Raw genomic sequence first — 48,428 nt, forward strand, 5'->3', positions numbered from 1 at the left:
AAGGGCTTGCAGATCATCAACGTGTTGCTTCCCGTTCTGGAGCTCGTTGGTGTGGTATGCGCATCCCGGACGAGGCTCGTGCCCAACTCGCTGTGAAGTTCGCGGTGTTGTTCCCGCATCTGGACGAGCGGCAGCGGCGGTTGCTCATGGGAGTGGAGGCCCGGGTGCTGGAGCATGGCGGTATCCGGGCCGTCGCGCGGGCAGCTGCGGTGAGTGAGACGACGGTCCGCAAGGGCGTGTTCGAGCTGGAGGCCGGAGAGGAGCTGTTGGGCCGGGTGCGGCGGCCTGGCGGGGGCCGCAAGCGAGTCGCGGATCTCGATCCGGGACTGCGGCCCGCGCTGCTGGCGCTGGTCGAGCCGGACGAGCGGGGTGATCCGATGTCGCCGCTGCGGTGGACGGTGAAGTCGACCCGCACCCTTGCGCGGGAGCTGGCCCGGGCCGGGCACAAAGTGAGTGCGGACACCGTCGCCGACCTGTTGCGGGAGGAAGGCTTCAGTCTGCAGGCGAACGCCAAGACGCTGGAGGGCGGACAGCATGCGGACCGCGATGCCCAGTTCCGCTATCTCAACGAGCAGGCACGCGGGCACCGGGACGCCGGCCAGCCGGTGATCAGCGTGGACACCAAGAAGAAGGAATTGGTCGGCGAGTTCAAGAACAGCGGTCGTTCGTGGCGGCCAGCGGGTGAGCCGGCGCCGGTGCACATCCATGACTTCGCCGACCCGCACCTGGGCAAGGCCATCCCCTATGGGGTCTACGACGTGGCGGCGAACACCGGCTGGGTCAACGTCGGCACCGATCACGACACCGCCGCGTTCGCGGTGGAATCGATCCGACGCTGGTGGTCAGGCCAGGGTCAGGCCGCCTACCCACAGGCGACACGGCTGCTGATCACCGCCGACGCGGGCGGCTCCAACGGCTACCGGACCAGGGCCTGGAAGCTCCAACTCGCCCGGCTCGCCGCCGAGACGGGCCTGACCATCACCGTCTGTCACCTGCCTCCGGGCACATCAAAGTGGAACAAGATCGAGGTGCGCCACGATGCGCCACTGTTACCGGGCAGGGGTGAAAGAACCCTGCCGCCGGGCTGTCGCAGCAGTCCGGTGAAGCTGAGGGCAGCCGATCCGTGGAGACGCGCGGGGAGGTAGGAGCAGCCCTGACAACGACGGAGCGCGTCGGTACTTCCAGACGGCGCGTGTCCGGCAAGCAAGACGAGACGCCGTACGAGAGGAACCAGTGGCTGACGTCCCGTAAGTGTTCCACCGGCTCCAATCTGGAGGATATGGGCCGGGTGCAGCGCACGCCGCCCTGCCGGGCGGCGACTTCAGAGCCGGTCTTTCGATGCCGGTGAGGAGGCCACGCTGAATGCCTGCGGCGTAGGCGTGGCGATGCTGTCGGGGTAGAGCTGGGCGGCTCGCTCGTCGACCGGAGAGTGGTGAACGTGGGAAGCGTGCTGGAGGCGCCCTTCCCGGCTGGCATCCAGTCAGCCGGTGGGCAGGCCCGTCGTCGGCTGACGGCTCCAGCACGTGGCGGAGGCCCCGTAGTAGTCCGAGCGCACGAGAGGTGCGTACATGGCGAAGGGGGCCAGCAAGTCAGTGGCCGAAGTGCTGGACGACCAGGAGGTTTTCGCCGGTGAATACCGACGAACTTGAGTCTGCCACCTACGTGGCGGAGCGACGGGTACTGGAGATCCAGACCAAGCTGCACCGTTGGGCCCGTGATGATCCTCATCGCAGGTTCGATGACCTGTTCAACCTTGTCGCCGATCCCGCGTTCCTGCTGGTCGCATGGGATCGGGTGCGGGGTAATAGGGGTGCGAAGACCGCCGGGGTGGATGGCCGCACTGCGGCGTCCATCGTGGTGCGGACGGGCGTCGAGGAGTTCCTCGGCGGGCTGCGGGACAGCATCAAGGACCGTAGTTTCCGTCCGCTGCCGGTGCGGGAGCGGATGATCCCCAAGCCGGGCGGTAAGTTGCGCCGGCTGGGGATCGCCACGATCGCGGACCGGGTGGTGCAGGCATCCTTGAAGCTGGTGCTGGAGCCGATCTTCGAGACGGATTTCCTCCCGTGCTCCTACGGGTTCCGTCCGAACCGCCGGGCTCATGACGCGGTGGCCGAGGTGCGGTTCTTCACGTCCAAGTCGTATGAGTGGATCGTGGAGGGCGACATCAAAGCCTGCTTCGACGAGATTTCACACTCCGCTCTGATGGATCGGGTGCGAAAGCGCGTCGGAGATCAACGTGTCCTGGCCTTGGTGAAGGCGTTCTTGAAGTCGGGCATCCTCGGCGAGGATCGTCTGCTTCGGGAGACCACCGCCGGTACCCCGCAGGGTTCGATTCTCTCGCCGTTGATGAGCAACGTGGCCTTGTCGGTCCTGGACGAGTACATCGCCCAGGCGCCAGGAGGCCCCGGGTCTACGCCGTGGGCACGGGCCAAGCGGCGTCGTCAAGGTTTGCCCAACTACCGGCTTTCCAGGTACGCGGACGACTGGTGCCTGATGGTCTCGGGCACCAAAGGCGACGCCGAAGCTCTGCGCGAGGAGATCGCGGAGGTGTTGTCCACGATGGGTTTACGCCTGTCTGTGGAGAAGACCTTGATCACTCACATCGACGAGGGGCTGGACTTCCTCGGGTGGCACATCCAGCGCCACCGCAAACGGGGCTCCAGTCGCTGCTACGTCTATACCTATCCCTCGCGCAAGGCTCTCAAGGCCGCGATGGGCAAGGTCAAGGCGATCCGCCGCGGAACGGCCACCGGCCTGCCGCTGGACGAACTGCTCATTCAGATCAACAAGATGCTGTTCGGCTGGTGCATGTACTTCCGCCCCGGGGTGTCGAGTGCGACCTTCCAGTACCTGAGCTCGTACACGTGGAGCCAGGTCATGAAGTGGCTGCGCCGCAAGCACCACCGGATCAACAGGAAGGACATCCGCCGCCGATATTGCGGTGGCGGATGGTGGCCATCAGGGGAGGAACGGACGCTGTTCGATCCCGGCAAGGTACGCACCACGCGCTACCGATACCGAGGGACAGTCATCCCTTCTCCCTGGCCAACCGTCGGATGAAGGCAATCATCAACAGCCGGACGGGACTTGTGGAGCGCCCGGTGCCGCGAGAGTGGCACGCCGGGTGCGGGAAGCGGCCCAGAGAAACGGCTCGATCGAAAGACGAGACCGCGCTCTGGGCCGACTTCACCACCGGCTCTTCTCCCACATCACCATGAACTGGCGCGGACGCCCGCTGACCAGCCACGAAGTCATCGTCCAGTCCATCGCCGCGACCACGACCCGCACGGGTCTGCGCGTCACGGCCGAGCTGGACACCAACACCTACCCGACTGGAGTCGCCATCGATGACGCAGAGATGGCAGCCCTGCCACTGACCCGCCACATCTTCCACGGCGACTGGAACTACACCCTGCACCCCCAGCCCTGCCCGGCCATCCCGGCCGCCCGGTCACCGCAACCGCCAGCGCCGGTGTGGGACCAGACCCTGCTCTCCGACCCCGCCCTGACCGGCCTCTCCTCTCACCAGCTGCACGACCTGACCCAGACTCTGGCCCCAGACGGGGACACCCAGCGCGGCCGCCCGCCCCGGCTCGCCTTCCCCGACCAGGTCCTGGCCACCTTGCTCCACCTGCGCGTCAACCTGGCCGCGGAACCCCTCGCCGTACTGTTCGGCAGCAGCCGCACCGCCATGCACCGCACCCTGCTGAAGATCAGGAGACTGCTCGAGGCACACGCCATCAGCCTCCCACCGGCGACCACCCCACCCGCCGCCCTCGCAACCCTCCAAGCCCGAGTCCTCGCCCTAAGCAATGACCCCAACAGCAAGATCAAGACGACGCGTTGATGATCTGCTAGCCCTTAGGCACGAACAGACGAGGAGGATGAAGTGGTCGACGAGGAGGGTCGGCCATGCTGATGCAGGCGAGCGTCGGTTTCGGAATGCTGTACCGGCTGGTCCTCGCCAAGGCCGCTCAGGACCTCCTGAGAGGTCAGGGCGCCCAGACCATACGGGTTTCCGCCCAGGGGTGGCCGTACGGCCAGATGGGGGTGATCTCGCCACTGCCCTGAGGCGAACAGGCCTGTGAGGACGACCGCTTCGGGGTAGGTGGCCAGCTCGATCCGGGCCTCGGAAGACGGTGGGGATCGCCCAATGGGTCCTGGCTCAGCAAGTCGAGTCGGCGGTTCCACCGCTGCCGAGGGAGCTCAGTGCTGCTCTCTTTGGTGAACCACCTGGTCGGGCGGTTGCGGGCGTTGATGTAGGTCAGTGCGGTGGAGGGGTGGGAGCCTCGGCGGGCGATCCGCTGATGGTGCCGGTTGGCCCGCAGCAGTGCATCAGCACTGGTCGGTGCCGAAATCCTGGTCAAGATCCTCCTCGGGACGCGGCTGCGCAGCGAACCTGTGCTTGTGTCAAAGACGTTGGTGCCCACTCTGGTCTTCGCCTACTGTGGTGGATTAGCTACGGAGGAACGCATGCCGGTGGTCCGATGGTCGCGCAACGCAGGAGGCTCGGATGGGCGACGTTCCGCGGAGGATTCGAATCGGCGGTCTGACACGGCTTGAGCAGCGCGAGTTAGCAGACGCGCTACCTGCGGAACGGGTGGATTCGGCCCAGGAGGACATCAGGCTCGGCGGGCTCCATGGCGATCTTGCTACCTGGCAGGTTGTCATCGAGGCATACGTTCCGACACTGCCCTTGCTCGCGGCATGGCTGCTGAAGCGACGCAAGAAGTCCGTTGTCGAAGTCGAGATCGAGATTCGGTCCTCCGATGGCGTGGGGTGGGAGCGTCGATCGGTGCGGATCGAGAGTTCTGAGCAGTCCGCTCCTGACGCAGAAGTCCTGCGCCAGCTCACGGAGCTGACGCAGCTGCGCCAGGCAGTCGACGGGGCAACGAGCGAGCCGCGGTAAGCGGCAGCAGGATGCGCCATTTCACCGACGCGTTCACCAACCAGGCGGTTCTCTCACCCGAGCAGGTTTGCCAGTGGCTGCCGGAGTTGGTGCGGGCAGATGGAAAACCTCCGGCTGACTTCATGCCCGCGTTTCTTCACGAGGCAACGCATCACTGGTGTTTCTCCTCGCCGGTGTACACGCTGGTCACGCTGCTCGGGATGCGCAGCCGGGTCGAGGCGTTCCTCGCTCTGGAGGCGTCGACCCCAGCGCAGCGGGCGCACTGGGAAGCGCGATCCGTCGAGGATCTCTTGCGCGCCGAGACCGTCACGGACGTTTACCGTCCGCTCGCCGAGGGGCTTGCGGCCTTCGCCGAATTCGACCTGCTACCGGCACCGTGGAACCGGCTGCTGCCCGCGCCACTCCGGTGGGCGGTGAAGTTTTACGGAGCACGAACCGTGGTCGACGTCGCTCAGGTCAGACTCGGCGACGAGGTACGCCGCCGGAAGGAATCCCTGCTCGCCCAGCCGCTGTCGTGTCAGGACAGCGACGGCTACCTCGCGGGCTATCTGACCGTCAAAATGCTGCAGAACCGTTGGTCTCTCGACCACCCGGAACCCGGGCTCTGGACCTCCGACCAGTTCCTTGAGATCGCCTACCACCGGTTCTACGAGGACGAAGACCTGATCGCGCTCCTGCTTGACCCCGGCCAGCGCGCTCCCGCGTCCATGAACACGCTCGTCGCGTACCTGGCCCAAAGAATCCAGGGCAGTTTCATGGGCATCGCGGCCCGACTGGCTGACGAACAGCGCGCCAGGATGGGGGCGGTGAGGACTGCGGGCCCGATCCGCTACACGGCGCCAGTGGTCTCCGAGGACGTCGGCCCCGGGTTCGCCGGCCTGTGGCAGATGGTGTTTGCGGATCTTCCGATTGACATGAGTTCAGCCGGCCTCGAGTCTGGCCAACTCGCGCGCCACTTCTCACTGATTCTGCACAGCCGCGATCTGATGCTGATCGGCGAGCTGCCGTGCACCGTCGACATCCGTGACGGACGGGCACACGTGTTCGCCAACGGCCGTGAGGTGGCGAGCTTGGCGATGGGGAAGTCGCCCGAGGGCCGATGCACCCCAGCCATTCTCTACCTCTACCTCATGACTCGCGGCGGGCAGCGGGTGGTGGCCGTCGCTGCAACCGAGCCGGACTTCAGCTTGTTCTGCTCATCGGATCCTCCCTGGTCCACCGGTCCGGTGTGGTCCAGCAACCCTGAGATCGCAGGCAACAGCGAGTTCGCACTGGAGGGGCTCGTTCTCGGCAGGCTCTCGCATTCCCTGGCTCAGGAGCTCATCTCTTCACGCGCTGCGGCTTTCGGTCAGTTTCCGGGGCTGCGCCGAGTGGGCGGCTATCGACGGCAGACCCGAGGGTTCCTCGACCCGATCTACCGGCTGTGCGGTGCGCTCGACGTACCCGAGGACCAATTAGAGCCCGTCTGGGCCCTCATGCGCGACGAGGGTTTCTACGGCCTGTTCGACCATGACGCCGACCTGGTTCAGGCCCTTGCCACGGCCGGACTCGTCAGTTCTGCCGGTCTCGTCGGAAATCTTGAATGGGTGTTCGAGAGGATGGGTATGACCGGCGATGCGGCTGTCGCGTCCCTGCGAAGGTTTGCGGACCGATTCGGCATGTTCCGCATTGCCGACGGGCGCGACGAGCCTCCCGGGCGCCTGTTCTGTTCGGTGTGACGGGCGGTCATGCTCCTAATTGCGACGCTGTGCCGCTCGAAAGATCGTCGCTGCACGTCAGCACGCCGCTGTCATGTGTATGGGCGGAAACGCCGAAGAGATCACCGGGCCGTGCGGGGCGCAACCACTCCGACTGGCAGCCGCAGACCGCACTGCTCGGGCTTTCAGCCCGACTGTCCGAAGTCGGGCCCCATGTCGTTCAAAACGCTATAAACTCCCGCTGCACTTGTTCCACATCAAAGGGGGGATCCTTTGCGCGCACGTCTCGCCGCCTCGGCCGTTGCTGTCGCCCTCGCCGGTGTCTTCTTCAGCGCACCGACGGCGTCCGCGGCGACCTTGCCGTCCACCAACACCGCCCATCACTGCATCCACCACACCACTGGAGTGTGCGGCTGGACGCACCACCAAAAGCCCAAGGACAAGTACGAGACCGCGAAGTGCAGGGACGCGTCCCTCTCGTACTCGCGGCACTCGCAGGGCACCTGTTCCCACCACCACGGCGTGCGCTACTGGTTCAAGTAGGCCGCCGCAGCAACAGGTGCCTCCCCTGTGTCCGGAGGAGGCACCTGTGCTCTCGGGCACCGGCTCATGAACCGGCGTCGCCTGCCGACAGCGGCAGATCCTCTGAGGTCGCGCAAGAGGCCCACTGACCCAACAGGGTGACTCTGCGTCAGTACACGGAAGCGTTGCTGCAAGCCAGCGGCCCTTACGGGGAGTGCTGGGGGGTAGTTTTTTCACCAACCGCGTTTTTAGTCATAGCTAAAGGTGGCATCCTCATGGGGTGGCAACGAACGTTGCTTCTGAGTGAGTTGGGGGTGCACCATGGGCATTTTCGCCCGTGACGAGAGCCGGACGAACTTAGCGGCTTCCCGGATAGCGAGGCAGGCCACGGCCTCGCTGGCCGGCCTGCTGACGGGGCTGGGCAAGACCCGCTCCGATCTGGCGGCAGCGATGGGCGTCAGTCCGGGCCGCGTCAGCCAGATCATGTCCGGTGATGCGAACCTGACGGTCCGGACGCTCGCCGCTGTAGCGGAGGCGTTGGATGCCGACGTGCAGATCACCTTCCGTGCCCGACCTCAGCCAGCGGACGCCACTGCCTGCGGCAGTACAGACACACCGCCCTTCAAGAGCAGCGGGCTGCCTGCCCACCGCTGAGCGTGAGAGCCGGCGCCTGTGTCTCAAAGCCATCACTCGGTGGCGGATCACTAACACCGTGAGGCCTTTCCAACCTCAGGCGGACATGGACGGCATGGCCGAATGGCAGAACCGCCCCCTCGACCGCGTCTACCCGGGTCCTGTTCATGGACGCCATCAACGTCAAGATCGGGGACGGGCAGGTCGCAAACCGTCCCATCTACGTGGTGATGGCGGTGGCCGTGGACGGCACCCGCGACATCCTCGGCATCTGGGCCGGCGACGGGGGCGAGGGCGCCAAGTTCGGTCTGAAGCGGCGCTGCGCGTAACGTCAGTCGGTGCAGGTAGCGGTGGCGGGCATCGGACGACCGCAGACCCCATGCCAGCAGCATACCGGTGAACAGTGCCGTCACGTGGCCGACGGGAGTGACCCCCAGCGTGGTCAGGCCGCTCGTGATGTGCGGTGCGCGCACCGCGAGCGCGGCGAGCGCGATCCATCGGTGCCACCGCCTGGCCCCCGCTGCCACCACGGCGGCCAGGGCCGAGACGATCACGTAGGACGGGCCGACGTCCAGCGTCGCACGCAGCGCCGGGTCTGCTTGGCCCGCCGCGATCCGCGCTGCCAGGAGCCCTTCGCTCACCAGTGTGCCGAGGACTTGGCCGGCCGCGATCAGCACGACCGCCCGCATGTTGCCGAAGCGGATGACGAGGAACGCCAGTATGGCCCCGGCGAGGGCGATGCTGCGCAGACAGGCCCAGGGATCGGCGCCGAACAGGAAGGCGGAGGCGATGAGCGCCTCCACAGGATGATCATCCATATTGGCCAGGTTGGTCGATGCCCAGGCGTTCACCGCGTGATCAGCGCCGTACGTCAGGGACGACGCGGCGGCGAGCAGGGCGAAGCCCCAGGGCACAGGGGAAAGCCATCGGCGGGCGGACGTCCGGGAGAGATCCATGTGGCCGACCCTGGCAAAGGGTGCCCGCCCCGCGGATCTGGCCACGGAATGACCGGCTGATCTCTGTCCCTGGACAGAGGCGGATGATCGCCCTCCCGGCTAGGGTCGGATGCGTGCGAGGCATGATGGTGAGGCATGACGTGGCGTCCTTCGCCAGAGGACTGAAGCCGACTCAGCTGATCGGGCTGGATGTGCTTTTGGCCATGGTCCTGATGGCGTCGAACGTCTTGTGGTGGACGCTTGGCACGCACCGCACGGGCTGGCCGGCATGGCAGACCGTGCTGACGTGCTCGTTGGGCGTGGCCGTCGCCGTCCGGCGGCTGCTACCACTGCCTGCACTGGCGGTGGCGTCGGTGGTGATGGCCACCGACGGAGCGCTCAGCCTGACGGGGGTGCTGGCGACTGCCTTGTTGGTGTACGGGGTGGCGATCGCCCGACCTGTGCGTGTCGCGGCGTACGCGAGCGCGGTGGCAGGCGCCGCACAACTCGCCTTGATGATCCCTATGCAGGGCATAACAGGGCACGACTACTGGGGGTGGCCGGGGATGAGCCAAAGCCTCATCGTCGAGGCCGCCGCCTGGGCGATCGGGTGGTCCACCAGACGGGGCCGCGCCTATTCCCAGGGCCTGGTCGAGCAGGCCGAGGAGCGGGCACGGCGCACGCTCGTCGAGGAACGCATACGCATCGCCCGGGAGTTGCACGACGTCGTCGCGCACAGCCTGAGCGTCATCGCGGTGCAGGCGGGCGTCGGCCACCACGTGATCGGCAGCCGACCCGACCAGGCCGCGAAATCCCTCTGCGCGATCGAGACCACCAGCAGGGCCGCGCTGGGGGAGCTGCGCTCCCTGCTGGGTGTCCTGCGCGACGACGACGGCGCCGAATGGCTGCCCGGCGGCCTCGACGACCTCAGCACACTCATCGAACAGACCCGACGGGCCGGCGTGCAGGTCGAGTTGACGACCAGCGGTCACCCACACGCCTTGCCCCGAGGTCTGGACCGCGCCGCCTACCGCATCGTGCAGGAAGCCCTGACCAACGTCGTCAAGCACGCCCGCACCAGCCACGCCCGGGCGACGGTCGCCTACGCGCCGGGCGAGGTCACTCTCACGGTCGTCGACGCCGGAGCCGGCAGCACGACCACCCCGATCACCGAGGGCCATGGCCTGACCGGCATGAAGGAACGCGCCGCCCTCTACGGCGGCGAGGTCCACGCCGGCCCGCTCTCCCCGCACGGCTTTCGCGTCACCGCCCGGCTGCCGTACGCCACGGACGAGCGAACAGCCCAGTTCCCCGTGGGCGCCGACCTGGAGGGTGCATGACAGTGCGGGTCGTCGTGGTGGACGACGAGACGCTGGTGCGTGCCGGGTTCCGGGTGCTGCTCGAGTCGGAAGAGGACCTCCAGGTCGTGGGTGAGGCGGCCGACGGGACCCAGGCGGTCAGGGTGATCCGCGAACAACGCCCCGACGTCGCCCTGATGGACATCCGGATGCCCGGGCTCAATGGCATCGAGGCCATCCGCGCGCTGCTCGGCGGCCCGTCTCCGGTGCCCGTCCACGTCCTGGTGCTCACCACCTTCGACCTGGACGAGTACGTCTTCGAGGCGCTCCGCGCAGGCGCCGCGGGCTTCCTCCTGAAGGACACTCCACCCGCTCGCTTGATCGACGCCGTGCGGGTGATCGCCACCGGGGAGTCGCTGCTGTCACCCGGCGTCACCCGCAAGCTCATCGAGACCTACGTCCGCCGCCCCGGCTACCCCGGCCCGGTCACCCGCACCCTGGACGGTGTGACCGGCCGCGAGCGGGACGTGCTGGGCCTGATCGCACGTGGCCTGTCCAACCACGAGATCGCGGCCGAGCTGTATCTGACCGTCGGCACGGTCAAGACCCACGTCAGCCACCTGCTGACGAAGCTGGGTGCCAGGGACCGGGCCCAACTCGTCATCGCCGCCTACGAAAGCGGACTGGCAGGGCCCGCACGTCGTTGAAGCAGGACGAGCAGGACCCAGTTGTGGGGCAGGAGGTTCACGCCTCGGCCGGTGCGATCCACGCGGGGCACGACACAGCCCAGCCACCCGCGGATGGGTCAATCGGCTTGACGCCCGTCCTGGCGAGCCGGACGTACCCCACCCCGACGCCCTCGAGTTGGCTTCGCAACCCTCGTGCTGCACCGGAGGTCCTGCTTTCATGCGCCCACCCGGCCAAGATCCCCCGACCAGGGATCCCGTTCGATCAGAACGGTCCTCATGATCGATAGGGCAACGGCGTCTTAGGAGCGCCTGACGGCCCGTCGACAGTCGGCGTCCGGCTCGGCGTCTTCGCCAAACTCAAGCAGATCGCACTGGAGTCCTACGGCCGGATCGTCGGCCTCGTACTCGACCAGATCGCCGTCGACGGCTCTATCACCAAAGCCCCCGGCGGCGGCGAGGTCGCAGGACGGTCGCCGGTCGATCGCGGTAAACAGGGCCTGAAGCGCTCGGGCATGACGGACGGCTATGGAATCCCGCTGGGTCGCGTGCTGGCCGGAGCGAACCGTCACGACTCCCCGCTGCTCGCCCCGACCCTGGACCGCCTGGACGATCTGGGACCGCTGCCCGGCGACATCACCGTGCACCTGGACGCCGGCTACGACTCAGACAAGACCCGCGCCCTGCTCGACGAACGTGGCCTGCTCGGCCGCATCGCGCGCAAGGGCGAGAAGGCGCCGATCCAGGCAAGTCAGAGGTGGCACGTCGAACGCACCCACACCTGGCAGAACGCCTTCCACCGCCTCGCCCGCTGCTACGAGCGCCGCGCCACCGTCATCGATGCGTTCTTCGACCTCACCGACACCATCATCACGGTACGTAGCCTGATCCGTCGGGCATGGGCGACCCACCGATGGGACGGACGCCCGAACCGCCGCCCGTGACCAGACGCCAACTCTTGGGCGAAACCGACCATCAGACCGCCCGATGCGATCGCGGCATCGCTCCGACTCGGCGGTGTTCCCGGCCCTGACATCGGGCCGGCTTCCGTCCTTGCCCGGGGCGGTGCCACCCTGGCAAAACCTTGCCAGGACCGCTCACTGGTTCAGGAGTTCAGCGAAGCGGTCGAGCGCACGATCGGTGCGGTGGCGGTCGCCGGTAGCTGTGAGATCGAACAGCAAACCCCGGACAACGGCCATGACCAACGTGGACGTGACGGTGTCGTCAGGACCGGTGGAGACGTCGCGGAATGTGGCACCGACAGTGTCGAACCAGTCCGTGATCGCCTCGCCCTGGTCGGGGTAGTTCTCGGGGTGGACCAGGCCGTCGGCGTGCACCTCGAAGAACAGCCGGACGAACGGGGCACGTTCGTCTGCGCTGATCCACTCCCAGATGCCACGCAGCCGCTCCTGCACGGAGCCCGTCTTTGGCGGAATGTGCTCGGCCAGGCGGACCGCACCTCGGCGACGGGCCTCGGCGAGGACCGCCGCGACCAACTCCTGTTTGCTGCCGAAGTCGTAGAGCAGCATCCGTGGGCTGGTGTCGAGGGCCTCGGCCAGTGGCCGCAGGCTCAGCCCGGCCAAGCCGTGCGCCAGCACATAGTCGGTCGCCTGCGCCAGCGTGCGCTCGCGACGGGCGGGATCAGCGGGTCGCCCCACGGTGGATCTCCTCTCAGCAACTCGGAGTTGAAACAGCATTAGCGAGTATATGGTACGACTGTTTCAATAACGAGGGGAGACCACCATGCACACCTTCGACCGAGCACTCGTCCTGGGTCCTGGGAGTCACGTCGGCACCGCCTGGATGGCAGGGCTGGCCTACGGATTGCGCCGCGATGGTGTGGAACTGGGCGAAGCCGACCTGATCGTCGGGACGTCGGCCGGCGCGATCGTCGCAGCGCTACTCGCCACCGGCCAGGACCCGGGGCGGCTCGCGACGTCGGCCCGCCAGCCAGCTCACCGGCTCAAGGTGGACCCCAGCCGGATGGGCGAGGTGTTCGCCGTACTCGGCGACCGCAGCCTGGAACCCGGCGAGGCCAGGCGTCGCGTCGGCCGGCTCGCGCTCGACAGCACCGACCTCCAGGCCGAGGAGGCGCTGATCGCGGGGCGCGCCGCCTTGATCGGTGCGGACGCGTGGCCGGAGCGGCGACTGCTGATCACCGCCGTGGACGCAACCACCGGTGAGCCCGTGGTGTGGGACCGCGACAGCGGCGTGCCGTTGGTGCACGCGGTGGCAGCGAGTAGCGCCTTCCCCGGGGCCGCGCCACCCGTTGCCATCGACGGCCGGCGGTACATGGACGGTGCGCTGCGTGCGGGCCCCAACGCCGATCTCGCTGTTGGAGCCCGCACGCTGGTCGTGGTCGAGCCGATGGCCCACCTGTTTCCCCGGGAGCCACTCAACCAGCAGTTGGCGGCCGTGGGGGCAGGCACCGTGGTGACCATCGGCCCCGATCCGGCCTCGGTGCGCGCCTTCGGCTCGGACATGGGCGACCTGGCAGCCTGGGAACCGGCCTACCAAGCGGGTCTTCGCCAGGCAGGCGACGTCGGCGCGCAACTCAGCTCCATGTGGAGGGCAGAAGCCGACGCGGGCTGACCGCTGATCAGGTCGGTGATGTGTGGGCGCTGGCAGTCCACCGGAGGGGTCGCCGCGTAGGCCGACCCCTCCCGCAGCACAGGCGCAGGTCTCCCCGGTGATCACAGAGCGTCGCAACTCGGTGATCACCAAGACCTGTGCCTGTCTTACTTCCGAGGTGGCCCCACCACGCCTATCTGCGCCACCACTTAGTGTGCGGCGCCGACTGTGTCAGAGTCGCACAGGCAGCCTGGACGGCTCAGTGGTCGCCCGTGTGCGGGCGCACGGGGCGTGGCAGTGGCTGATGCCAGTCGCCCAGCGTCGTGAGGAGAAACTGGCGGGCGAGAGAACGAATGTCGTCCCACGCCGAATCTGTGGCCAGAGCGCTGTCCCAGGGGCCGGCGCGGCGGGTGACGTCGATCTCGCCGATGCGACGGCCGATGGCCCGAAGATGACACTGATCCTCAGGCTCGAAGGCTCCGCGCTCCGCGAGCCCTTCGGACACGCGGCACATGAGCTCCACCTCTTCAACGACGTCCTTCGTCTCCAGCTCGCGCTCGCCCAGCCAGGCAAGTTGATCTTGGGTGTCGGCCGCTAGGAGGGCCGTAATGCGCAGCGTCCAGGTGCGCAGGTTCGCGTCGCCGAGATGGTTCATGCATGCATGATCGCACCCAGCTCCCGCAATCGTGTTCGGGTGTCCGGAGGGCGGCAACGGCCTGCGTGGCGGTCGCGGAGGGTTGAAGCGGAATGAGTACTGCTGCAATCGAACAGTGCCAGACGGCAGCGCCTCCCGTAGTCGTGAACATCTGCTGTCCGTTCTCAGGTTCTGGCTCGCTTTCCGTGAACCGGTCACGGTGAGACATGCGACGTAGCTCAAAGGCCGTGGTTCTGGTGCGCTTCTGTGGCGAGAAAGTCTCGCGCCGCGGAGGTGACCCGGTCGCGAATGTGCTGCTGGTCCGGAGGTTGATCGTTCGGCAGGTAGAGCCCTCTCGCCAGATCAGCGATGGGTTGCAGCGCGTCGGGGTAGTCGAGTTCGGCTGCAGCTTCCTCATAGATCAGCTTCGCTCCGTGCACCGGATCGAGTTGGCACGCCACGATCTGGCCGGCCCACCACTGGGCCGCGGTCCATCGCGCCTTGGCAAGATCTTCCGAGGTCAGCGGCAGCAGACCCAACTCTTCCAGCACAAGGTCGAACAGCTCGCGGGCCTGGGGATACTCACCACGCGCGAGGCCAGCCAGCAGGGGAAGCGAGGGAGCCTCGATGTCGGCCATCAGGGCGTCCAGGCCCAACTGGACCAGGTAAGCGTCCGAGGGGCGCTGCCAGGGTTCCATGGCCAAGTTGGCAGCGGCCATGCGGATCAGGCTGATCGCTACTACTGCGTCCACGCTGTCGCCTTCTCATCATCTTTCCGTAGAGGGAAGTCCTATCACCGAGAGCCGGTGTCAGGTGGCCAGCAATACGCGCTTGCGTAGCAGGCTGAAACCGGCTCGGCCGAACATCTGGCGCTTGAGCATCTTGATCCTGTTGACGTGTCCTTCGACGACGCCGGAGTTCCAGGGCAGGGTCAGGCCGGCGATGACGGCGTCGCGGTCTCGATCGATGCCGGCTGCGAGAGTGTGGAGACTGGGAAGGTCGTCCTGGCGGACGGCGTCGAGCCACTGCGGGAGTCGTTTCCCCTGCCGCTCGGTGAGCATCTGGGCGAAGGACGGGACGTGAGCGGTCAGGGCGTCGAGTTCAGGGCAGTTGGCCAGTATGGCCTTGAGCCGGAGCTGGTGGCCCTGCAGTTCCTCGCCTGGCTCGACGAGCACGGCCTCGACCTGGGCGAACTTCGACAAGACGGCCTCGACCGCTGGCTGGACGCGGGCAACACCCGCACCTACTCGATCCGCTATTTCCTGTCCTGGACCGCCAGCCGCGGTCTTACCGGGAAGCTCATGGTCCCCTCCATCCCGCGTCAGCAGCCCAGCCAGCTGATGGACGAAGAAGGCCGCTGGAAGCTGCTGAAACGGTGTCTGACCGACTCCAGCATGGCCCTGGACACCCGGGCCGCAGGCGCACTGATCCTGCTCTTCGGCCTGCATGCCTCCCACGTCCGGCACCTCACCGCGACCCAACTCACCCGCCGCGACGGCAACAGCTACCTCGCCGTCGACCGGCACCCGATCCTGCTGCCGCCCCGGCTCGCCAGTCTCCTTCACCAGCTGGCCGAAGCACCCCACACCCGGGCTGCTCTCACGCGCACCAACCGCGGCGAGCCCTGGCTCTTCCCCGGCCTCGTCCCCGGCCGCCCCACCTCGCAGACCGGCCTCAGCTCGAAACTCCTGCCCCACGGCATCGACACCCGACCGGCCCGGAACGCGGCCTTGGTCGCGCTCGCAGGCGACCTGCCCGCACCAGTCCTCGCCAGCATCCTCGGCCTCCATCCCAACACCGCCGTCCGCTGGTCAGGCTTCGCCAAGACCTCCTGGGCCGACTACCTCGCAGCCGGAGCCCACGACATGCGGCGGCATCCGAGCAAGAATGTCCAGGACGGAGTCGCCCGTCTCCTTCAAGCAGAAACCCGCAGGACAACTGCCACTGACTCCGAGACCATCGGCCAATGACCACAGAACCGCATCTGCTGTCCCTCCGCATCGTCGTGCCACCGCTGGGAAGCCGACACGGCACCGTGGAATGCCGACCGATCATCAACGGACGAGACATCCTGGCCGACGTGTTCGACAAGGGGCCGGCAGATGACCCTCGGTATCTGTTGGCGCCGGATTCGCCGCTTCACGCGACAGACACCCCCCGCGAGGTTCGGCTTGCCGAGGCCGAGTGCACGGAAGGATGCTGCGGCGCTGTCTACGTGACCATCAGGCGCGAGGGACAACACGTGATCTGGAGCGGCTGGCGCAACCCGGATGAGGACGATATCGACCTCCCAGAGCTTCGATTCGACGTCAATCAGTACGACGTGGAGATCCGCCGGGCCTCGACCGACCACAGCTGGGAGTGGCCGGCCCGAACAGTCGCCAGGCTGCTGGAGCAACGGCTCCGGGAGCGTGTCGGCTGGCTGACGACCTGGGAATGCGAACTGGGAGCCGTTTCAGCTTGGCACTGGGAACCTGACCAGATCAGTGTCTTCCTGTTCCATCCCGGCCGTTCCGCGATCAGAGAAGACCATCCCTGGCTGCAGTTCAGGATGATCCTTCCGGTTTCCGGAGACGACCCGGGTGACCAAGCAGAGTGCCTTGAGGCGCGTTTCACGGCCGAAGACCCCCGCGAGGTCGCCGAGGTTTGCGGCGGCTCAAAGGAGTTCGCCGATCAGCTCGGCTACCCCTGGCCAGGCCCGCGACGCCGAGCACGAAGCGCGGTTGAGGCGAGGATTACGACACGCCAGGAATAAGTGATCTCTGCCAGTAAACGACCAGGTCTTCGGGATCGGGCAGATGGTGGTGCCGGGCACGCCCCGCGACTCCCTGCACATCCTGGACGCTCTGCTGAACCTGGACGGCGGGGTGAAGCCGGAGATGGTCGCCACCGACAACGCCTCCTACTCCGACATGGTGTTCGGACTGTTCAAGATCCTGGGCTACAACTTCTCCCCGCGATTCAAGGACCTGGACGACCAACGGTTCTGGCGGGCGGAGATGGACGGGATCGAGACCGGCGGCTACGGGCCGCTCACGGACCTGGCCCGCACCAACAAGGTGAACCTGAAGAAAGTGACCACCCAGTGGGAGGACATGCTGAAAGTGGCCGACTCGCTGGTCACCAACCAGGTGCAGGCCTATGACCTGCTGCGGATGTTCGGCAACCATGGACGGCCCACGCCGCTGGGGCAGGCGTTCGCCGAGTACGGGCGCATCGCCAAGACCCTGCACCTGCTCCAGGTCGTCGACCCGGTCGATGACACCTACCGGCGGCAGATGGGCAAGCAGCTCAGCGTCCAGGAGTCCCGCCACACCCTCGCCCGGGACATCTGCCACGGCAAGCGCGGCACCATCCACCAGGCATACCGAGACGGAATGGAAGATCAACCAGGGTCACTGGGACTGGTGTTGAACGCCGTCGTGCTCTGGACGACGAAGTACATCGACGCCGCGGTCGCCCAGCTGCGCGCCGAGGGCCACGAGATCAGCGATGAGGATGTCGCCCGCCTGTCCCCGCTGAAGTTCAAGAACCTCAACGTCCTGGGCCGCTACAGCTTCACCCCCTCCACCCCGCGCCAGGGCCTGCGCCCGCTGCGTGACCCGGACGCCGCCGAGCTGGACGAGGACGACGACGCCCTGGACTGACTGCGCCTTCCGGTGCGCTCGCGTGTGTCACCACGCCGCAGTCCCGCCCAGGGGGTGAAGCTGGGAAGGTGATGACGACCTGCGGAGAGTGCGGGGCGTGGGAGTGCCGCAAGGTCTTCGGCCTCGCCACCGCGGAGGTTCGCCTGGCATGACCTGCTGCCCGTCAGTCCGACAGCCAGTGCAGCTCGTGCGCCAGGGTTTTGGCGACGGCACGGACGCGGCGGTGTAGTGGCGACTGTTCGCGCGGAAGGACCAGGTGGATCGTCAGGCTGGGTGCGCCGTGCAGCGGTCGCCAGGTGATGCCGGGCGGTGATGCCGTGACGGCGGCCTCGCCGGCCGGGGCGAGGGTGAGCCCGTCGCGCAGGTCGCGCTGTGACATGTCGAAAGAGACTGTGGGTGTGTGGAATCGGGGATGTGGCCGGGTATCGCGGAACAATGCGGCCAGCTGGTCGTGGATCACGGGGTTGGCCGCACGGTCGGGGAGTCGCAGCGGATACGCGGCCGCGGCGGCGATCTCGATCTCCGGGTGTTCGGCCAGCGGATGGTGCTGCGCCAATTGGACGCCGATGCGCGCACGCCGCAGCAGGTACCGGCGCACGCCACGGCCCGGCTGTTCACCGCGGGTGATCCCGGCATCGATGCGGCCGTCGGCGACAGCGGGGGAGATCTCCGGCGTCGCCATCGGGACCGCGCCGACCTCGAGTCCGGGACTGCTGCGAATCAGCTTGTCCACCAGGGCCGGAGCCGTCTCGGCCCCGGCGCTGAGGCTGTATCCGATGCGGAGCGTGCCCAGTTCACCGGCCGCCGCGCTCCGGGCGGTGTCCCATGCCCGGTCCAACGCCGCCAGCGCGGGCGGCGCGGACTCCGCCAAAGCCGCACCGGCCGTGGTCAATACGACGCTGCGCGTGTTGCGGACCAGCAGGGCCGTACCGAGTTCCGCCTCCAATCGGCGCATCCGGGCGCTGAGTGCGGGCTGTGCGATACCGATCCGTGCGGCCGCGCGGGTGAAGTTCAACTCCTGCGCCAGCACCAGGAAGTACCGCAGGCTGACCGTATCCGGTGCCATGTGCCCTCCCTGCCGATTGATAACGATCCGTTCTGAGTCTATCCCGTATTGATCTTTCCCCCGACCCCACGTCAAGCCCTAACCTGCGCATATGACGATTCAACTGACCGCGGTCCTGGACATCGCACTCACGCAGCCCGCCGACCCTGATCTGGACGGAGGTCGTCATGCATAAGCTTGTTGTCCTGTATTCCGAGCCCGCCGACCCTGACCACTTCCGCGACTACTACGTGACCAACCACCTTCCGATGGTCATGAATTGGCCCGGCCCGCTTGCGTGGCGCTACAGCTTCGACGTGGCGGCGACCGAGGGAGAAGCGCCGTATTTCGCGGTCTTCGAAGCCGACTTCGCTGACGCCGCCGCCATGGACGCGGCGCGGGCGTCGCCGCAAGGCCAGCGGCTGGCCGCCGATGTCGCCAACTACGCCACCGGCGGTGCGGTCATCATCCACTATCCGGTACAGGACGGCACCGGCTGAGGTAGGACGGTACGCTCCGGGACGCGTTCGGTCGGCCGTTGCGGCCAGGTCCGGCTATCGGCGGAACGCCGTTCGCGGTTGCCGGTTAGTTGAGTGTCAAAGGTGGGCCGATGTCCTGGCCGGATGTCACGGTGGTTGATGCGTGCGCGCGGCGCGACGGCCGGGGCGGCAGCCCCACGGCCGTCACCGACGACGACCCGGCGGCGACGGACGCGGACCGGCGTGCGGTCGCTGCTGCGGCCGGCACCTCGCACGCGGCGTTCCTCGGCCCGGGGCGGACGCCGGACGGTGGCTGGCCGGTCCGGTTCTTCACCGCCACCGCCGAACTGTCCGGCTGCGGCCACGGCACCGTTGCCGCGCAGGCCGTCCGGTTGACCCGCACCGCGCTGGGCGAGCTGAACGACCGCCAGCACACCGGCGGGCGCACGTTCGACACCGTCGCGATCCGCCGCCCCGCCGGCATCGAGGTGTGGTTCGACCAGGGCCTCGTCGCGCTGCGCCACTCGGCACCGGACGAGCGCGCCGCGATCGTCGCCGCGCTCGGGCTCACCGCGGACGACCCGCATCCGACCGACGCGCCACGGATCGCCGCGCCCGGCGCACCACGCATGCTGGTACCGGTCCACGACCGGTCGGCGCTGCTCCGAGTCCACCCACACCTCGGCAGGCTGACAGCGGCGTGCCAGCGGTACGGGCTCCTCGGCTGTTTCGTGTACGCACCGCCGGTGGGCGACCGACCGGGTGCGGCGCGGATGTTCGCGCCGGCGATCGGTGTCGACGAGGACGTCGCCAACGCCAACAGCACCGGCTGCCTGGCCGCCCACCTGCTCGACACGACAGGGGCACAGACGGTCGCGATCGAGGTGGAGCAGGGTGACAGCCTCGGTCGACCGGCCAGCGTGCTCGCTTCGGCCCGACGCGGGCCGGCGGGCATCACGACCCGGGTCGGCGGGTTAGCGGTGGTCCGCGACGGACACCGAGGCGACAACTAGACCGTCCTCTTCTGCGATCCGCGCATGGGGCTGGGGCTGGGGTTGTCCGCTGCGGTCAAGCGTTGGCACCCGGTAGCGGCCGTCAGCGGGACGCGGTGTCGAGGGCGCGGCTGAGTGTCCATCGGGAGACGCGCAGCTTGGCGGCGACGGCGGTTCGGGTTTGTCCGGCGCCGAGCAGGATGCGGGCGTCGGCGATCTGTTCGGAGGTCAGGGCGCGAGGACGGCTGCCGACGGGCGCTGCGTGTGCTGAGGCTCAGGTCTGGCAGCGTCAGGTCTGGCACTGGGAGGTCGCGGCGCTGCTCCAGTTGGACCAGGCGCCCCCTGCGGGCCTGACATGGACGAGGATCTCGACCTTGACGTTGACCGGGCCGCAGACGCGGTCCGTGGAGCCGATGGCGATGGGGCCGACCGTGGACCGTCGCTGGACGACGGTACGCCCGTTACCGATCTTCACCCAGTGACCGCCCGAGACGACGCGGAAGTACGCCTCGTACTCGACCGAGGAGGCGTGCGGGCGCGTATTCGTCAGGACCGTGTGCGCGGTGATGTTGCGCATGAAGACGTGGCCGTCCTTCCACCGCTCCGCGCTGATACAGCCGTTACCGGAGATGCCCTGGGTCGAGACGGACCCGCCGCAGGCGATGGCGGCGGCGTGGGCGTCGGCGGGGAGGGCAAGTGCGGCAACGGCAGCAGCGGCCACGACAGTTCCCGTACGTTTCAGCATTCAGGTACTCCTTTGGGTTGGGTGCGGTCGGCGAGCAGCAGGGCGAGGGGACCGCCGGGGAGGTGGAACCGGCCGTCCTGCGCGGCCTGGATCGCCTCGTTCATCGGCCACCAGGACAGCTTGAAGTCCTCTTCGGTGTCGTTGAGTTCCTGTGGTCCGAGCGTGAGGTGTTAGGCGAGGAACAGCGACAGGCGGGCGTTGTTTCCGAGGGTGATCGCGTAGGTGCCGAGATGCTGCCACCGGGTGGCCTCGACCCCGGCCTCTTCCTTCAGCTCCCGCCGCGCACAGTCCTCGGGAATCTCCCCCGGATCGCGCCGGCCACCGGGAAGGAAAATCTCCCCGTGTTCGGCGCTGCGGGAGGACAGGACGGCTACCCGGCCGTCTTTGGTGCGGGCGACGACCACGGAGGCCTCCTGAAGCTGGGGCATGGGCTCGTTTCCGTGAGGTAGGCGGTGATGGTGTCGGCGAGTTGGGCGGGGGTGTTGTCGTCCGTGTCGATGATGACGCCTGTGGTGTCAGCGGCGGCGATTTTGTCGAAATTGGTGCGGAGTCGTGTCAGCCGGCCGGGGACGTTGACCATGTCGTCGTCCTGGTTGTAGTCCTGTTTTCCGGCCATACGGTCGCGCAGGGTGGCGTCCGTGCACCGCAGGTAGAACGTGTGGTCGGGCTGGACGAGGTACGGGCGGAACGGTTCGACCAGCTCCTTCACCTGCTGTGTCGTGCCTGCGCAGGTACACCAGGCCGACCAGCGCACGCTGGTGCGGTGGGAGCTTGCAGCGGCGGTCACCCTCGCGGGTGACGATGAGCATGGCGACCCACTCGACCAGGGCGTGGGGCAGGTCGAGTGCGGCAAAATACGGAACCAACGCGGCTCCTGTGCCTGTGGGTTGAGACTTCGAACACCTCCCCCAACGGCACGGGAGCCTCGTGCGTTGCGCCCACCGCCAGCGTCACCCGATCAGTGGCCACTCTGAAACAGCTCAGTGCTTCACCTGGAAAGTGCTCTTATCCTTGCAACCAACAGGACCCTCAGCAAGTCCTATCGTTGCAGGTCAAGGGCACTTTCCGTGTTTATGATCAACCTCTGGACAGCCCGCTTCATGAAAGCGCGAGGCCACCATGCTGCCTGAACTGCGCCGATGAGGTTTTCGGCAGGCGCCATGCTCGACCGCCTGGCCCGCACCGTGGCCCACCCCTTCCAGCCCCACATGCCGCACCGCTCCGCCACCGCAGCGTGGCCGCGCAGCGGAGTCGACCGGGAGGTCGTCCAGCTTCTGATGGGTTGGCGCCGCTCATCCCGGCGGGAGCCGGATCAGCGGACGCCGCCCCAGCCAAGCCGGTCAACCGGTCGCGGCGAGAAAGCACTACGGCATGACCGCCCGCATGATGAGGTCCGCCGCTCGCTCCGCCGTCGTCTCACCATGGTTCTCGATGACGAGGTCGGGGGCGCGGGGGAACTCCGCGCGGGTGTCGACCCCGACGACGCCGCGCAGAGTCCCGGCGTCCGCCCCTTCGGGGCCGTAGAACGCGGCGCGGCCCTCGCGTGTGCGCAGCTCCTCAATCGGTGCCCGCAGCCAGACCTCGACATAGCCGGGGGTATGGCGGCGGTTCCAGTCGTGGACTTCGTGGAGGAGCGAGATCGTCGAGCAGACGACCAGGTGGCCCTGGGCAGCCAGTTGGTGGGCGAGCTGGGCGTAGAACATCGCGAGGCGGCGCCGGTCCGCCTTCTCGTATCCGAACGCCACCGGAAGGATCTCGCGCAGGCGGTCACCGTCGAGCAGGATCGGCCGCTTGCCGGAGGCGATCAACCGGTCTGCCACCAGGCGCGCCACCGTACTCTTTCCCACGCCGGACAGACCGGTGATCCATACGACTCCGTGCTTCATTCGGATGTCTCCTCCCGGGGCGAGCTCGATGGGTCCTGGGGTGCGTTGACCTGGTCCGTGTCAAGGCGCCGCAGAACCTCGATACCGACGGGGATGTCCGACGGGTGGTCGAACTCGCACCAGGGTCCGGCGGCGGGCACGGTGGCGATCTCCAGCAGTCGCCGCTGGACTAGGTGTCGGAGCAAGCCAGTCATGTCCAGTGCGGCGACACGGGCGTCAGCGGACCTTGCTCTTCGGATGACCGACCAGGCCGTCGGAGTCATCCGGAGCAGCCCCATGTACTGGCCGTGCACCTCTTCGACGGTCAGTGCCCGGCCGCCGATGTCCATCAGGTGTCCGGCCTCGTCCCGGACGAACGTCTCCGCGTCGCAGAGCGGGTCCGCGAACCGGCGGCTCCACAGGGCGAGCCAGTGCGGGTCGTAGGAGATCGCCAACTCTGCTTTGCTGGCGGCGAGTTCACGTACGGTGTCGGCGCCGTACACGATGTCGCCGTACGAGATCAGTACGGCGTCCTCGGACAGCCAGGGCTCGGCCACCGCCAGCGACTGCGCCATCGTCGTCCGCGCCCACTCGGGGTTGCGGAAGACCGGGTAGCCGGTCGCGTCGAAGGCCTCGGCATGCCAGCCCGCGACGACGCCGACCTGCTCGGCCCCGCCTGCCCGCAGCGCCGCCACCTGCCGTTCCAGGAGGGTCCGTCCGGCAATCTCGACCAGGCACTTGGGACGGTCGTCGGTGAGCCGCCCCAGCCGGGAGCCGCGGCCTGCCGCAAGGATGATCGCCTTCACGCGGCTCCCCCGCCCAACAACTCTCGTACGGCGCGGACATCGACCGGATCGAAGTCGGCTTCCCGCTCCGGATGCCACATGATCCCCTGGATCCGGGCGTCGCGGTGGCGGATCGCTTCGATCACGTCGCCGCAGGAGGCGGTGGCCTCAAGGGGCGCCGTCACCTCGCGTGCCGCCAGCCGGTGGTAGCTGTTGACGTTTCGGATCACTCCGTCGGTGCCGACGATCTCGTGACGGGTGGCCACATGGCCCTCGACGCGGACGAGTGAGGCTCCGAAGGCCCGCAGAATGACCTGCATGCCGCGGCACACTCCCAGCAGCGGGACGCCCTCCTGCACGGCCCAGCCCAACAGCCCCGCCTCCGTTTCGTCCCGTTCCGGTGACGGTCCGCCGTACTCGGCCAGGTCGTCCCCCCCGGAGAGCACCACACCGCGCAGCCCGGCCTCGCGTGCCGTGCGCAGTGCCAGAGCCGGGTTGTTCGGCAGCGGCACCGGGGTGACTCCGCAGGCGGACAGGAAGGGGAACCAGCGCACGTCCAGGGCGCAGCGCCGCTCTCCGAACTCATTGGGCGGCAGCGCCCGTTGTGTGATGCCGACCATCGTCATGGCAGCACCGCCACCATGCCGCCGGCCGCGTCTATGTCCAGCGCCCGGGCGTGCGACCACTGGCGGAACAGCGCTTCCCCTACCCCCACCACCGCCGGGATGCCTAGTTCCAGCGCCCGTATCGCCATGTGGGAGTTGGCGCCGCCGAACGCCGTCACCAGACCCCGGATGCCACGGGCGAAGAGCCAGTCGTACCCGGGGTCGGCACTCGCGATGAGGGCGATCGCGCCCTGCGGCGGGTTCCCAGCGTCGATATCGGCCACGTGGGCGAGTACCCGGCCGTGGGTGACGAAGTTGGGCTGCGCCTGCGGGGACACGAAGCTCCACGCGTCGTGTTCGCTGGTGACCAGGGGCGGCAGGCAGACCGTTCGGCTGTCCGCGTACGCCTCGCGCCCCCGGTCCACGGCCTCGCGGAGGACGCGGCGGTTCTTGGCGGGGTCGCCGGTAAGGGTGCCGATGGTGGCGCAGTCCACGTACGACATGTCGTCGGCGGTGAATCCCAGTCGCTCGCCGCACTGCCGGATCTCCACGAGTGTGTCGCTGAGCACCGACGTGAAGTCGAACTTCCCGTTCTCCCGGCCGCGGATCGCGGCCCCGATGAAGTGCAGCAGCCGTCGGGCGTCGAAGGTGAAGCCCTCGCGGGTGATGAGCCGGTCGATGCGCCGCAGTTGTACCGCCGACGGCTCGAACACGGGCGGCCGGTCGCTGTCACGCCGTCGGCTCGACCAGTCGAAGTACCGCTCGGGCGCCTCGTCGTAGCGTGGCGAGAGGATGTCGTATGTGCCCGGTCGCAGATGACCGTACTTCTTGAGGAAGGGCTGCCGGTCCAGTGCGGTGAAATCGCGCTGCAACTCGCCGGCCACCAGACCGAGGCCGCCGATGAACGCCACCTTCTCGGCGGGTGACAGGACTCCTTCGGCGACCAAGTCGTCAAGCAGCTCGGTAGAGATGAACGCCGCGCGGGCCAGGGCCGCGAACGGCTCGGTTCCGAACTCGGCGCAGCCCGTGAGCCGGGACGCCATGGCCGGCCCGCAGCACCCTGGTTGCCCGGCCGCACACCCGGGCGCGTGCGTCGCGGGTACGCGCGCCGAGTCGAGCCGGCGCAGCCGGGCGAGGTCTTCCTCCCACAGGCGACCCGAGACCAGCCGGTTGGTCAGCCGCCGCAGACTGGTGCGGAGCGTGGCGCGGTCCTCGGCCCCGAACCCCGCGTCCGCCAGCTCGGCCAGCCGTTCCCTGGTCCGGAAGGCGTGCGCGGACACCACGATCCTCGACTCCACCTTGTCGTGCAGATGCGGCGAGGCGACCAGCCGCTCCAGCCAGTGGTCGACCAGCCGTCCGGCGAGGTCCGTGGGGACGTCGCGCGGGATGAAGGAGGTGGCGCTGGCTCGTACGTCGATGTACGCCAGTCCGGCGAAGTCGACCAGCAGCGGGACGCCGCGCAGGTCTCGGTAGCCGTAGCGGTGACGGGCGCGCGCCCACACCTCGTCGGTGATCAGCCGCCGGTACAGGGACAGCGCCAAGGGCCGCGGCCGCAGCCCGATCATCTCCGCGGGATTCCAGTCGGGCATCACCCCGAAGACGCCGCGTCCTCCGAGTACCGCGGGCGCGGCGTGGCGGGCGTCGGCGATCCGCTCGGCCACCTTCGTGAGTACCGTGCGGTGCGCCGCCGGGGTCACTGGCGTGGCGGCGCAAACCAGCGGTCTCGCCTGGAGCAGGACCAGCTCGTCTTCCGCGTCGACGGCGAACTCGATCTCGACGCGTGACTGTCCGGTCAACTCGGTTATCTCAGCCAGCAGTTGCCACACCCCGGCCAGCAGCGGCGCCGGCGCCGTGGCCGACCGGTCGTACGCGGCGCCGTAGGAGATCCGCAGGGACGCCGACCGGCCGCCGGTCACGGCATCGGTGCGGTCGTCCTCGCTCCAGTTCACGACGGCGTACGGCGCGCCACTGCTCGGGTCGCAGGAACACGCCACCCCGCTCGCCCGGGACCCGGTCAACTCGGGCTGGATGAGCACTTGGTCGTCCGGGCGCTGCTGGTCGTACGAAGCGAACACGTCGTCGACGGCCGCCGCCAGCTCGGCCCTGCCGCGCCGCCCGGTGAGCGAGCGGAAGCGCCCCGCCTGGGACCCTGTCGCGGTGTCCTCGGTCACCGCGCTGCTGCGCACGATGAGAGTACCTGCGGCCCATTCCTGACGCAGTGCCTCATCAAGCAGCCGCTCCCTGGACGTCCGCCACTCGTGCAGCGTGAAGTAGCTCAGGGGCAGCACGCGCGCGGTGGTGACCAGCGGGGCCAGACGCGCGAGTGATTCGGCCTTGGTGCCCAGGCAGACCCCGACGCGGTTCACCGCCCGGCGCCCTCACGGTTCGCCCGCGCGATCCACGCCCGGGTCACGTACGGCACGTCGATGTACTCCTCGCCCGCCCCACGCACCAACTCTCGTATGCCGTCGAGCACTTCATCGAACTGCTGCCCGGCCTGCTCACCCAGCGTGGCGTGTGAGGCCCAGGCGTCGCACCACGCGTCTGCCCGCAGCCGGAAGACCTTGCGGCCGGACAGTTGAACGGGCGACTCGAACAGCCCGCTCTCCTCGATGACGGGGCGCTGGTCGGTCCGGCGGGTTCCGTAGGCGTAGCCGGGCACCCGCTCGTGGATGAGACGCTCGATCCGTGCCTGCAGCGGATCCTCCAGATCGCGGTGGTTCCACAGGCAGGCGAAGAAGCCGTCCGGTTCCAAGATGCGGGCGGTCTCCTTGAGAGCGGCCAGGCGGTCCGTGCGGTCGAACGACGAGCCGAAGGTCACCAAGCGGTAGTGTCCGCTCGGCCGTCCGCTGGTTTCCCCTGTGCCGTTGTGCCATGTCACATCGCCGAACCGGGCGGTGCGTCGTTCGCCGGTGGCGCGCATGGCGGCGGTCGGCTCCACGGCGTCGACCCGCAGCCCGTACTCCAAAAGCGGCTCGGTCAGATGGCCGGAGCCCGCGCCGATGTCGCAGACCAGGTCTCCGGGCCGCACGCCCGCTGTCCGGAGCACGCTGTGGATGACGCTCGGCACGTACTCCGGGCGCTCCTGGTACGTCGCGGAGTAGGGGGAGTAGTCGAACACGGGGGTCATGGCTCTCCTCATGGGGATGTGCGGGATCAACGCGGCGGAACCCGAAGGGACGTGACGCGATGTGTTGTAAGGGGTGGCGGAGGCCGGGCACTCGACCGACCGGCGCGCTACCGGCTCTCTCGTGTGCCGGGTTTCGCCAGCTGGTAGCCGAACGTGGCCGCGGTCTCCAGCAGTCGCGGTGTCTGGAAATGGGCGGCGACGCTCTCGTCGCCATACCACTCCTGCCACTCCCCTACCTTGCCGCGTCGCATGATCCGGGGCTGGTTGCCGACGGCACCGGCCGCCGCCGAGACCCGCTCCTCGTGGGCGCGCATGTTCTCGTACCGGCTACGCCGCACAGCCTGCTCGATCGCCGCCGGTGTCCGGGGCGCGCCGAACACCTCGAGCAGACCGGACATGGTGGCCTCTGGGTCGGTCTTGAGATCTTCGAACCGGATCACCGCGGAACGGTGAAAGCGAGGCAGTGCAGCCGTCCACGCGGTGTAGAAACCGGCCCACCCCGCGACGGGGGGTTCGTCGTTGACACCGCGGCCGTCGAGGAACTCGGCGAACGTGCCCTGACTCTGCACGCCCGCAGCCCCCCAGTGCGCGGCGAATCCGCGGAACCAGTGGTAGGACGAGTACACCGCGTCGCGCGGGTCGCGGACCAGGAGCACGGCGCCGGCCAGCCGACCGTGGTCGAACCGGTCCGGGTACAGGTGGTTCTTGAAGAACCGCGGCCCGTCGTCCGTCCCACCCTTGCCGCCCCCGGCGTTCCGGTCGCTGGCGGCTGTGGCGGACAGCCTGCTCCGGTAGGCCAGGTGGTCTTCGATGACCTGCGATGTGCCGTCCTCGCCGACGACTTCGCTGTACGGGTCGACGTACGCGAACCCCAACTCGATCAGGACGTTGCCGATGAGCGATGCGCCGGAGCCGGGATAGCCCGCGACCACCACGTCCCGCGCGCCGAGGCGGGCGGCATTGCGCATGTGCAGCTCGACGGGGTCGGCAGCCTCCGCTCGCAGAGGTTCCATGTCATTCCCCTTCTCAGGTGTGTACAGCGGGTGGCCCGGGCCGCGGTCAGTCGACATCGCCGTAGACGGCCGTGGTGATGTTTCCGCCGAATCCCAGGCCGAGTTGGGCGGTGACGCCGCCCGGGTGAGTCATCGGTCCCCGGGCCAGCTGGGGGTGCGCCTCGGCCTCGGCGGCTGTCGCGGGAAGCAGTCCCTCGCTGTACGCACGGGCCGTGATGACGGTCTCCAGCAGGGGGGCGGTGCCCATGGTGTGGCCCAGCATGGCCTTGAAGCAGTAGGCCACCGACTGCTTGCCCAGGTGCTCGACCACGGCGGTGTCGGCCTCGTCGCACTGCGCGGTGCCCGTGCCGTGCGCGACGTAGAAGTCGACGTCCTCCCGGGTTACTTCGGCGTGGCCGAGCGCGGTGTCCATGGTTCGGATGAGGTATTCGAAGGACGGCTCGATGGAGACCGGGTGGTAGGCGTCGTTGCCCAGCGCGGAGCCCAGCAGGCGGATGCGCCCCTCGGTTCCGGGCTGCCGCGCCGGTGCCAACACGAGCGCCGCCACGCCCTCGCCCACGACGAAGCCGCGGGTGCCTCCGCGCAACGGTCGGCACACCTCGCTGGGTGGAGCGTCGTACACCAGGGCTTTGAGGCTGGCGAAGGCGCGTATCTCCTCACCGTCGAAGCCGACATCGCCCGAGACCACCACCACGTCCGTCGCGTCGCCGGTGGCCAGCAGGCGCTGTCCGATGGCCAGCGCGTGCAGCCCGGAAGTGCACGCGGCATTGATGACCAGGGACGGCCCGTGGAACTGGTAACGCTCGATCACCCGGGCCGCCGGGGTGGTCCACACCTGCTCGACGAACCGGCGCCGGGGGTTGTCTGGCTCCGGCTCGAGGTACCGCTGCCGCCACCGTTCGCGGTCGCCCCCAGTGGTGGCGTACAGCAGGGCGACCCGCTCCCCCGGCCGCCAGCCGCGGCCGAGCGCGTCGGCGATGGCCTCGTCGGCGGCGGCCGTCACCGCCCGCGCGTACCGGGTGGTCCCCGCCTCGGGGTCGCCCCCTTCGGGGATGCGGGCCAGCCAGCACGGATCTGGGAACCGTCCGCCCAGGCCGACGTGCGCTTCGGCCGAGGTGCTACCCGACAGCAGACCAGACCACAGGTCGTCCATAGACCAGCCGTAGCCGCTGACCGCGCCGATACCGAGGATGTCCGCAGGGGGAATGGGCATGACGCCACCTTGAGGATGAGTGCCGTGGACAGGACGAGGAAGTGCACGGACCGGCGCGCATGGTCGGGGCCGGTGGGTTCCCGGCCGAGCCGGGCGGCTCATGCGTGGCCGGGACGCTCGGACTTCCGGGCGACCAGCAGGCCGTTGACGCCCGCGGGCGCGTCGGCCGGCACCGGCACCCGCCGCACCGTCGAGAACCCGGCCCGGGCCAGCATCGACTCGTATGCCGCCCGGGAGTGGTTGGCTCCGCCGACGGTGTCGACCAGCATGTTGAGGCTCATCAACGCCGCGGGTTGCGGGCCTGTGCCGTCGTCGTCCACGAACGCCTCCGCGATGACCAGCACCCCTTCGTCGTCCAACGCGGCATGGCACTTACGCAGGATGGTGTCGTTCGTGCGCTCGTCCCACATGTGCAGCACGTTGGTGAGGGTGACGAGGTCGTGGCCGCGTGGGAGTTCGTCATCGGTGAGCAGGTCGCCGCCGAACGTGCGGAGGCGGTCGTCAAGGCCGCGCTCCTTAAGCCTGAACGCGGTCAGTTCGCACACCGCGGGCAGGTCGTAGATGGTCGCCCGCATCCGAGGGTTGAGCTGGCACAGCCGAATGCCGAGTTCTCCCGGGCCGCCGCCGACATCGAGGAGGCGACGGAACGGGGAGAAGTCGTAGGCATGCGCAACCACTTCGGCGACGGACGACGACACGGAGGCCATCGCGTTCCAGAACAGCCTGACTTCTCCCGTGGCGTCGTCCACGGCGAACTTGGTGGGACGCGAGGCAGGGTCCCATACCGTCGGCCGGTTCTCGCGAATGGCGGTCAGCAGGTCCTCCCAGCCGGGGTACTGCTGTTCCTCCACTAGTTGTATGAAGCCGCCGAGGTAGTGCCGCCCAGTAGAGACCAGGAACCGCTGGGCCTGGGCGCTGTTGCGGTAGCGCTCGGTGCCCGGGTCCCGGTCCAGCAGTCCCAGTGAGCAGCAGGCGGTGAGCAGCATGTGCGTGGGACGCTCAGCCAGGCCCAGCGCCGTGGTCGCCTCGGCCGCGCTCAGCGCGCCGCGGTCGGCGAGGAGGTCGAAGAGGCGGAGGCGGACGGCCGTTGCCAGGACCTTGGTTCTGCGAAAGCCGTCAAGGAGGTCCAGCAGGGCCGCGGGGGTGTTGCCTGAACTGTCGGTCTGGGGGTTCCCAGTTTGCCTCACGTGCCCTCCACGGTTCCGCGATCTGTCTGGTGTTGCAGGTCAGCGCCACCCGGCCGGACGCTGGGTCCGGCTCTCGACGCCTCGTGATACGCCGTCCGTTCAGAGTTGCGCCGAGGTCGACCGTCGCGGCCATGGCGTGGCTCCGGGATCGTTGTTCAATCTTCGCCACGCAGTTGAAGTAAGCGGTAGATCGTTCGACGGGCTATAACGGAGTGTCAGAGGGCATCCCGATCGGGGTAGCCGTTCGGCGCACGCGCCGTGCGGCTACCCAGGGTGTCGACGGGAGCGGCGCTGCCGGTGGGGTCGTTGTTCGATGCCATCGAGGCTGAGGAGACCGTGGTCCGGGAGCGTGTGGAAGAACTTGAGTCCCGGGTGGCCGAGTGACGGCACGGCTGGAGGCCGAGCGTGAACGGCTGTCTCGGCTGGTGATCACGCGGGCGACGGCCGGCGGGCTTCTCGCGAGGATGGTCGGCGGTGATCCGGGAGAGACGGCGCGGGAGACGCCGCCGGCGGGGGAAGAGGTGTCGCCGTTCGCGGGAGCGGAGCGGCGGTGTTACCGACGTTGGTGCCGCCGCCGATCACGATGTTCCTTACGGGCCCGCACCAGTGCCCTCAAGAACCCGGCGAGCTGCCCGTCACACACGCCCAGCGCCCCGTCCCCGCCCCGTCCGCCCACGGCACCGCCCCCACACAGGCATGGGCCATGGAGCGCCTCGCTGAACCCATCACACTGGCCGACATGGCCTCCCACGCCAACGTCAGCGTGCGTACCTTCACCCGCCGCTTCCGCGACGAAGTCGGCACCAGCCCCGGCCGGTGGCTCATCCGTCAGCGCGTCGACCTGGCCCGGCACCTGCTCGAAACCACTGACTGGCCCATCGACCTGGTCGCCCACCGCGCCGGATTCGGCACCGGTGTCTCCCTGCGCCAGCACCTTCATGGCGCAATCGGAGTCACCCCCCAGGCATACCGCCGCACCTTCCGCCCCACGCCCGTCGGCGGTCCAGCGCAGTAGCAGCGAACAACTCACCGTTCCGGCTGGCCTGCGGCACGTTTCCGGCGTCTTCCACCCTCCTTGGAGACCTCGTTGACTGCGGTCAGACTGCACGCGAGCGCAAGCGTGGCGACCAAGTCGTCCTGCTGGGGAGCGTCGGGCGACCCGATGGCCCACGCGGGGGGGGTGCAGCCACCTACGTCGCCTCACAGTCACCCGCCTTCCGCTGTCGCGAGATCCACCTGGGAAGCCCGGTTGACCCTCGACCTTGTTCAGGGCGCAGAGTGCTGGGTGTGGAGAACGACATGCGCAGCATTGGCGATATGGCCCGCGACAGCGGCCTGGGCGTGAGCGCCCTGCGGTTCTACGACCGTGCCGGTGTGCTGGTCCCGGCCTGGGTGGATCCGGTGAGCGGTTACCGCTGGTACGAACCCGAGCAGCTTGAAGAGGGCCGGCTGCTGGCCCGCTTGCGCCGGGCCGGGATGCCGCTGGCGGACATCCGGCTGGTGCTGGCCAGCTGGTCCGGCGCGGACACCGATCTGGTCCGGAATCTGCTCGAGGCGCACCTGCGCCGTCTCGAACAGGCGCTGTCCGATGCCCGCAGCGAGTTCTCCGCGCTCCGAGCACTACTCGATCACAGGGAGAATGTCATGACCTCGCTCCGCATCGCCGCCGTACGGCTGTCCATCGCCGCGCCCGAGCTGGCAGCCGCGCTGGACACGGTCCGTTTCGCGGCGAGTACCGACCCGGAGCTGCCGATGCTCGGCGGGGTCCTGTTCGACATCGAGGGCGAGAACCTCCACGTCGTGGCCACCGACCGGTACCGAATGGCTGTCGCGCACGCCGGTATCGCCAGGCACGAGGGGAGCCGAGTGCAGGTCATCGTGCCCACCCCGCTCGCCGACGCGATGCGGGCGCTGCTGGACGGCGAGGGACGCGTGTGGCTCTCTGTCGACGGTGACCGCGTGACACTGGAGGCGGGGGACAGGCAGGCGGCCGGTCAGTGCCTCGACCATGACTTCCCCGACTACCGTCGTCTCCTCCCCCGGGCCGGCGGGCGCCGCACCCTCGTCGAGGTGGCGGCCTTCCGCAAGGCCCTGGAGGCTGGTCCTGTCCGTTCCGGCGAGGCGGGAGCGCATGACCTCAGCGTGCTCAGGGTGGACGACGGCGGCACGGTGACCCTCTGCACGGATGGTGACGACGACCCGAACCGCGTCGCCGTCAACCGTGAGTTCCTGATGGACGCACTGGCCGCCGGAGCCCGGGACCGACTGATCCTGGAGCTCGGCGCCCCCACGGCGCCGATCGCGATCCGCCGGCCCGCCGACGAGGGCACCTTCTCGGTCCTGATGCCGGTCCGCCTGGAGGACTGACGGTGCGTTCACCCTGGTCCGGCCCGCCCAGACCAACCGGACGGAGCCGGAGCAGGGTTTCGGGGGACCCACTGAGGGCGGCAGACGGGCCATCGCCGAGAACCCGCACCATGGTGCCCGGCCACCCGGGGAAGCCGTCATGGCTGCTGGGCCTCGGCCTGTGACGCCGCCGGCACGAGGCGCGAGGACATCGGCCGACGAGACGTCAACTGCCGCAGGGATCACCATCCGTCAGCCCCCACGACCCCACGCTTTGAACGTCAGCAGTTCGGTGACCCGCATCACACCTGGCTCCTGTCAGCAATCGGGGCGCCGTCTCGTTCAAGGGGCACGCGAACGAGACAGGAGCAACGCCATGAAGCACCGCATCGTCGTACTCGGCGCCGGATACGCCGGGGCCTTCGCCGCCGGGAACCTGGCCCGCCGGCTCTCCCCCGCCGACACCGAGATCACCGTCGTCAACGCCGTGCCCGACTTCGTTGAGCGGATGCGGCTCCACCAGCTCGCGATCGGCCAGGAACTCGCGTTCCGCAAACTCGCCGACGTATTCGCGGGCACCGGGGTGCGGCTGCGGCTGGCGCGCGTCACCGGCGTCGACCCCGAGCGCAGGACCGTCGCCGTGACCGGTGAGGACGGCGACGGCGAACTCGCGTACGACACGCTTCTCTACGCGCTCGGCAGCTCCGTGGCCCACCATGGCGTCCCCGGCGTGGCCGAGTACGCCTTCGATGTGACCGGCCTGTCCTCGGCGCTGCGTCTGCGCGAGCGCCTGGCCGGACTGGGCGCGGGCGGCACCGTGCTGGTCGTCGGTGAGGGACTGACCGGCATCGAGACCGCCACCGAGTTCGCCGAGTCCCGGCCCGACCTCTCGGTCGCGCTCGCCGCCCGCGGCGAGCTGGGCGGCCGGCTCTCTTCGAAGGCCCGCCGTCACCTGCGCCAGGCCTTCGACCGGCTCGGCATCACCGTCCACGAGCACACCAGCATCGAAGCCGTCGAGCCGGCACGGGCGATCGCCGCCGACGGTACGTCCATGCCGGCCGACGTGACCGTGTGGTCGGCCGGGTTCGCCGTGCACCCCATCGCGGCCGCCAGCGGCCTGGAGGTCACCGAGACCGGCCAGATCGTCGTCGACCGCACCATGCGCTCGGTCTCGCACCCGGACGTCTACGCCGCCGGCGACTGCGCCTACGCGATCGGCGAGAACGGCCGGCCGCTGCCGATGTCCTGCGCCTCGGCCGGCTTCACCAACATGCAGGCGACCGCCGCGATCATCGCGCGCCTGACGGGCAGCGAGGTCCCGACCACCGGGCTGAAGTACCACGGCAACCACATCAGCCTCGGGCGGCGGGACGCGATCTTCCAGATGGTGGACGGGGACGCCCGGTCGAAGTCCTGGTACCTGGGCGGCCGGACCGCCGCGCGGCTCAAGTCGGGCGTGCTCAAGGGGGCCGGGTGGAGCATCGGCCACCCGACCTTCGGCATGCCGAAGCGCAAGCGCCGCCTGGCCACCGCGCCCGACCGGGCCGGTGTGAGGGCCGCCGCATAGGCTGCGCCGCATGGACAGCGCAGCCATCGATCGGTTCGAGGCCAGCCGGGACCGGCTGGCCTCGCTCGCGTACCGTCTGCTCGGCTCGGCCGCCGACGCCGAGGACGCCGTGCAGGACACGTTCCTGCGCTGGCAGGCCGCAGAGCGCGAACGGGTCGAGGTGCCGGAAGCGTGGCTGACCAAGGTCGTCACCAATCTCTGCCTCGACCGGCTCCGCTCGGCGCAGGCGCGCCACGAGCGAGCGGCCGGTGCCTGGCTGCCCGAGCCACTCCTCGAGGGCGACCCGATGCTCGGCCCGGCCGACACCTTCGAGCAGCGCGAATCGGTGTCCTTGGCCGTACTGACCCTCATGGAGCGCCTCTCGCCGGTCGAGCGGGCCGTCTACGTCCTGCGCGAGGCCTTCTCGTACCCCCACGCCGAGATCGCCGGGATCCTCGACATCACCGAGTCCGCGAGCCAGCAGCATGTCCACCGGGCCCGACGCCGGGTCGCCGCCGAGCGCCGCGGCGGCGACGAGGTGGACCCCGCGTCCGCGCGCCGGGTCGTCGAGGAGTTCCTCGCCGCCGCCACGTCGGGGCGCACCGAACGGCTGGTGGCGATGCTCACCGACGACGTGACGGCGGTCTCGGACGGCGCCGGACTGGCCAGGCGGCTGCTGCGGTACAAGACGCGCGAGCGCGTCGCCTCCTACGTGCGGGCCGGCTTCAAGCCCACGCCGGCGAAGCGGCGGCTGGCCGGCGGCTCCCCCGCGCTCCACATCGCGCTGGTCAACGGCTCCCCGGCCGTCCTCGCCGTGGTCGACGACCGCATCGTGGGCGCCGTGGCGTTCGAAGTCAGCGACGGCAAGGTCGCGTCCCTGCGCGGCATCGCCGCCGCGGACCGGCTCGCGCGCCTCAATGAGGGCTGGCGGCAGCACGAACCCGACGCGCCGGTCATCAACGCCTGGTGACCGGAGCCAGCGGAATCCAGTGACCTGAGTCGGAGCGAGGACGGCATCGTCCAGGCCTGCCTCACCCGCCAGATCCTCGTCCTGGCCGACCGCGCATACCAGGGTGCCGGCGCCACGATCCGCACCCCCTCCTACGGCCGTGACCTGCCCGAGCACGACCAGAAGTACAACCGCGACCATGCTTGCCTGCGCGCGCCTGGCGAACGGGCCTTCGCCCACCTCAAGTCCTGGCGACTGCTGCGGCGAGCGCGCTGCTCAACCCACCGCATCGGCAGGACCGTGGCAGCCGTGCACACCCTCTTGACCTGCCCATACTCAGGGCCTGGGACCTGGGCGTGAAGCCGCTGACCGCCCGCCGGGGCACCGAACACGGCTCCAGCCCGGGCATCCAACGCTGGGTCGTGGAGCGCGCGTTCGCCCACCTGCACTGGTTCCGCCGTCTGCGGATCCGCCGGGAGATACGCGACGACATCCACGAAGCTGTGCTCACCCTGGGATGCGCACCGTTCTGCTGGAGAAGACTCCGCACTGCGATGGGCCTTTGAGGCGGCACTGCGGGGGGGAGGTCAGGGCCCAGTGGCCCCCTCCGCCAGATCCTTGATCGCGTTGAGGCGGTCTTCCCACTGGGTGGCGAGGGTGTCCATCCACCGCGTGGTCCGCCTCAGTGGTTGCAGGTCGGCTTCGTAGCGGACCTCGCGTCCGGCCCGGTGGGCGCGTACCAGTCCGGCGCGGTCAAGGACTGCCAGGTGTTTGGCCACCGCCTGGCGGGTGATAGGGAGGCTTGCCGCCAGGGACGTCGAGGTCGCGCCCCCCTCGCGGGCAAGGACGGCCAGGATCTCACGGCGGATCGGGTCGCCCAGGGCCACCAGGACGTCATCGGGGGCCTGTTCGCCCTCGGTGGTGCGGGTCATGCCGTGGTCTGTTCGGAGTCCGCGCGCAGTTGGTCGAGCTTGCCAGGCCAGTTCCGGCTGTTGGCACGGTGCCGGTCGGTGGCCTCGTCGGTGGGCAGCCCGAGGTGCGCGAAGCCGCTCTCGACCATGGTGAGCCGGGTGCCTCCTGTGGAGCCGTCTTCGGTCAGGGTGAACTCGACCAGAGTGGCGTTGGAGTCGTCCGGCTCCTCGCCTGCGGCGCCTTGGGACCACCGCCAGGACAGGACGCGCGGTGGCTCGACTGTCTGGATACGGGCGGGAATGACGCCGTGGATGCCGTGGTCGAAGACCAGGAGACCGCCGGGGCGCAGGTCGATCTTGACCGGCTCTCCGTTGCCGAACCAGCGGCCGAGGAAGGCGGGCTCGCTCAGCACGGACCAGACCCGTTCCCTGGGGGCATTGATCAGGATGGCGCGTTCGATCGTGTCAGGGATCATTGCAACCTCATCTCATCCGGATGCGCTGCCCAAAGGTTGCACAACCAGAGACCCATGCGCAACCGATTGGTTGCGCATGGGGCAAGTGGCGCCGCTCGGGTCCCGCCAAGCTGCGAACACCCGCCACTCATTCCGTCAGGAGTTCTTGTTCAGCGGGTCAGCCAGCGGTCGAACCAGCGGCGCTGCGGTGGCAGCACCGGATGGTGGAAGGCGTCGTTCGACGTCGCTTTTGCCCGCAGGGCCCGGAGTTCTTCGTTCTCGCTCCGACGGCCGTAAACGTACGTGAAGCGCAGCAGGTGTCCGCACTGTGCGAGAGCGGTGCCGAACGCCTGGCGACGGGCGATGAGTTCATCATCCGTCGGCTCACGCTCAGCCTGACGGCATGCCTCGTCGATACGGGTCTGCACGTCCAGCGCCGCATCCATCGCCTTCTCGACATCCGAATAGATGGCGTTGATCGTCTTGGTCTCAGCGGCGAGCGGATGCCGTTCCAGTAGGTACAGCTTGAGATCGTGGACGAACACCCGGAGCTGGGCCGAAGTTTCCATACCGTGAAGGAAGCCGTCCGACCAGGTACAGGCGTCGAGGTGCATACGCTGCACCAGCCGCTCCCTGGCCAGAGCGATACCCAGCGTCATGAACTTGACGTACGGCTGAGCGGTCTCGTCCTGTTTGCGTCGGGGCAGCGCAGTGGCCCCCGTCGCAGCGCCCGCAATCACCGGAGGAATCGACGCCGCGTGCGGCAGCAGCATCACCGCGCCGGCCGCCACCGCCCCCATCAACGCCAGCACGAGCAGCATCAGACCGCACGACGCCCAGCTGCCCAGCAGCCGTCCTTTGCCGGAAAAATCGCGCGCCAGCCCGACCCACGCGATGACCGCGCTCACAGCGGCCGGTAACGCGTAATCAGCTAACCAGGCATGATGCCAACTCATCGACGGCGCCCCCAAGACATTGCGCGGACAGGCCGGACCGTCATCAGCGTGCGCAAGCCAAGCAGAACTCCCTCCCGGCACGTCACACCAGCGCACAGTCCTCTCGCCGCACACCAAACGTCGAGAGCTGCCGCGAGCAGAACCGATGATGTCAGCCCGCACGCAACCACGCCGTTACTTTGAGCAACAAACGGCCAGCGTGTCCGGCCTCTCCCGAGACTCGCGCATACGCGCACCGACAGCCGGAGCAGACCCCCAGCCGTGCTCTACGACACAGACCGTCTCCATCCGGCCAAAGCCGGCAGGTTGCCGGACCGCTCCGGCAGGCCGACCGCGACGGGCAACGACCGCAGGCCTCGTCACGCGCAGGAGGACTCGCGGGTCCACTCTTCCCAGGCGCGTCGGGCCGGATCGCGGGTCTCGAAGACCAGATGCCCACCGGTCCGCAGTGGCTCGTAGGCTCCGCGCAGCGTCTTCCACCATGTCTGCGGATCAGCGATGGCCTGGGCGACGTTCGCCGGCACACAACCCCGGCGCACCAGCGATCTGGGCGCTTGACAGCCGGTCAGCCGTCAGCGGTGATGGGACTGCAAACGGCTTCGAAGGGGTGCTGTGGATCTCGGCTCTGTGATCATCGCGGTGGCAGGTGTGGCGGGAACACTGGGGGGATCATTCCTTGCCCAACGCGCCTCGGAACGGGCAAAACGTCGGGAGATAGAGCTGGTTCGGGACCACGAGGAAGCCCGCGAGAACCTACTGCTCCGACGTACCTGCTACGTGGAGCTCAATCGGGATGCACGTCAGTTCACCACGGCGCTCAACCAGCATCTGCACGTCATGCGAGAACGCAGTGTCGAAGAGACCGACAGAGAGGCACTCGATGAGGCTAAAAGAGCCCATCGTGACAGATACTCCCAAGCGCAGATGATCGCGCCTGACGACGTGCTCGTACGTGCGAGTGAGGTCAACCAAGCCCTGAACAAGGTCTACGGCCAGGTCAAACGCCTTGAGCGAGAAGAGCCCGAATCCGGGGAGACGATAGCCACTGCGGTCCGGGCCCAGGCGGAGATCTGGGATCTGCTCCGGGCCTTGAGGACCGCGATGCGCCATGACCTCGGGGTGACCCCTCATGAGTGACGATGCGTCGATGGACCTCCCCAAGCCGGCCGAGCCTCCCAGTAGACGGCCGGGTGGCCCGGGGGAATCTCCCCCGGGCTCCCACGAAGCGGAGCGACGATCCGCCAGCACTCGGCGCATCGGTACTCAGCGCCTTTCGGTTTCTTCCGTCGACGCGCTCCCTCGTGCCCTGCTCGGCAAGATGCGGCAGGCAAGGATCGCTGTGTGCCTTACCCCGTTCCGCGCAGCCGCAGACCGGACTCGCGCCGCCGCCATGCCGGACACCGCCTGGCCGATAGGCGGGCACCCGGGGGCGGCCGCTTGTTACTCTTTCCGATCATGCGAGCCCTCTTCCCAGGATCCTTCGACCCGGTCACTCCAGGGCACCAGGACGTACTCCGGCGCGCTGCCCTCCTGTTCGACGAGGTCGTCGTGTGCGTCATGTCCAATTCGAACAAGACCGGCCGCTTCCCCATCACGGAACGGCTGGACCGGCTCCGCGCGGCAGCAACCGACTTGAGCAACGTCACGGTCGACTCCCACACGGGCGGCCTGCTGGTCGACTACTGCCGCCGAGGCGGAATCGACGTCGTCATCCGCGGAGTCCGCGGCGTTGCCGACCTGGACTACGAAATGCCGATGGCTCGCATGAACCACGAACTGGCCGGAGTCGAAACGTTCTTCATCGCTGCAGACCCCGCTCTGGCCCACATCTCCTCCACCCTCGTCACCGCGATGAGTCAACAGGACCGTGTCCGCGAATGATGATCTGAGCGAGCTTCTCCCAGCAGGTGGGGGCGGCAACGAAGGTTCCTCAGACGTGTCCTGTGTGGTGAGGCGGACGAGCCGTTTGCAGCAGCAGAGGGCTGCAGCGAGGCCGAGGAAGACACCTCAGGTGCTCAACGCGTCAAGCTGCGGCGGCGAGGTTGACGGGGAAAGCAGCGGAGCTTGTGCAGCAGCCGCCAGGTTTTTGAGGGTGGCCACCGCTTGCTCGCCCAGGGATCCGGTCGATCGGCAGCAGTGTGCCGTCCAGGATCACGAAAGCCTTGCGGGCGGCAGTCCGGACGGCGGTGGTGAGGTCGGGGGCGAGGGCCGCTAGGACCTCGACTGCCTCGCCGATGTACCGGTAGACGGTGGCGATCCCGACGCCGAACCCGGCTGCGAGCTGGGCGTAGGTGTGGCCGCACCGCATGTGGACCAGGACCAGCAGGGCCTGCCGGTCCGTGCTGAGCCGACGCCACCGCGTCCCGCGCTCCCGGCGCCGGGCGGCCGGCAGGTCGGACAGGTGTCGCAGGGTCGCGCTGGACAGATCGATCCCCGATGAGTAGACAAGCACGTGAAGCTTCGGGCGGACAGGTTGATCTTGGTCGACAACCCATCTACCAGGAGCTTCAATTCTTCCTCAACGTCACTTCCACACCAGCCGACCTGTTGCACAGCCAGGTTGGAAAACGCTTAAAGTCTCATACCGCCCTCTGACGCCAGGCGGCAGGTTCCCACGGAGACGCCAAAGCCGAGGGGCCCTACCGAGGCTTGCGGTACGAGAACTCGGCCTTGCCAAGCCGCTTTCCCTGACCGTCTGTCCGCACCATTTTCAGTTCGCTCACGGAGCCCTTCAGCTTGGCGTGATACTGATAAGACGTGTCGGTCGGCGCGAGCATGTGGCAGACCAGCTGATTACCGGAGACGGTATACAGGCCGCGCACGTTGTCGGCTCGTGAGTTGTCGAAGCCGCGCAGCGCGGCCTGCGTGGCCTCGTGGAATTTCCGCGCGGAGCCGAAGCCATGACGGTAACTCACAGTGAATTCGAACACCTCGCCAGCATCAGTGAAGAACAGGCACCTGTCCACGTCGGCGGTAGGCATGGCGATGATGAACTCGCCACGCGAAACGGGACGGCTGTACACCCCGTCCAGCCGCGGTATCACCTTGGCGCCGGCCCGCCATTCGTCGGATGTGTGCCGCGGGTAGCCGCGCGCCACGACGTCGCCGGAATCGCGGGGCACACCGATGTATCCGAAGCTCCGGCACTGGGCCGCGATGTCGTAGACCCCGCAGGAAAGGCATCTGAGCTCGTCGCACGCAAAGCGCACCAGCGGGACGCCGTGCATCACGTAGACATCATGCATTTTCCAGTACGACCGGAAGGCGTCGATCGGGTGACCGTGGTCGCACTCGACGAAGCGCAGTGGTGAGTCCTGCAGAGTTTCCCGGAACCGGTTCATCTCCGCCTCGGTAACCCGATACGGCAATGCAGTCATGATCCCCTCCCCCGGGGCGCCGACCCCGCGACCCGAAAACGACTCTACCGATCGCGGAACCTGCTCGGGCGGAAGTCAGGATGTTTGCCTGTCCGAAGCCCGGGTGGGCCCTCTTCGAACTTGCCGGCGGGCGGCCACACGGCCGGCGCCCGGCGGGACCCGGTCGATGTCGAGCCGGTGCTGCCGGCGCCGGGTAAGAGGAGCCGGCGCGCGCGGACTACGGTGGCGAGTCTCCCTGGTCCTCATGCTCGCGTAGGAGTGCGTCGACGTCCACCAGGCGGTCCAGGCCGGAGACGGCTCGCGTCATGCACGGGTTCGAGGCGAACTCGTTGCGGTCGCGGTGGAGCAGCGCCCAGTAGCCGCGGGTGCAGGGGCACGCCTGGTCGCTGCTGCGGTCGCCGCCGGTAGGCGCAGAGCCCGCGCATGTCGCTCATGGTGCTGATGAACGAGCCACCGGAGGTGTACAGCCTGTTCGTCATACGCCCGTCGTCGGCGTACTGCGACATGCCCACGGCGTTGGGCAGCATGACCCAGTCGTAGCCATCGACGACGCAGCGGTGGAACCAGTCGGTCACCGCGGTCGGCCGGTGGTGTGGTTGAGGGCGACGAGCAGGTGTCTTGTGGCCCTTCGCCTTGGCCGCGCCGCGCAGCGTCTTGCCGTCCACGGCCAGGCCGCCCAGCCCGGCGGCCTCGGGTTGCCCCGGGCGGCGGTCGGCGAGACAGCGGCCCACCGCCCGGTCCAGCGCGTCGCCGTCGATGCGGGCCAGCAGGCGGCCCACTGCCGACTCCGAGGGAGTCAGCCGTTTGGCCAGGAGCGGGGTCGCTCCGGCCAGCACGGCGCACGCTGTGAGCGCGAGTACGACGGCGAGGGCGTGCCGCACTCCGCGCGGATCATGGGGATCAGGTGTCTCCGCCAGGCGCTCCAACAAGCCAGGAGCTCGGTTCTCTTGGTCGAAAACCCATCTACCAGGGGCTTCAAGATCTACCCCGGCACCGTCCACGGCTTCACCATGTCCGACACCGATGCCTTCAACCCCGCCGCACTGCAGCTTCACTGGGACCGCCTACTGCCTCTTCTCCGCCGCACCCTGACCAAGAGCTGAGGCTCCGGCCCGGAAATCAAGCCCGCAGGTACAGAAGGCGAAGTGCTGAGATTCGGCCCGATTCCGGCTCTTGCGCGGGATGATGAGCGGGTGACATCGGCGACATCTCAAGAGCTGCGCATCCGTACCGAGTCCGGGTCCGGCGAGACCGACCATGGGCCCGACGAGCTGAGATCCCTCTTCGACTGGTTGCGGCACGAGGACGCGCTGCGCGGACGCGTACGCGTCGAACACGCCCCGATCACGCCGGACGAGATGGGCGGAGGGCTGGACGCCCTGGTGGTGGCACTCGGTCCCGGCGGCGTGGGCGCGGCCGCGGTCGGCGCGCTGATCGGCGCTGTGGCCACATGGTTCCAGCATCGCCGTGCGGACCTGCGGATCACCGTCACCAACGAGAACGGACGCACCGTCGAGGTGGACGGCAAGCGCGTCGATGTCCCCGCACTGGTCGAGGTCGTCGAGCGGTTGCTGGCGGACGAGCAGGCAGGCAGGGACGGGACGGGGACGCCGGAGTGACCCGGTTCCCGGATCCGGCTGGTTCGCGGGCCGTCCTGATCGGCGTGAGCCGGTACGAGCACCCCAAACTGCCCGGGCTCCCGGCGGTGCGGGCGAACCTCGCCGATTTCAGGGCGGTCCTCACGGATCCGGTCAACGGGAGTCTGCGGGACGAGCACTGTGTCGTGGTCGACGAGCCCCAGGTCCCGACCGACTTCGGCATCCCCGTCACCGAGGCCGCCGACGAGGCCACGGACGTACTGCTCGTCTACTACGCGGGTCACGGAGTCGTCGACGGGCAGGGCAGGCTCCATCTGGCCGTGTTCCACACCGACCCGGCACGGACGAGCGTGACCGCGCTCCCTTACGACGTCCTGCGGGAGGCGATGGTCGACAGTCGCGCGGCGGTCAGGGTGCTCGTACTGGACTGCTGCTTCTCCGGCCGGGCGACTGGACCGATGGGGGACGAGCAAGGGCTGATCACCGGGCAGATCGACATCGCCGGCACGTACGTCCTCGCCTCGTCATCGGCGACCAAGCCCTCGCGGGCTTTGCCGGGCGCGACCCACACCGCCTTCACCGAGGCACTGCTCGCGGCGCTGCGCCGCCCGGATCCGCTCACCCTCGACGCGTTGTTCGACAAGGTGCACCACCACCTCCTCGCCCGGTCATTACCACTGCCCCAGCGGCGGGTGATGAACACGGCGGGAGGCCTGACCCTGGTGAAGGGCCCGCCTACCGCAGCGCACCCCGGCGACACGCCCCACGCCGAGGGGGCGCCGCCGACCCGGTGGAACCGGCGCGGGTTCCTGGTCGCGGGCTCCGCCGCCGGTCTGGCCCTCGGTGCCGCGGCCCTGGAATGGCTGGTCAAAGGCGGGTCGGACCATGACACATCGGGCTCCAGTGGACCGTCGTCGAGCGGCTCCCCGGCGATGAAGGTGACCGGTGCACCCTCTCCCGGGCCAACCCTCGCCGCTCACAAGGGCGCCGTCCTGTCGGTGGCGTTCCGCCCCGGCGGAGAGATCCTGGCCAGCGCCAGCGCCGATCGGACGATCCGGCTGTGGAAGGTGACCGACCCGGCGAAACCGGCACCGCTCGTCTCCCTCACCGCCCCCACGGACAACGTCGACGCGGTGGCGTTCAGCTCCGACGGCGGCCTCCTGGCCGGCGGCGGCAACGACAACGCGGTCCGGCTGTGGAAGACGACCGATCCCGCGAAACCGAGACCGCTCAGCCGGCTGACCGGCCACACGGGCGCCGTCTTCTCGGTCGCCTTCAATCCCGACAGCACCATCCTCGCCAGCGGCAGCGCGGATCGGACGCTCCGTCTCTGGAATGTGTCGGACCCCGTGAAGCCGACACCGATGGGCCGTCCCGGCACCGGCCACACCGACGCCGTCCTCTCCGTGGCGTTCAGTCCCGACCAGAGCCTCATGGCCACCGGCAGCGCCGACAACTCGATCCTGCTGTGGAACGTGGCCACCCCGCCGGCCACCGTGGGCGTACCCGTCCCCGGACACAAGAACCGCGTCCACAGCGTGGTGTTCAGCCCCGACGGCAAGACCCTGGCCAGCGCAGGCGGGGACCGGACGGTCCGTCTGTGGAATGTGACCGACCTCGCGAACCCGACCCAGATCGGCGCCCCCCTGTCCGGTCACACGGACGCGGTCTACTGCCTCGCCTTCACCACCGACGGCAAAGTCCTGGCCAGCGCCGGCGCTGACAAGGAGGTCCGCCTCTGGAACCTGACCGACCCGGCGGAACCGAAACCACTCGGCCACCCCCTCGTCGGCCACACGGGCGCCGTTCACTCGGTCGCCTTCACCACCGACGGCAAGTTCCTCGCCAGCGCCGGCGCCGACAACAAGATCCGCCTCTGGACGGTCGCCCGCTAACACCAGCTAACAGATTGAGGTGGATCGGCGCTGATGGCCGTGTCCGGGTCGGCTGTTGAGCGTTCGGTGTGATGTGGGGACGTCACCATGGATCCTCACGCCGCAGCAGCAGCGGCTCCAAGCGGCTGACGATGGGCCGACATCCACGAAGCATTCCTCAGACTCACCTGCTGCCTGATCACCCACCAGCAATTCAACTCATGGTGTCAGCCGTAGTTACTGACTTCGGCGTTTCAGGGCGGCAGGTCGAGGGAGAGTCCGGTCCCGGTGAGGAAGTCGTCGAGGACGTCGGGGCGGTACTGCAGCCGTTTGAGGCGATTACGGACGAGGGTTTCGAGTCGGCCGAGGGCGACGCCGGCGAGCCTCGCGAGGCTGCGTTTGACGTGGGCCCACAGGTACTCGACCGCGCGACCACAAGACCATCCGCCGGCGCTTCGTCGAGGAACTCACGCAGAAGGAGATCGCCGAACGCCCGGGGCACGAACTGAACCGGGAACCTCTCACGGGGAAGCCGCCGCGGTGTCGTCCCTGGGACAGGGGAAGGTGTCGGGAGGCGTGCCCCACTTCGCGGGGTTCTGCCGGTCGGGCAGGACTCCGCAGCTGAGCAGTGTGGCCGTGATTCCGCTCGGTTGGGCGATCTCGCGGATGAACACCGCCTTGTCGGGCGGGTATTTGTTCTTGCCGTCCAGTTGCAGCACGCCGGAAGCGCCGGGGTACTGGGACACGCCGTGGGCGGTGAGCCACAGGTAGATGTCGTTGGGCTGGACGTCGTCGGAAGCCGGCAGCAGGTCCTCGATGACCTTGCTGACGACACCCACGGTGTCGAAGCCGCCGGCGGCGTCCGCATCCGCGCTGCGTCCGCCGAAGACGGTGGCGAAGTCCTGGGCGAACTGGGCATAGGGATCCCGGGAGTCCGGGGTCGGGGCGTTCGTCGTCTCATAGAAGAGCGTCATGTACGGGTAGGCGCGCGCCGTCTGTCCGGGATGAAGCTGGAAGTCGATGGGCGAGCTTTCGGTGATCATCGGGATGGTCGTGCCTTCCGGGGGCTGGCACTGACCGCCCGCACTCTGCATCGCGTTGAGGAGGCTCGGAAGCACACCGGATCGGGCGAGGTAGACGACGATCCCGTGCGTCGCAGCGACCTTGTTGCACACTTCGCTCGCGATGGTCTCCGGCGTGGTCGCCCCGGGCTTCTCGCTGTACTTGACCTCGTCGATACCGCCGTGTCGACGGTAGGCGGCGACGAACAGGTTCTTGAGGTCCGTACTGAAGGCAATGTCGGTCGGGTCGTACACGACCACGGCGTGCGGTGTGCCGCTGGTGAGTCCGCGGACCGCGGGAGAGTGGCGGATGAAGTCGGCGAGGACCGGCGCGACTCGCCCGTCGGGCGCCGAGATCTGGAAGTACCGCTGCGGCGAGTCGGGGCCGACCATGGTGCTGCCGGACACACCGTTCGCGATGACCGGGATGCCGGCCTGGTCGAGTTCCCGGACCGCGTTCAGCGACTCGGGACGGCTCTGGGTGATGCCGATGACCGCGGCGATGTGGTCCTGCCGCTGACGGCCGATGATCATCTGTGCGACGTCCGGGGCCTTCGGCGCTGCGGCGCTGTGTGCGCCGTACTGGAAGTACTGGCCGGTGTTGGCGATGAGCAGGCGGATCGGCATCTTGTTCTGGCGGACCCCGGTGTTGAGCTTGTGCTGCTGGGCGATGGCGCCGCGCAGGATCTGCAGGCCGATCGGAGGGTCGTCGTACACGCCGTTCTGCAGACTCAGGGGGGCGAGGAAGACCAGGGTGCGGTAACGCCCGTCCGGGATCTGGGCGTTCTCCTTCGCGACCTGGTGCTCCAGGTCCCGCAGTTCCCTTCCGCGGTCTCCCTGTACGGCCAGATCACATTGCCTGCCGTCGGTGACGCCCACGCGCTCGCCGGTCCTGACAGTGACGCATGAGGGAGGCGCAGGGGGCGCAGTGGGCCAGAGGTAGTGCGGGGCCAGGAGGATGCCCGCGGTCGCCGCAGCCATGACGGGCAGAGCAGCCGGACGCACCCAGTCGAGTGGGTGGTCCCGGCGAGCCATGACGCCCCAATGGGTGTCGATCTTCGTCTTGGCCGTGCCCTCCGTGTCGTCCTCGGCCGGCAGCGTGACCAGGCGTACCGGCTCGTCACTGCCCTCGTTGAGGAACGTGAAGACCTTGTCGGCAATGCCATTGGGCCGGTCGGGGTCGGCGCCCAGCGGCGCGGCGTAGTCCGGAGGCGGACCCGCGCAGGCGGCCAGGACGAGCAGCGGCTTGGACGGATGGTCACCGGCGAGCTCCTCGAACGTGCCGAGAAAGGCGCGGCCGGGGCCGTCCGCGTCGTCGATCTCGGGCATGAGGACGACGAAGGACCACCGGCGCCGTGCCCACAGATGACTCAGCCAGGTCCTTCTTCGGGTCGCTTTCCGCAGATCGGTGATCAGCGCGCGCAAGAGGATACGTCGCACGCGCGGGTCCTCCCTGTCCAGCTCGCCGTCCTGACAGAAGGCGAGCGCGGCGTCCAGGAAGCAGGTCGCGTTCGCTTCGTGCGCGACCCAGCGCAGGCCCAAGTGCCGCAGGTGGAACCCGTAACAGAGCTTGGGAAAGCCGACGATCAGGGCCGCCACGAGTCCCTGCAGCCAGCCGGTCAGCAGATGCTGACCCAGGAAGTCCGCGAGGCGGGCGCAGGCACGCAGGGTCTTCCGCCTTTTGAGCAGCGCTGCGTACAAGGCATCGAGGATCGGCTGCTGCTGGGCCTGGAAGTCGCCCGCGCCGCGTTCGCAGTCCAGTACGGCCCGGCAGGTGTGAAAGGCCGGCAACCGCAGTCTTCCCGACGGCATGGTGAGCTGGAACCGCAGTCCGACTCGGTCGATCGCGGCAAGGAAGCCTCCGCTCAGCTCCGCGTCGTCGACGACGGCGTGCGGTACCTGGAAGTGAGGGTTGCCCCGCCGTCGCGACAGCCTGTGCTCGTATTCCCGGACCATGAAGGCCGGTGCCCGGACATCGGCGCCGTCCTGCCTGGTGAGGATCAAGGCAGGCACCTTCTCGGCACGGGACCGCGTGGCCGCGAAGGTGTCGAGCTGACGTATGAGACGGTCCGACCACCTGGGGTATCGCGGGGCCGAGTCCGTGGGCGTGGGCGAGTTGGGCACGCAGTTCCTCCCTCAGGGAAGCAGGGAGGCCAACATGTCATGAAAGGGAGATGTGAAAATGCGCTATATCTGTACTGACGCCTAATGAGTGATTCCGGCCATTTCCGAGGCGACGGATGGCAGAACCGCGATGGGGAGGCACGAGCTTCTCGCCGCGGAAGAGAGAAGCGACAGGCGGGCGTTTCAGGGCGGCAGGTCGAGGGAGAGTCCGGTCCCGGTGAGGAAGCCTTCGAGGACGTCGGGGCGGTACTGCAGCCGTTTGAGGCGATTACGGACGAGGGTTTCGAGTCGGCCGAGGGCGACGCCGGCGAGGTACGCGAAGCTGCGTTTGACGTGGGCCCACAGGGACTCGACCGCCTTTGGCTCGGGTGCGCAGGCAGGCAGCACGAACACGGTCAGCCAGTCACGCGCATTGATCAGGTCGCGCATCGCTTGGGAGACACGGGTGTTCAGCCGGTCCCACACCAGCACGACCGGCGCTCTGACCAGCTGGTGGATCCCGTCGACCAGGCTGATGCAATCGTGCTCCGACAGGCTGCGGCGTTCGCCCTTGCATCCGGTGTGGCGCCGCAGCCGGTGGCACAGCCGGGTTCGCGATCCCGGGCGCATCGCGATCAGCCCAGCAGTAAAGACCCTCCCC

General features: G+C 68.5%; 43 protein-coding genes and 15 pseudogenes. 29 read left to right on the forward strand and 29 right to left on the reverse strand.

All coding sequences use genetic code 11. The features are described from left to right. Nucleotides 1–56 precede the first annotated feature (56 nt). The 9 genes and pseudogenes from AQI88_RS38965 to AQI88_RS44315 all read left to right on the forward strand — a co-directional run. Nucleotides 57–1,034: pseudogene (locus tag AQI88_RS38965) on the forward strand (ISAzo13 family transposase); the annotation flags it as partial. 595 nt (nucleotides 1,035–1,629) lie between these two features. Next, nucleotides 1,630–3,060, forward strand: a complete 1,431-nt coding sequence (gene ltrA, locus AQI88_RS38970; RefSeq protein WP_067009671.1) for a group II intron reverse transcriptase/maturase — start codon at nucleotides 1,630–1,632, stop codon at nucleotides 3,058–3,060. Nucleotides 3,061–3,181: 121 nt separating this feature from the next. Further along, a pseudogene (locus AQI88_RS38975) lies at nucleotides 3,182–3,847 on the forward strand (ISAzo13-like element transposase-related protein); the annotation flags it as partial. Nucleotides 3,848–3,912: 65 nt separating this feature from the next. Next, a complete protein-coding gene (locus tag AQI88_RS46315) occupies nucleotides 3,913–4,071 on the forward strand; it encodes a hypothetical protein (RefSeq protein WP_159050511.1) in 159 nt (52 codons plus the stop codon). A 442-nt stretch (nucleotides 4,072–4,513) separates the two neighbouring features. Next, the gene (locus tag AQI88_RS38980; RefSeq protein WP_067009674.1) at nucleotides 4,514–4,909 is read left to right on the forward strand and encodes a hypothetical protein; all 396 of its coding nucleotides are present in this window, start codon (nucleotides 4,514–4,516) and stop codon (nucleotides 4,907–4,909) included. Nucleotides 4,910–4,920: 11 nt separating this feature from the next. Continuing rightward, the gene (locus AQI88_RS38985; protein WP_067009676.1) at nucleotides 4,921–6,627 is read left to right on the forward strand and encodes a hypothetical protein; all 1,707 of its coding nucleotides are present in this window, start codon (nucleotides 4,921–4,923) and stop codon (nucleotides 6,625–6,627) included. A gap of 252 nt (nucleotides 6,628–6,879) precedes the next feature. After that, entirely contained in the window at nucleotides 6,880–7,149 is a 270-nt protein-coding gene (locus tag AQI88_RS38990) for a DUF3761 domain-containing protein (RefSeq protein WP_067009679.1), read from the forward strand. Between the two features lie 300 nt (nucleotides 7,150–7,449). Then, nucleotides 7,450–7,782, forward strand: a complete 333-nt coding sequence (locus AQI88_RS38995) for a helix-turn-helix domain-containing protein (RefSeq protein WP_067009682.1) — start codon at nucleotides 7,450–7,452, stop codon at nucleotides 7,780–7,782. 85 nt (nucleotides 7,783–7,867) lie between these two features. Beyond that, nucleotides 7,868–8,066, forward strand: a pseudogene (locus AQI88_RS44315) (transposase); the annotation flags it as partial. A 96-nt stretch (nucleotides 8,067–8,162) separates the two neighbouring features. Here AQI88_RS44315 and AQI88_RS48910 read toward each other — a convergent pair. After that, nucleotides 8,163–8,717: pseudogene (locus AQI88_RS48910) on the reverse strand (rhomboid-like protein); the annotation flags it as partial. Nucleotides 8,718–8,929: 212 nt separating this feature from the next. Between AQI88_RS48910 and AQI88_RS39000 the strand changes: the two are divergent. The 3 genes and pseudogenes from AQI88_RS39000 to AQI88_RS39010 form a co-directional block, all read left to right on the forward strand. Continuing rightward, complete coding sequence (locus AQI88_RS39000; RefSeq protein ID WP_159050512.1) at nucleotides 8,930–10,036, forward strand: sensor histidine kinase; 1,107 nt, start codon at nucleotides 8,930–8,932, stop codon at nucleotides 10,034–10,036. Then, entirely contained in the window at nucleotides 10,033–10,701 is a 669-nt protein-coding gene (locus tag AQI88_RS39005) for a response regulator (RefSeq protein ID WP_067009685.1), read from the forward strand. Before AQI88_RS39000 ends, AQI88_RS39005 begins: the two co-directional genes overlap by 4 nt. A 314-nt stretch (nucleotides 10,702–11,015) precedes the next feature. Then, nucleotides 11,016–11,624, forward strand: a pseudogene (locus tag AQI88_RS39010) (transposase); the annotation flags it as partial. A 153-nt stretch (nucleotides 11,625–11,777) separates the two neighbouring features. On the opposite strand, the gene AQI88_RS39015 reads toward AQI88_RS39010, so the two are convergent. Continuing rightward, on the reverse strand, nucleotides 11,778–12,338 hold the full coding sequence (locus tag AQI88_RS39015) for a TetR family transcriptional regulator (RefSeq protein WP_208616032.1): 561 nt from the start codon (nucleotides 12,336–12,338) through the stop codon (nucleotides 11,778–11,780). Between the two features lie 85 nt (nucleotides 12,339–12,423). Between AQI88_RS39015 and AQI88_RS39020 the strand changes: the two genes are divergently transcribed. Further along, on the forward strand, nucleotides 12,424–13,272 hold the full coding sequence (locus AQI88_RS39020) for a patatin-like phospholipase family protein (protein WP_067009692.1): 849 nt from the start codon (nucleotides 12,424–12,426) through the stop codon (nucleotides 13,270–13,272). A 238-nt stretch (nucleotides 13,273–13,510) separates the two neighbouring features. Here AQI88_RS39020 and AQI88_RS39025 read toward each other — a convergent pair whose 3' ends face one another. From AQI88_RS39025 to AQI88_RS48215, 3 genes and pseudogenes are all read right to left on the reverse strand, one after another. Beyond that, nucleotides 13,511–13,906, reverse strand: coding sequence for a hypothetical protein (locus AQI88_RS39025; RefSeq protein WP_067009695.1), 396 nt, complete (start codon nucleotides 13,904–13,906; stop codon nucleotides 13,511–13,513). A 218-nt stretch (nucleotides 13,907–14,124) separates the two neighbouring features. Beyond that, nucleotides 14,125–14,637 carry a hypothetical protein gene (locus tag AQI88_RS39030; protein ID WP_067009698.1) on the reverse strand — a complete coding sequence of 171 codons (513 nt, stop codon included), beginning with the start codon at nucleotides 14,635–14,637 and terminating at the stop codon, nucleotides 14,125–14,127. A gap of 57 nt (nucleotides 14,638–14,694) precedes the next feature. Then, a pseudogene (locus AQI88_RS48215) lies at nucleotides 14,695–15,021 on the reverse strand (ISL3 family transposase); the annotation flags it as partial. A gap of 3 nt (nucleotides 15,022–15,024) precedes the next feature. On the opposite strand from AQI88_RS48215, the gene AQI88_RS39040 reads away from it, so the two are divergent. The 3 genes and pseudogenes from AQI88_RS39040 to AQI88_RS39050 form a co-directional block, all read left to right on the forward strand. Continuing rightward, the gene (locus AQI88_RS39040; RefSeq protein WP_159050513.1) at nucleotides 15,025–15,855 is read left to right on the forward strand and encodes a hypothetical protein; all 831 of its coding nucleotides are present in this window, start codon (nucleotides 15,025–15,027) and stop codon (nucleotides 15,853–15,855) included. Continuing rightward, nucleotides 15,852–16,640: a hypothetical protein gene (locus AQI88_RS39045; protein ID WP_067009703.1), complete on the forward strand. Its 789-nt coding sequence runs from the start codon at nucleotides 15,852–15,854 to the stop codon at nucleotides 16,638–16,640. The genes AQI88_RS39040 and AQI88_RS39045 overlap by 4 nt, the downstream gene beginning before the upstream one ends. A gap of 13 nt (nucleotides 16,641–16,653) precedes the next feature. Further along, nucleotides 16,654–17,532, forward strand: a pseudogene (locus AQI88_RS39050) (Tn3 family transposase); the annotation flags it as partial. 163 nt (nucleotides 17,533–17,695) lie between these two features. Here AQI88_RS39050 and AQI88_RS39055 read toward each other — a convergent pair. Then, nucleotides 17,696–18,598 carry a LysR family transcriptional regulator gene (locus tag AQI88_RS39055; protein ID WP_067009709.1) on the reverse strand — a complete coding sequence of 301 codons (903 nt, stop codon included), beginning with the start codon at nucleotides 18,596–18,598 and terminating at the stop codon, nucleotides 17,696–17,698. 167 nt (nucleotides 18,599–18,765) lie between these two features. On the opposite strand from AQI88_RS39055, the gene AQI88_RS39060 reads away from it, so the two are divergent. Further along, nucleotides 18,766–19,077, forward strand: a complete 312-nt coding sequence (locus tag AQI88_RS39060) for an EthD family reductase (protein WP_067009712.1) — start codon at nucleotides 18,766–18,768, stop codon at nucleotides 19,075–19,077. 110 nt (nucleotides 19,078–19,187) lie between these two features. Further along, nucleotides 19,188–20,069 carry a PhzF family phenazine biosynthesis protein gene (locus AQI88_RS39065; protein ID WP_067009715.1) on the forward strand — a complete coding sequence of 294 codons (882 nt, stop codon included), beginning with the start codon at nucleotides 19,188–19,190 and terminating at the stop codon, nucleotides 20,067–20,069. An 82-nt stretch (nucleotides 20,070–20,151) separates the two neighbouring features. Here the strand turns inward: AQI88_RS39065 and AQI88_RS49220 are convergent, their stop codons facing one another. The 13 genes and pseudogenes from AQI88_RS49220 to AQI88_RS39120 all read right to left on the reverse strand — a co-directional run bounded on the left by AQI88_RS49220 (nucleotide 20,152) and on the right by AQI88_RS39120 (nucleotide 30,591). Then, complete coding sequence (locus tag AQI88_RS49220) at nucleotides 20,152–20,280, reverse strand: hypothetical protein (protein ID WP_079058107.1); 129 nt, start codon at nucleotides 20,278–20,280, stop codon at nucleotides 20,152–20,154. 57 nt (nucleotides 20,281–20,337) lie between these two features. Further along, a complete protein-coding gene (locus AQI88_RS39070) occupies nucleotides 20,338–20,793 on the reverse strand; it encodes a hypothetical protein (RefSeq protein ID WP_067009718.1) in 456 nt (151 codons plus the stop codon). Between the two features lie 170 nt (nucleotides 20,794–20,963). After that, on the reverse strand, nucleotides 20,964–21,197 hold the full coding sequence (locus AQI88_RS48915) for an NUDIX hydrolase (RefSeq protein ID WP_317936950.1): 234 nt from the start codon (nucleotides 21,195–21,197) through the stop codon (nucleotides 20,964–20,966). After that, the gene (locus AQI88_RS39080; RefSeq protein WP_208616034.1) at nucleotides 21,164–21,502 is read right to left on the reverse strand and encodes a hypothetical protein; all 339 of its coding nucleotides are present in this window, start codon (nucleotides 21,500–21,502) and stop codon (nucleotides 21,164–21,166) included. Before AQI88_RS39080 ends, AQI88_RS48915 begins: the two co-directional genes overlap by 34 nt. Nucleotides 21,503–21,506: 4 nt before the next feature. Further along, nucleotides 21,507–21,659, reverse strand: a pseudogene (locus AQI88_RS44325) (IS5/IS1182 family transposase); the annotation flags it as partial. Between the two features lie 498 nt (nucleotides 21,660–22,157). Continuing rightward, nucleotides 22,158–22,679, reverse strand: a complete 522-nt coding sequence (locus AQI88_RS39085; RefSeq protein ID WP_079058100.1) for an adenylyl-sulfate kinase — start codon at nucleotides 22,677–22,679, stop codon at nucleotides 22,158–22,160. Beyond that, complete coding sequence (locus tag AQI88_RS39090) at nucleotides 22,676–23,464, reverse strand: phosphocholine cytidylyltransferase family protein (RefSeq protein WP_067009724.1); 789 nt, start codon at nucleotides 23,462–23,464, stop codon at nucleotides 22,676–22,678. Before AQI88_RS39090 ends, AQI88_RS39085 begins: the two co-directional genes overlap by 4 nt. Further along, nucleotides 23,461–24,069 carry a gamma-glutamyl-gamma-aminobutyrate hydrolase family protein gene (locus AQI88_RS39095; RefSeq protein ID WP_067009727.1) on the reverse strand — a complete coding sequence of 203 codons (609 nt, stop codon included), beginning with the start codon at nucleotides 24,067–24,069 and terminating at the stop codon, nucleotides 23,461–23,463. The genes AQI88_RS39090 and AQI88_RS39095 overlap by 4 nt, the downstream gene beginning before the upstream one ends. Then, entirely contained in the window at nucleotides 24,066–26,414 is a 2,349-nt protein-coding gene (locus AQI88_RS39100; RefSeq protein WP_079058101.1) for a PEP-utilizing enzyme, read from the reverse strand. Before AQI88_RS39100 ends, AQI88_RS39095 begins: the two co-directional genes overlap by 4 nt. Then, the gene (locus AQI88_RS39105; RefSeq protein WP_067009731.1) at nucleotides 26,411–27,178 is read right to left on the reverse strand and encodes a class I SAM-dependent methyltransferase; all 768 of its coding nucleotides are present in this window, start codon (nucleotides 27,176–27,178) and stop codon (nucleotides 26,411–26,413) included. Before AQI88_RS39105 ends, AQI88_RS39100 begins: the two co-directional genes overlap by 4 nt. A 107-nt stretch (nucleotides 27,179–27,285) precedes the next feature. Continuing rightward, nucleotides 27,286–28,191: a sulfotransferase domain-containing protein gene (locus AQI88_RS39110; protein WP_067009735.1), complete on the reverse strand. Its 906-nt coding sequence runs from the start codon at nucleotides 28,189–28,191 to the stop codon at nucleotides 27,286–27,288. 46 nt (nucleotides 28,192–28,237) lie between these two features. Then, a complete protein-coding gene (locus AQI88_RS39115) occupies nucleotides 28,238–29,404 on the reverse strand; it encodes a beta-ketoacyl synthase N-terminal-like domain-containing protein (protein ID WP_067009739.1) in 1,167 nt (388 codons plus the stop codon). 98 nt (nucleotides 29,405–29,502) lie between these two features. Further along, entirely contained in the window at nucleotides 29,503–30,591 is a 1,089-nt protein-coding gene (locus tag AQI88_RS39120; protein WP_079058104.1) for a methyltransferase, read from the reverse strand. Between the two features lie 640 nt (nucleotides 30,592–31,231). On the opposite strand from AQI88_RS39120, the pseudogene AQI88_RS39125 reads away from it, so the two are divergent. From AQI88_RS39125 to AQI88_RS39145, 6 genes and pseudogenes are all read left to right on the forward strand, one after another. Next, nucleotides 31,232–31,606: pseudogene (locus tag AQI88_RS39125) on the forward strand (helix-turn-helix domain-containing protein); the annotation flags it as partial. Between the two features lie 284 nt (nucleotides 31,607–31,890). Next, entirely contained in the window at nucleotides 31,891–32,958 is a 1,068-nt protein-coding gene (locus AQI88_RS39130; protein WP_079058105.1) for a DNA polymerase III subunit beta family protein, read from the forward strand. 355 nt (nucleotides 32,959–33,313) lie between these two features. Continuing rightward, entirely contained in the window at nucleotides 33,314–34,504 is a 1,191-nt protein-coding gene (locus AQI88_RS39135; protein ID WP_067009742.1) for an NAD(P)/FAD-dependent oxidoreductase, read from the forward strand. Nucleotides 34,505–34,514: 10 nt separating this feature from the next. Beyond that, nucleotides 34,515–35,453 carry a sigma-70 family RNA polymerase sigma factor gene (locus AQI88_RS39140; protein ID WP_067009745.1) on the forward strand — a complete coding sequence of 313 codons (939 nt, stop codon included), beginning with the start codon at nucleotides 34,515–34,517 and terminating at the stop codon, nucleotides 35,451–35,453. A 39-nt stretch (nucleotides 35,454–35,492) separates the two neighbouring features. Further along, a pseudogene (locus AQI88_RS44330) lies at nucleotides 35,493–35,792 on the forward strand (transposase family protein); the annotation flags it as partial. Then, nucleotides 35,789–35,998: a hypothetical protein gene (locus tag AQI88_RS39145; RefSeq protein ID WP_208616033.1), complete on the forward strand. Its 210-nt coding sequence runs from the start codon at nucleotides 35,789–35,791 to the stop codon at nucleotides 35,996–35,998. The pseudogene AQI88_RS44330 and the gene AQI88_RS39145, both read left to right, overlap by 4 nt. 21 nt (nucleotides 35,999–36,019) lie before the next feature. Here AQI88_RS39145 and AQI88_RS39150 read toward each other — a convergent pair whose 3' ends face one another. From AQI88_RS39150 to AQI88_RS44335, 4 genes and pseudogenes are all read right to left on the reverse strand, one after another. Next, nucleotides 36,020–36,364, reverse strand: a complete 345-nt coding sequence (locus tag AQI88_RS39150; RefSeq protein ID WP_067009748.1) for an ArsR/SmtB family transcription factor — start codon at nucleotides 36,362–36,364, stop codon at nucleotides 36,020–36,022. Next, nucleotides 36,361–36,819 carry an SRPBCC domain-containing protein gene (locus tag AQI88_RS39155; protein WP_067009752.1) on the reverse strand — a complete coding sequence of 153 codons (459 nt, stop codon included), beginning with the start codon at nucleotides 36,817–36,819 and terminating at the stop codon, nucleotides 36,361–36,363. Before AQI88_RS39155 ends, AQI88_RS39150 begins: the two co-directional genes overlap by 4 nt. Before the next feature lie 149 nt (nucleotides 36,820–36,968). Continuing rightward, complete coding sequence (locus AQI88_RS39160; protein ID WP_159050514.1) at nucleotides 36,969–37,706, reverse strand: hypothetical protein; 738 nt, start codon at nucleotides 37,704–37,706, stop codon at nucleotides 36,969–36,971. 416 nt (nucleotides 37,707–38,122) lie between these two features. After that, nucleotides 38,123–38,272 (reverse strand): annotated as a pseudogene (locus AQI88_RS44335) (SAM-dependent methyltransferase); the annotation flags it as partial. A gap of 94 nt (nucleotides 38,273–38,366) precedes the next feature. On the opposite strand from AQI88_RS44335, the gene AQI88_RS44340 reads away from it, so the two are divergent. Continuing rightward, nucleotides 38,367–38,891: a hypothetical protein gene (locus AQI88_RS44340; protein ID WP_244184554.1), complete on the forward strand. Its 525-nt coding sequence runs from the start codon at nucleotides 38,367–38,369 to the stop codon at nucleotides 38,889–38,891. 318 nt (nucleotides 38,892–39,209) lie between these two features. Beyond that, on the forward strand, nucleotides 39,210–39,635 hold the full coding sequence (coaD, locus tag AQI88_RS39170; RefSeq protein WP_067009761.1) for a pantetheine-phosphate adenylyltransferase: 426 nt from the start codon (nucleotides 39,210–39,212) through the stop codon (nucleotides 39,633–39,635). A 235-nt stretch (nucleotides 39,636–39,870) separates the two neighbouring features. On the opposite strand, the pseudogene AQI88_RS39175 reads toward coaD, so the two are convergent. From AQI88_RS39175 to AQI88_RS48220, 3 genes and pseudogenes are all read right to left on the reverse strand, one after another. Beyond that, nucleotides 39,871–40,206, reverse strand: a pseudogene (locus AQI88_RS39175) (helix-turn-helix domain-containing protein); the annotation flags it as partial. A gap of 187 nt (nucleotides 40,207–40,393) precedes the next feature. Next, on the reverse strand, nucleotides 40,394–41,131 hold the full coding sequence (locus AQI88_RS39180) for a hypothetical protein (protein WP_067009764.1): 738 nt from the start codon (nucleotides 41,129–41,131) through the stop codon (nucleotides 40,394–40,396). A gap of 217 nt (nucleotides 41,132–41,348) precedes the next feature. Next, nucleotides 41,349–41,715: pseudogene (locus AQI88_RS48220) on the reverse strand (cryptochrome/photolyase family protein); the annotation flags it as partial. Nucleotides 41,716–42,108: 393 nt separating this feature from the next. On the opposite strand from AQI88_RS48220, the pseudogene AQI88_RS45515 reads away from it, so the two are divergent. The 3 genes and pseudogenes from AQI88_RS45515 to AQI88_RS39195 all read left to right on the forward strand — a co-directional run. Continuing rightward, a pseudogene (locus AQI88_RS45515) lies at nucleotides 42,109–42,234 on the forward strand (dienelactone hydrolase family protein); the annotation flags it as partial. Nucleotides 42,235–42,324: 90 nt separating this feature from the next. Beyond that, nucleotides 42,325–42,750: an effector-associated constant component EACC1 gene (locus AQI88_RS46320; protein WP_159050515.1), complete on the forward strand. Its 426-nt coding sequence runs from the start codon at nucleotides 42,325–42,327 to the stop codon at nucleotides 42,748–42,750. After that, the gene (locus AQI88_RS39195) at nucleotides 42,747–44,624 is read left to right on the forward strand and encodes a caspase, EACC1-associated type (RefSeq protein ID WP_067009770.1); all 1,878 of its coding nucleotides are present in this window, start codon (nucleotides 42,747–42,749) and stop codon (nucleotides 44,622–44,624) included. Before AQI88_RS46320 ends, AQI88_RS39195 begins: the two co-directional genes overlap by 4 nt. 233 nt (nucleotides 44,625–44,857) lie before the next feature. Here AQI88_RS39195 and AQI88_RS48920 read toward each other — a convergent pair. The 3 genes and pseudogenes from AQI88_RS48920 to AQI88_RS39205 form a co-directional block, all read right to left on the reverse strand. Then, nucleotides 44,858–45,028, reverse strand: a pseudogene (locus AQI88_RS48920) (IS630 family transposase); the annotation flags it as partial. 96 nt (nucleotides 45,029–45,124) lie between these two features. Then, on the reverse strand, nucleotides 45,125–47,668 hold the full coding sequence (locus AQI88_RS39200; protein WP_067009773.1) for an ABC transporter substrate-binding protein: 2,544 nt from the start codon (nucleotides 47,666–47,668) through the stop codon (nucleotides 45,125–45,127). 303 nt (nucleotides 47,669–47,971) lie between these two features. After that, on the reverse strand, nucleotides 47,972–48,428 hold a 457-nt coding region (locus tag AQI88_RS39205; RefSeq protein WP_244184556.1), incomplete at its 5' end, for a transposase.

Origin of the sequence: Streptomyces cellostaticus (genome assembly GCF_001513965.1) — a bacterium.
Classification (GTDB): Bacteria; Actinomycetota; Actinomycetes; order Streptomycetales; family Streptomycetaceae; genus Streptomyces; species Streptomyces cellostaticus.

Bases quoted from the DNA above. Each gene is read 5' to 3' on its own strand.
- AQI88_RS39105 (WP_067009731.1), bottom strand. From the start codon at position 27,178: ATGACCCCCGTGTTCGACTACTCCCCCTACTCCGCGACGTACCAGGAG.
- AQI88_RS39060 (WP_067009712.1), top strand. From the start codon at position 18,766: ATGCATAAGCTTGTTGTCCTGTATTCCGAGCCCGCCGACCCTGACCAC.
- AQI88_RS39095 (WP_067009727.1), bottom strand. From the start codon at position 24,069: ATGACGATGGTCGGCATCACACAACGGGCGCTGCCGCCCAATGAGTTC.
- AQI88_RS38995 (WP_067009682.1), top strand. From the start codon at position 7,450: ATGGGCATTTTCGCCCGTGACGAGAGCCGGACGAACTTAGCGGCTTCC.
- AQI88_RS39045 (WP_067009703.1), top strand. From the start codon at position 15,852: ATGACCACAGAACCGCATCTGCTGTCCCTCCGCATCGTCGTGCCACCG.
- AQI88_RS39130 (WP_079058105.1), top strand. From the start codon at position 31,891: ATGCGCAGCATTGGCGATATGGCCCGCGACAGCGGCCTGGGCGTGAGC.
- AQI88_RS39085 (WP_079058100.1), bottom strand. From the start codon at position 22,679: ATGAAGCACGGAGTCGTATGGATCACCGGTCTGTCCGGCGTGGGAAAG.
- AQI88_RS39020 (WP_067009692.1), top strand. From the start codon at position 12,424: ATGCACACCTTCGACCGAGCACTCGTCCTGGGTCCTGGGAGTCACGTC.
- AQI88_RS39150 (WP_067009748.1), bottom strand. From the start codon at position 36,364: ATGACCCGCACCACCGAGGGCGAACAGGCCCCCGATGACGTCCTGGTG.
- AQI88_RS39000 (WP_159050512.1), top strand. From the start codon at position 8,930: ATGGCGTCGAACGTCTTGTGGTGGACGCTTGGCACGCACCGCACGGGC.
- AQI88_RS39135 (WP_067009742.1), top strand. From the start codon at position 33,314: ATGAAGCACCGCATCGTCGTACTCGGCGCCGGATACGCCGGGGCCTTC.
- AQI88_RS39115 (WP_067009739.1), bottom strand. From the start codon at position 29,404: ATGCCCATTCCCCCTGCGGACATCCTCGGTATCGGCGCGGTCAGCGGC.
- AQI88_RS39110 (WP_067009735.1), bottom strand. From the start codon at position 28,191: ATGGAACCTCTGCGAGCGGAGGCTGCCGACCCCGTCGAGCTGCACATG.
- AQI88_RS39065 (WP_067009715.1), top strand. From the start codon at position 19,188: ATGTCCTGGCCGGATGTCACGGTGGTTGATGCGTGCGCGCGGCGCGAC.
- AQI88_RS46315 (WP_159050511.1), top strand. From the start codon at position 3,913: ATGCTGATGCAGGCGAGCGTCGGTTTCGGAATGCTGTACCGGCTGGTC.
- AQI88_RS38985 (WP_067009676.1), top strand. From the start codon at position 4,921: ATGCGCCATTTCACCGACGCGTTCACCAACCAGGCGGTTCTCTCACCC.
- AQI88_RS39155 (WP_067009752.1), bottom strand. From the start codon at position 36,819: ATGATCCCTGACACGATCGAACGCGCCATCCTGATCAATGCCCCCAGG.
- AQI88_RS39005 (WP_067009685.1), top strand. From the start codon at position 10,033: ATGACAGTGCGGGTCGTCGTGGTGGACGACGAGACGCTGGTGCGTGCC.
- AQI88_RS39025 (WP_067009695.1), bottom strand. From the start codon at position 13,906: ATGAACCATCTCGGCGACGCGAACCTGCGCACCTGGACGCTGCGCATT.
- AQI88_RS39070 (WP_067009718.1), bottom strand. From the start codon at position 20,793: ATGCTGAAACGTACGGGAACTGTCGTGGCCGCTGCTGCCGTTGCCGCA.
- AQI88_RS39180 (WP_067009764.1), bottom strand. From the start codon at position 41,131: ATGACTGCATTGCCGTATCGGGTTACCGAGGCGGAGATGAACCGGTTC.
- AQI88_RS38980 (WP_067009674.1), top strand. From the start codon at position 4,514: ATGGGCGACGTTCCGCGGAGGATTCGAATCGGCGGTCTGACACGGCTT.
- AQI88_RS39140 (WP_067009745.1), top strand. From the start codon at position 34,515: ATGGACAGCGCAGCCATCGATCGGTTCGAGGCCAGCCGGGACCGGCTG.
- coaD (WP_067009761.1), top strand. From the start codon at position 39,210: ATGCGAGCCCTCTTCCCAGGATCCTTCGACCCGGTCACTCCAGGGCAC.
- AQI88_RS39055 (WP_067009709.1), bottom strand. From the start codon at position 18,598: ATGGCACCGGATACGGTCAGCCTGCGGTACTTCCTGGTGCTGGCGCAG.